Raw genomic sequence first — 45083 nt, forward strand, 5'->3', positions numbered from 1 at the left:
GATTGCCGGCAGGGCCGTAAGCCCTGTCAGCACTGCCAGCGGGCCCGTACGGGTCTTCGTCTTGAGAAAGAGCTCAAACAGCATCAGGTAGCCGGCCGAGGCCAGGGCGTAAGAGAGGGCCATCACGACCCAGTAGAGCGTCCCGTGGCTTACGACCAGTCCGAACGCACCTCCGCTCGGCTCCAGACTGTAGTAGAGACCGTGCCACGGGTTGGTCACCTTCAGCGTGGCAACCGCCACAAACACGGCGTAGGCAAACCGGCGGACCGCCCGGCTGCGGTGAAGCCCACGTCCGCTGTACGCGGAGCAAAACCAGAGCCAGGCCCAGACGGCCGAAAAGCCGACAATCAAGCTCGCCTGGTAGAGGAGGTTCTTTGCCAGGGCCGAGCTTACGAGAAGAAATCCGACGTAGGTAGCTGCCCACACCCCGCTTGCCAGAAAGAAGGCCACCAGCCCGCGGCGGGTGTCGAGGTAGGGGACCTGCCGGGCCCGCCAGGCGGCTCCCAGGCAGGCGACCGTCGCGAGAACAAATCCGATCAGGTATCCCAGGTACATCGGCTGCCAGGTTCCTGCGGCCAAAGCATCAAGCATCACGGTGCCAACATGCGTGCAAACTCAGTCGTTCTACTCCCGTCGCCTTGGGCAATTATGGAGCAAGAAAAACGCCGAGTCCCGACGTAATGTCCGCATGTCTCCAACTTGTGGCAATCTCGTTGCAGGAGCGGCAGGCCGTTACGGCGCCGAGACGTTCTCCGTGATACTTGTCCTTGAGTCCGAGAGTCGGCTCGTTGCTGCTGAGGAAAGAGTCCCGGGATGCCCATGCCGCGCGGACCGAAGCTACTCAGAACAGCCTGATCGGTCGCTTGAAATCTAGCCCGACACTCATTCCGGCTGCAGGGTTGGCGCCTCCATGTGCCCGATCGTGTCCAACCGGGCCCCCGGCTGCTTTCGAACAACAATGTCCCCGTAGTACGCCGTCGCCGCCCCGCCGGTATTGTCGGTATCAGTCATGATTGCGACGCCGTTGATGGGAGGTGGGTCCTCTCCGAAGGCCTCGCGGTAGTCCGCCCGGATGTCACGCTGCTCTCGAACCCACGTCCCCACCTTCGCCGATCCGCTCTCGACCGGAATCATCTGCACCCAGTCGGTGAACGGGTTCGGCAGGACCGTGCCCGTCTCGACCGTGCTGGCCCAAACGTAGTTGAGTGCACGAGTCGGAATCTGATCGTACCCAAGGGCCTGCAACGCCTCATACTTGGCCCGGTCGAAGAATCCGAGATTGCTCGGATCGTAATCGAATGACACGTAGATCCGCGCTGGGTAGTCGTCTCCACTCTTCTTGCGAGCATTTCCGTCCTCAAGAACATTGCTCACCCTCCAGCGCCAGGTGAGAATCGGGTGCTGGTCCGGAGAAATCCGCATTCTACGCACCAACCCGGAGGCGCCGCCGTCGCTGAGGGCCCGGACGACGGTCGTCGTGTCGCCCTGGACGGGCCGCTGCACGAGCTGGTAGCGCGTCTTTTCGTCGACGTCGGAGAAGCTGATGGGGCGCCACTCCACCGGATGGCCATTCGAGTCGGCATCGGCCATCGAAAAGTGACCGATCCGGAGCGCGTCGGGGGCGGCAGCGGTCCCGAGCAAGAGCAGCAGGCCCAGGGCCACCCCACCAGCAACGTGAAGACCGCGGCGGAGAGAACGAGTCATGGACACGGCAGATCGCAAGAACACGAGTGAGAATGCGGATCCGAGATCCAGGGAGAAACGCTGGGCACCGGAGCTGAGCGGATATGAGCACGCCACGCAGGCCCGTGTTTCGGTGCTACCCCGAGGAGTACGAATCAAGCGAAGAAAGGTGCCGCAATGCCACCGTCTCCGGCCACGTCGGCCTTCGACAGCGGCTCGTCGTAGGCACCGGTAGCCTCAGCCGATGAATAATCGCCGAGGGACTGCAACGAGATGCCGGCCTGCGTCGCGTTTCCCTCCCCGGCGTACACCGCGTCGGGGGCGCTCCCAGACTCGGAGCCAGTAATCCACGGCTTGATCGACGCGCTCTGCTTTGCGGTGCGAAAACGGCGCACCTCGGCGGCGTGGCGCGCCTCCACGGAGTGAATCTGGAGGGCGGGAGTCAGCAGATCGTTCCCGGCGATCTTCGGGGCCTGGCCCTTGTACGCGCGGACTCCCGTGTCCTCGAAGGCCTGCGAAAGCAGAAGGAACGTGGGGTAGTCGTTGAACGGATCGAAGGTGCCGCCGGCCGTGAAGTCGAAATCGTCGTCGGAGAAGGAGACCGGATCCCCACCGAGGTCCTCGATTGTCTGGGACAGGACGGCGACGTGGGCACTCTCGTGCTGCGAAACCTGCTCGTAGATGGTGCGGGCGTCGCCCGTCACGAGATTGCTGGCGTTGAGTCCCTGGCGGTAGTAGGAGTCCTCCAGGTACTCGAGCGTGAGGGCGTAGTTGAGGATGTCGACGGGATCGGACGTCGACTGGGCAAACGTCCGATTCGAGCGGCCTAGCACCGCGAGCGGCATTGTCACCGCGGCGAGACTGAGACCAACGGACTTGAGTTGGTCGAGGGCCTCTCGGCGGGACACAGTGTCGTCGGTATTGACCGAAAAGAAATCAAGCAAACGCATGAGCATCGAGAGATTGGTACGAAGAAAATCGAGGAAGAGCGGAGGAAGGCTTAACTGACGTTCGTCACCTCCAGCTGGGTCGTGACGAGTCCAGTGTCTGCGACGGCCGACAGGACATTGGACGGCGCCGTGGACACATCGAGACCGGTCTGTGGATCCACGACGTCATTACCGGCAAAGTCGGCCGATCCGGGATTCACCAACGACCGAACAGAAGCGGCATGGCGCGCCTCTACGGACACGATTTTCCCGGCTACGGCGAGCAGCTCTGGATCTTCCAGGAAAATTCCGGCGCCATTGTAGGCAGAAACACCCGTGTCCTCGAGGAGCTTCGCCGTTGAGAGTACTTGGTCTCGGTTGTTGAAGTCGATGCCGCTGAAGTCGACTTCGAGGTCGGGAATCAGCTCGCCCCCGAGCGCCGGGATGGCCGTGGCAAAAAAGTCGCGGTGGATCCCCTCATGGGCCGCTATATCCCGGAAATACTGGCCTTCTGCCGATGACAGATCGCCGTAGAAGTTGGCGGTGGCTGTCGCGTAGAAGGCCGCTTCGAGCTGCTCAAGGGCGTAGGCGTAGTCCAGCACGCCGAAGTCGTCGGAAAAGTCGAGCGTCACGGTTTCGGGAGTGTCGTTGGACATCCCCCCATTGCTATCGCAGCCCGTAACGGCCAGGGCCGCAAGGCCGGCGGCGCCCCCAACCTGCTGCAAAAATTGGCGACGGGACGCCGGTCCTGCGGATTGAGACGGGGTAGAATCGGACATGGGAATCAGTTCACTGGTGCAAGATTGAGGCGACCGCCGAGCGGTGTCGAGGCCCGCCCGGGCGAGGATGTGTGACGGTGGCGGGCATGGGGGCCCGGAAGAAGACCGTGTTCGCTCGGGCCTCCGTCCAGGCTCCCGACGCGCCGTCCTGTCGATGCGCTTCCCAGTGTACCCGCCAAACATGCTCACCCACCAGACCAAACGATGCTCATTCAGTGCCCAGAAGCGTAATATTTGTGTTATCGGGCGGAATTGACCTCCGTTCGACGGAGAAAGTGGACGTGATGCACTTCTCTGCTCGTGCTTTGGTGGACACAACGCCGGTCTTGAAAAGTACGACAAGTGCCTTTCTGACAGTGCTTTCCGACGTCGTCCCCGTTCCACGCATGTCGTCGATTTCCGACCGTCTCCGCACCGCCCGCGGCCAGTTGTTCGTAGGGCGGAGCGCAGAGCGTGCGCAATTTCGGTTCGCTCTTACGGCAGATGCACTGCCGTTCAATGTCATGCACGTGCACGGACCTGGGGGCGTGGGCAAGAGCCTCCTCCTTCAGGCATTCGAGCGGTGCTGCCACGAGGAGGAGGTTCCGGCATACAGGCTGGATGTCCAGAATGTGGAGCCAACACCCACAGCGTTCCGGGCTGCCCTCCGGGACAAAATCGGGATCGACGATGACACGGACATCCTGTCGGCGCTGGCGGCTCACGGGGAGCGGACGGCGGTACTGGTCGACGCCTACGAAACTCTGGAGGCCCTCGACGGGTGGCTGCGGACCCAGTTTCTCCCCGACCTTCCCAAGCACGTCCTCTTCGTGTTCGCGGGACGGAGTGAGCCTGCTCCTGAGTGGCGCACAGATCCCGGCTGGCGCGCCCTCGTCAAGATCATTCCCCTGCGCAACCTCGACCGAGAGACCGGACGGACTCTTCTCCAGCGCCGTGACGTGCCGACATCGGAGCACGAGACCATTCTGAACTTCACGCACGGCCATCCCCTGGCCCTTTCGCTGGTAGCGGACCTCATGGAGCAGCGTGGGGACTCAACGTTCGAGTCGGAAGAGACCCACCCCGACATCGTCGAGACGCTCGTGGGGCAATTCGTGCAGAAGGTCCCGAGCCCCGCGCATCGCGCCGCGCTGGAGGCCGCCTCCCTCGTGCCCTACACGACGGAAGCCCTCCTACAAGCGACGCTCGACACGCCGAACGTGCACGCGCTCTTCGAATGGCTGCAGGGACTGTCGTTCGTGTCGCCCGGCGAGCGAGGACTTGAGTTGCACGACCTGACCCGCGATGCCCTCGCGGCCGACTTGCGCTGGCGCAACCCGGAGTGGCACGACGACCTCCACGAGCGCGCTCGCCAGTTCTACATCGATCGGCTCAAGGACGTCCCGGACCGCGAGGTGCCGGACGTGCTGACGGATCTCACGTTTCTGCTCCGGGATCATCCGCTCATACAGCCGTTCTTCGATCAGCTCCGATCGCAGTGGTCCGAGGCGCATGGCCTCCTCGAAGACGAGTTGGACGCGGACGACTCGTCGGAGCTCGTACAAATGATTGAGGAGCACGAGGGAAAGGCGTCGGCTCAGATATTGAAGCACTGGCTCGATCGACAACCGGAGGGCGTGCGCGTCTACCGTACCCCAGAGGGAACCCCGGTCGGGTTTCTGTTCACTTTGTTCCTGGACGAGATGGACGCGACGGATCGGGCCGAAGACCCCGTGGCAACGCAGGCGTGGGAGTACTTGGAGGCTCGTGCCCCTCTCCGTCCTGGAGAACGGGCGTCCATATTTCGCTTCTGGACGGCGCGCGACTCTTACCAAGATATTTCCCCGGTTCAGAGTCTCATCTTCATCCGGCAGGTGCGCCACTACCTCAGTACCCCGAATCTGGCGTTTACCGTACTGGTGTGCCGGGAGCCAGAGGTTTGGGATCAGCTGTTTGCCTATGCGGGCATGACGCGACTAGAAGGGGCCGATGGAGAGGTAGGACCTCACACCTACGCCCTGTACGGCCACGACTGGCGGGCATCACCCCCAGGCCAGTGGCTCGACCAGCTCGCTGACCGGGGGTTCGAGGTGACCACGGATGCCGCGTCCTCCTCCGACGATCGCCTCATCGTGCTTAGCCGGACGGATTTCGCGGAGGCCGTAACCGATGCACTAAAACAACTCCATCGTCCTGACCAGTTGCGTGAAAATCCCCTCCTGTATTCACGCGTCGTATCGGACGAGGTCGGGGACGACGACGGCAAACCTGCGCGCATCGACGCCCTCCAGACGCTTCTTGAAGAGACCACCGAAGACCTGGCCAGGGACCCGCGCGACGAAAAATACCACAAGGCTGTGCATCGGACCTACGTGCAGCCCGCGCCTACCCAGGAGAAGGCCGCCGAGCAATTGGGGGTGCCGTTCAGTACGTTTCGCCGTCATCTTAATCGTGGAGTTGAGCGAATAACGGAGATCCTCTGGGACGAAGAGATCAGCACGTCACAGCGCCTGTCCTCGTCGGCGAACTGAGGAAGAGACGAGTGCTGTAACGTCATCGTTGTGATTTTGGGCGCAAAATGAACATCGATTGCCCTGTTGGGCCCGAGCCACAGGGCCTATCTTGCAGGGTGATCGTTGCCCTCCTATCGCTCAGAAGTCTCCGTGATGTCCTCGAGCACTCCCACACAGGTTGTCCAGGCCCTCTTCGACGCCCTCGATGCCCGCGACGTAGAGCAGGCCTCCCGCCTCATCCATCCTTCGTACCGGGGGGTAGACGTGACCCGGTCGGCACTCACGCTAGGGTGTGAGGAGGCGCTGGAGGGAATTCGGGCCGGACTCTTGGCGTTTTCGGAGTCCTCGTTTTCCGTACACCGATGCATTGCCGATCCCCCACGCGTGACGGTCTTCTGGACGTTGGACGCCGCACATACCGGGACCTTCCTCCAGATTCCGGCCACACACCAGTCGGTTTCCGTCGGGGGAGCCGGACTCTTCACGGTTCAGGAGGCGCAAATCGTCGAGGCAATGCACCTCTGGGACTTCGCGGGTCTGCTGCGGGCGATGGGTCTGCTGCCCGATCTGCCGGTCGAGGAGCCCGACTCAGGGTCTTCGTAGATCGGCGATGCTACGGCCGAATGGCCGGGGGCGTGGGCTGGAGCGATCAGTTGAGCCGGGACCCGCCGATGGCTACTGCACCGGCTCCGGTTCTTGATCGGGAGACGAACTGCTCTCCGACGACGGGTCCTCCGTCAAGATCGGCTCCGTCTCATCCAGGCGTCGGAGCAGTTCCCACCGCGCCGCGCTCCCAACACTTAGCGCCAGAAATAAACTCGCATATGAGATGACGGTCAGTTCCTCCACATCCGCCCGAGGAACGAACGGGAGCTGGAGCGTCAGCAGCCACTTGGCCAGAAAGTTCCCCTGTGCGATCAGGAGGGTAAGCAGTGCAAAGAGCAGTGCACCACGCAGGAAAAGTCCCCACCACAGGTAAATCCGAAGGGCAAGCCCGGCGTGTCGGGTGTGGCGGACACGTTTCAGGAACCAATTGAGCATACAACTGATGGCTGGAACACCGCCCGGCACGAGCGCCCAGCGGCCCTGTACAGAAGATCAGGTACGTCCTCCCCGGCCTGACAGAAGGAACCGCTTCCTCTATCGTGCTGGCACTGAGCTTTCAACGGGCTGTTCTAACATAAAACGTGAGACGACGTTCTTTTACCGCCTTACCCCACCGATGATTTCGAACCCGCAGTGAACGCCACAATGCCTGATCGTTACCAGTGCCGTGTCGAGAACGCCACCGTGCGCCCTGAACAACGCGAGGCGCTTGACGATCTGGTGCGCAAGATGTTTGAGCGGCGGCACCATCATCGGGTGGGGGGACGAGAAAAAGAATGGCTCGCCGTTGAGCTCGTCCAGTCGCTACGGGCAGAGAGCCAGGTGTACCGCGAAGCGCTTAGCACGAAAACTGACGGGCCGCTTCCCTTCGCTCTCGGCTACTTCCGGGTACGCGACGGGAGCCTTGAGACCGTGAGCGACCAAGTCCCCGCAAACGTGGCGCCCCAAACACTTGCCCGATTCCTGAGCGAGTTCCTCGAGCCCGGGGCTCGGCTGTGGTTTGTTCGGGAGGAGAACGAGGAGGGATGGGAGGTTCAGGGCGTCGGAGAAGTGGTCCCGCTGTCCGGACCTTCCGCAACTGATCAGGCCGACGGTGAGGAGTCGGCGGGGGCGAGCAACTGAACCAGGCGCATGCTGGCGTCGTCCAGGGACAGGCTGTCGATGTCGTTGCGGCTGTCCGGCAGAAGGCTCACGTCGCGGTACCGCTGCTGGTGGTCCTCGCCCAGGTGTTCGTTCACCTGGACGCCCACGCACGTCCCGTCGAAGGCCGCAAGACCGGTCACTGTATTGGGACGATTCGGAAACGGTGAGCCTTCCGGCAGCGCATCGGCGACCGTTTGGACGGCGGCGCGGGCCGCCTCAGGGGTCAGTTCGTCGAGCCGCTCGAACACCGCCACTGTGAAGTCACGGTCGAAGTCGATGTAGAGCCGGCTGTAGTTCGGGTTCATTGGACGCCAGTGCAGATCCACCTGTCCGCAGCCCTCTGTAAGCTGGTCGACCGCCTCCAAGAGCTCCGGAAATCGGTCTTCGAGCGCGTTCATCATGCGCATGTACCCTTGCATCTCGCCCTGCATCCCCGATACGCCCCTTAATCCCTCGGCGGCCTCCATCGACGCGTCGTGGAGCCATTCTTGCACAGCGTTGGTTCGGGTAATCTGGTCGCTGGCAGCCCGGAGAGACGTGGAGAGGTGAGGCGCAATCCGGGCCTTCCAATCTTCCTTCGAACGGGGAGACGTCATTGGGGCGGTACGCCGAGCAGGGACGAAACGCAACGAAGTGACGACGAAAAGATGGGGAACAAAAACGACCCATCTCCATGCAAAAAAGCTCAATACACTTGAAATCCCACCGGATTCATACTGTGCCCGACCGATCCACCACTTCGCGGCAGCCGAAGACAATGCCGCTGGATGAGCTTTCCGAACACCTCCAACTTTCGAAGCAAACGATCGTTCGTTGGACTGATCGGCACCTGATCGACGCGGATCTCTACTGGTCCCTGTCCGACTCGAACGAGGAGATCCGGATGATCGATCTCACGGATGAGACACTGGACTTTCTGGAGGACTTTGCCGCCGATTACCGGGACGATGTCGTGAGCCGGACGGAAGCGCGCCGCATCCTCAAGCAAATTGATCGGAAAAAGATCAAGAAGCTCATCCGGGCCGGGGATGTCGAAGACGTTGAGGTCGACGAGGAGACTCGAGTCGTGGTTGGCAGCCTTGAGGACTATCTCATGGAGCAGGAGCGCGAAGATGAGGAGGAGGACGAGCAGGATTAGCTCGTGGGTCCCGTTCCCGGTCCTGTCGGGCCGGAGGACGCACCGCCCGCCGCAAGCAGCTCTCGAAGCACGGGTCTCATCTGGTCCGTGGGAAAAAGCCCCAAGATTCGCTTGGTGATTTTACCGTTGGCATTAACGACGACTGTGGTTGGGAGCCCGCGGATTGGCCCGAATGCCGCTTCCACAGTGCCCTCCGAGTCAACTACGATCGGGTAGTCGATCGCCTGCTCCTCAACGTAGGGCTTCACCACCTCACGGCCCTTTCGGTCGAGGGCGACCCCGATGACGGTCAACCCCTTCGAGTTGAACTTGGAGTGGAGAGCCTTGAGGTCTGGAATTTCTTTGCGGCAGGGGCCGCACCAGGTGGCCCAAAAGTTGATGAGTAGCACCCGTCCCTCCTGCTGGGCGAGGCGGATCGATCGTCCATCTAGCGTCTTGAGTGTTAGGTCGGGGACTGGTTTGGGCGTCACGTCCTGCACCTGCTCGGCGCGGGCGCCGGCGCCCGGCGAAGGCGACGAGCGACTCGACGAGGACGAAGAGACGTTCTGATCATCGTTTCCCCCGCACGCGACCAGGAGAGCGATCAGTCCGAAAAGGCAGGCGGTAGCTGAGAGGCGACGCATGGGGAAGGGTTAGTGCGAGTGATCCACAGAGCGAACGGCCTCGAGCAGCGTGTCGGCGGTCACGTCGAAGTGCGACGTGTTGAACACCGGTTCCTGATCCTCGAGGAGAATGGCTTGAGGCGTCTCGTGGCGAATCTCGAGCACGTCGGCAATCTCGTCGGACAGGGCTCGACTTTCCTGAACGACGAGTTTGTAGACGGGAAGGTTTTCCTCCTCGGCCAACTGTTGCATTTCCTGATCGGCCTGCCCGCTCACCGGACACGCTGCGCTGTGCTTGAAGAGAAGCACAGGCTGGTCGGCGGAGCGCGAGAGGGCGTCCGACCAGTCCGTCTCGCTATCAAGGGTACGAAAGGGGGACGTTGACATCGGATTCACCGGAGTCCTGGAGAGAAGATCGCTCCTTTTCCGTACCGTAATCGAGACCCCGTGATACAGAACGGCGGTGAACAATCGGTCAAGACTGCTGAGCCCCCGAGAGGAGCGTTCCTGACTCCTGTGGGGCAGGCTCCCGGAGCTTCCATTCAACGCTTTTGCCCACGAACCACCGACGCACATGGCTACGCAGCACCAGGACGCAAGCGAGGTCCGCTGGTCCCTCGATGACTTGTACGACAGCACAGAAGCGCTACAGAATGATCTGTCCGACGCCGACAGGGCGGCGGACGAATTTGCCGAGCGGTATCGCGGGCGCATCGGCGAGCTCGGCGCCGAGGCGCTCGCCGAAGCGCTCAGCACCCTCGCCGGCATTCAGGAGCGCCTTGGCCGGGCCCGCGCCTACGCCCATCTGCACTGGTCAACCGACACGAACGATGCGGAACGCGGGGCTCTCCTCCAGTCGGTGCGGGAAACCGTGGAGCGCATCCAGCAGAAGCTCGTGTTCGTCGAGACCGAATGGACAGCCCTCGACGACGAGCGGGCCGAGGCGCTTCTGGCCCACGACGCCCTCGATGAGTACCAGCACTACTTAGAGACCGAATTCCTGCGCAAGGATCACATCCTCAGCGAGGAAGAAGAAAAGGTGCTCTCGGAAAAGAGCATCACCGGAAAAGACGCCTGGACGCGATTCTTCGACGAAACGCTGGGGGCAGCCCGGTTCGAACTCAACGGAGAGGAGCTGACCCAAGAGGAGATCCTGTCGAAGCTCTACGAGCCGAACCGCAGGCTCCGGCGAACCGCAGCGCTCGCGTTTACCGACGGGCTGAAGGAGCGCAAGCGAGCGTTGACGTTCGTCTTCAACACGCTCCTCGCGGACAAAGCTTCGACCGATCGGCTGCGCGGTTACGACCACTGGCTCGAGAGCCGAAATCTCTCCAACGAGGTCGACGACGCCACGGTCGAAACCCTCATCGACGCCGTGACCGGGCGGTACGACCTGGTGGCCCGCTTCTATCGGCTCAAAAAGCAACTGCTGGGGCTCGACGAGCTCTACGACTACGACCGCTACGCCCCCGTTCGCGAGGCCGACACGGAGTACGAGTGGCACGAGGCTCGGGCCCTCGTGCTACACGCCTACGAGGACTTCCATCCCGACATGGCGCAGGCTGCACGTCGATTCTTCGATGATGAGTGGATCGATGCGGCCCTGGCGCCGGGCAAGCGGAGCGGCGCCTTCAGCCACGGCGTGGTGCCGAGCGCTCATCCCTACGTTCTCCTCAACTACACAGGGAAGGCCCGCGACGTGCAGACCCTCGCCCACGAGCTCGGGCACGGGGTGCATCAGTCCCTCGCCCGCGAACAGAACATTTTCCACCACGGCACGCCCCTCACGACCGCCGAGATGGCGTCGGTGTTCGGAGAGATGCTGGTCTTCCAGCGCCTCATGGAGCAGGAAGACGACCCGTCCAACCGGCTTGCCATGCTGGTAGCGAAGATCGACGACACCCTTGCCACGGTCTTCCGGCAGGTGGCGATGAACCGGTTCGAGCACCGCATTCACACCGCCCGACGCGAGCACGGCGAGCTTACCCCCGACCGCTTCGCTGAGCATTGGATGGCGACCCAGGAGGCCATGTTCGACGGGAGCGTCACGCTTGGCGACCACTACCGACACTGGTGGAGCTACATCCCGCATTTTCTGCACACGCCAGGGTACGTGTACGCCTATGCCTTCGGGGAGCTACTCGTCCTGGCCCTGCATGCGCGCTACGAGGAGGCCGACGCCGGATTCGCGGACCAGTACCTCGATCTCCTCCGCGCCGGAGGAGCCGACTGGCCCCATGTCCTCGTCGGGCAGATGGGCGTGGACCTGACGGACGACGACTTCTGGCAGAAGGGGCTCTCCCAGATCGAGACGCTCATCGAGCAGGCCGAAGCCCTCGCCGGACAGACGCCCGATCGTGTCCCTCGGGGCGACGGGGCACCCCGTCGTTCTTGATGCTCCGCATCGGTGCCGGCCCGTCGCGAGGTCGTGGCGGTCGGTCACGGCCCCGCTACCTGCTTGAGCCCGAGGTCCCCGCAACGGGCGGAGAGCCCATGTCCCTGCACGGCGGCTGATGCCACAGGGGGGGAGGGAAGAGGCCAGCTACCCGGGCCGTCGCTGAAGCCGCTGCGAAAGAGGCCAAGGCAAGTCCCCAGCAACACATCCGTGGGAGCATGCCCCACAGATGGATCCAAGATGAGACCCATGAAGCGTAGGGACCTTTCTGGGATGGACATTACGAACGGCAGGAGGTACATTCCCCCTGGCCTCTTCGCCAAGGCTACGTACTGATCCTTGCGCCCTCCTCCCTAACAACCGAGCCTCTCGGCCTATGCTCTCGATTAACGACGTGCTCGTTGCCCGTGACTACTCGTCGGTCTCGGACCGCACCCTCCGCTACGCCCTTGACTTAGCGGCCCGAACGGACGCTCAACTCCACGTCCTACACGCTGAAGTCTTGCACGAGGCGCCCCACAGAGACGAAGACCGTCCCTCCCCCGGGGAAAACCTGGACTCCTTTCGAAGAGAGCTGAAGGAGAAAGGCGACGTCTCGGCCGAGGCCCTCGACGCGGTGTCGGTGGAGGAAGTGGTACGGCGGGACGTATCCCCCGGCCCCGCCATCCTGAACTATGCCGCCGAGGCGGGGATCGACCTCCTTGCACTCGGCACGCACGGTCGTCGCGGGCCGAGTCGCATCCTGCTTGGAAGCGTCGCTGAGGAGGTGGTTCGTCAGGCGAAACAGCCGGTGCTTACAGTTCGAGGAGAAGACAGCGCCTCCTCAGCCCCGGACACCATCGACCGGATTCTCGTCCCCGTCGACTTTTCCGACTACTCCCGAGATGCGCTGCGACACGCAGAGGAATGGGCGGCCCTCTACGGGGCCTCCCTCGACGTGCTCCACGTCGTTGCCGAGGACCTCCATCCGGCGTTCTACGTGGGAGGCGTACAGTCGGTCTACGACGTCGAGCCGAACATCGAGCAGAAGGTTTTGGACAAGCTGGACGCCTTTGTCGGGGAGACGAACGGCCGGGCCACCGAGGTGCGGACGCACGTGCGGGTGGGGAATGGAGCCCCGTCGAGCATCGCGGAATTCGTCGAGGATCAGGCAATCGACCTCGTGTCGATGTCAACCCACGGCCGCACGGGCCTCGATCGCTTCCTCCTGGGAAGCGTCGCCGAGAAGGTGGTCCGGCACGTTCAGTGCCCTGTCCTGACCGTCAAGGCATTTGGGAAATCCATTGTGTCCGCCGAGGCCGGCACCTGAGTGAAGATCGGCGGCCGGAGACATCGTCGCGCACGTCGCCGAGCGCGTCCTCCCGCAGAATTCTGAGAACGGCCTGTGCTACAGTGCAAAGTATGTGCAGTGCCCTCGAAATAAGCTTCGTATCAGAAACACGCCCACTTCGTCGCTCTGAGCTTGACTCAGAGCCCATCTGACGATCGCCGAGCCCTCCCCGTCTGGCTGGATGGGCTCCAGAGCACGTCTGGAGCGACGAAGGTAACCATTTCTGGCGGATGGAAGCGGGCACACATGACTTTTACATATAGCACAACGCGTCCTGAGATTGTCTGCGGGGGTGCCGCACCGCTTGCATCGGATCACGAGCCCTCGGGCTCTCGGAACCGAGCCGTTTCGGCCTTGGCGTACAGTGAGCACACGAGCTGTCTCATCACTACCAGGGGCGCCCTCGATTCACCTGTACCGACATGTCGGATTCTCCAACCCAGAACGGCCTCATTCTCATGTGGAGTAGTGGGAAGGATGCAACCCTTGCCCTCGACGTGCTCCACAGCCAGTCGCCTCGCCGGATCGATGCGTTGCTGACGACCATCGTCGAAGGAAAAGAGACGGTGACGATGCACGGCACGCCCCTTCAACTTGTGCGGCGGCAGGCCGAGGCCCTCGGAATTCCCCTGCACATCATGCGGGTTCCGCCCCGTCCCCCGAATGATGTCTACGAGGCCCGGCTCGACAGCGCGCTGGCCCCACTGTTGGAAGAAGGACTTACCACTGTGGTCGCAGGGGATCTCTTCCTCGAAGACGTGCGGGCGTACCGCCAGCAGGCCATCGAGTCGAGCGGGGCAGAGGCCCTTTTTCCGCTCTGGCAGCGCGACACTTCGTGGTTGGCCCGTCGGTTTCTGGAGCGAGGATACCGGGCCGTCGTTGCGGCCGTAGACACGACCCAGCTCGATCCTGCATTCGTGGGGCGACGGTACGACGAGTCGTTCCTCCGCGACCTGCCCGGCGGCGTGGACCCGTGTGGAGAGCACGGCGCCTTCCACACCGTCGTGACCGACGGGCCCCCGTTCCAGGCCCCCATTCCCGTGTCTGTTCGTGCCGACCAGGAAGACGCTGAGCGGGAGGGAAGCCGCATGCGGACCGCTCGGCTCGTTCTTGAGACCAGCTCGTCGGGTGAGCCGTGAAGAGCGATGCAGCTGGAGGAGCAATAAAAAAGCCCTCCGCCCAGAGGACGGAGGGCAAGGAAAGAAAAGAATCCGGTGCCCTATTCTTCATCGGTCGCGGCGGAGGCCTGCCCTCCAGGACCGTCCCCGTCGGTGGACGCACCTCCTGCAAGATCAGCGGGCGTGCCCGCTTCGCCGTTCGCGGGTTCGGCATCGGCGGTTCCGTTGGTGGCCTTGTCCGCCTCAGCCGCCGGGTCCTCAGTCGGGGCCTCTCCCTTCTCGACCTCAAAGGAGAGCTCCTCCGACTCCCCATCGTGGGTAATGAGGACCGTGTCGCCCTCCGTAATTCGGTCGTGTAGGATCTCCTCGGCCATCGGGTCCTCCACGTATTTCTGGAGGGCACGGCGGAGCGGTCGCGCGCCGTACTTCTTGTCAAAGCCCTTGTCAGTGAGGAACTCCTTCGCCTGTTCGTCGAACTCAAGCTCGAGCCCAAGCTCCTCCGCCCGGTCGAAGAGGTCCTCCGACATGATGTCGATGATGTCGAAGATGTTGTCCTTGTTGAGCGGATTGAAGACGATCACGTCATCGATCCGGTTTAGGAACTCCGGATTGAAGACGTTCTTGAGGGCGTCCTCCACGGTCGACTTCATGGAGGAATAGTCGATGTCGTCCTGATCTCCACCAGCCTGACTGAAGCCGATTCCCTGGCCGAACGACTTGATATCGTCCGTGCCGATGTTTGACGTCATGATAAGGATCGTATTCCGGAAGTCGACCCGACGGCCCATGCCGTCAGTCAGGATGCCATCGTCCAGCACCTGAAGCAGGATGTTGAAGACATCCGGGTGCGCCTTCTCGATCTCGTCGAGAAGGATCACCGAGTACGGCTTGCGGCGAACCTTCTCGGTCAGCTGGCCGCCCTCTTCGTGGCCCACGTATCCGGGCGGGGCCCCCACGAGTCGGCTCACAGAGAACTTCTCCATGTACTCGCTCATGTCGATCCGAATGAGCGACTCCTGCGACTCGAAGAGGTATTCGGTCAGGACCTTAGCGAGCTCTGTCTTGCCCACGCCGGTCGGACCGAGGAAGATGAAGGACCCAATCGGCTTCTCGGGATCCTTGAGGCCGGCCCGGGTGCGGCGAATGGCCTTCGAGAGCTTCTCGATGGCCTCGTCCTGGCCAACAACCCGCTCCTTGAGCGACTCCTCCATCTTGAGGAGCTTCTGCTGCTCCGGCTCGCTGATCTTGTCGACCGGAATGCCGGTCATCATGGCCACCACCTCCGCGATCTCCTCAGAGGTTACATCGTGGATCTCGGTCTCGGCCTCCTCGCGCCAGTTCTTCTTGGCCTGCTCAAGTTCCTCCTGGAGCGTCTTCTCCTTGTCGCGAAGGCGCGCCGCTTCCTCAAAGCGCTGGCTCTTGACTACATCGTTCTTCTCCTCCTGAACCTCCTCGATCTTCTCCTCAAGCTCCAGGATTTCGGGGGGCACCTTGATGTTGGAGAGGTGCACGCGAGCGCCAGCCTCGTCCATCACGTCGATCGCCTTGTCCGGCAGGAACCGGTCGGTGATGTACCGGTCGCTAAGCTGCACCGCCAGCTCGACCGCTTCCTCCGAGTACCGGACGTTGTGATGGTCCTCGTAGTACGGCTTGATATTGGAGAGGATGTTGATCGTCTCCTCCGGCGTCGACGGGTCGACGATGATCTTCTGGAAGCGACGGTCGAGCGCACCGTCCTTCTCAATGTTCTGCCGGTACTCGTCGAGCGTGGTGGCCCCGATGCACTGGAGATCGCCGCGGGCCAGTGCCGGCTTGAACATGTTCGACGCGTCGAGGCTTCCGGAGGCGCCGCCCGCCCCGACGATGGTGTGGATCTCGTCGATGAAGAGAATCACCTCGTCGTTGTCCTCCAGCTCCTTCATCACGGCCTTCATTCGCTCCTCGAATTGGCCGCGATACTTCGTGCCGGCCACCAGGGAGGCAAGATCGAGCGTGACGATGCGCTTGTCGTAGAGCACGCGGCTCACCTTCCGCTCCACGATGCGCGCGGCCAGTCCCTCCGCGATGGCAGTCTTCCCGACGCCCGGTTCACCAATCAGGACCGGGTTGTTCTTCTTGCGTCGGCTCAGGACCTGAGCGACACGCTTGATCTCTTCCTCACGTCCAATGATAGGATCGAGTTCATCCTCCTCCGCCAGCTCGGTGAGATCCCGGCCAAAGTTGTCCAGCACCGGCGTATTGCTTTTCTCCGACTCGCTGCTCTCTTGTCCGTAGCCGGACGAGAGCCGACCGCCGGATCCGCTGCTGCCACTGGAGGAGGATGCCTTACCACTGATAATGGAGTCTAGCTCGTTTCTCACGGCGTCGTACGTTATTGAAAATCCTTGTTGGAGAATCTGCGCAGCGATGTTCTCGTCGTCCCGAAGCAGGCTCAGCAGGAGGTGCTCCGTTCCGATGACGTCGCTCTTATAGAGCTTCGCTTCCAAGTAGGTGATTTTCAGCACCTTCTCGGCCTGCTTGGTCAGGGGAATGTTCCCGACCGAGGTCGAACTGCTGGTGCTTCGGACCGTGTCCTCCACGGCTTCCTTGAGCTCCAGCAGGTCACACCCGAGATTACGGAGGATCTTGACGGCGATCCCCTCGCCTTCCCGAATGAGGCCAAGCAGAAGGTGCTCCGTCCCTATGTAATCGTGACCGAGACGAACGGCCTCCTCACGGCTGTAGGAGATTACGTCTCGGACGCGGTTCGAGAAATTACCTTCCATACCAAGTGGATTGAACGATAAAAGAGCGCCAGATCGGCGCCTGAAAGGCAAAGATCGATGGGGGAAGTGGAGGCTTCCACATCCCTGCATGAAGCACTCGCGATAGTCCCTAACCGTGCATTCGAGGGCTCTGTTCCCCCGCTCGGCACATCAGCATTTGTGGCGCCCAACTATGCAGAAGAGTTACAATCTGACCGAGAAGCAGGGTGCCGAACGGTCGTGCTCGTTCCGGTTCGCACAGAGGGCGGAGGCCGTGCATTGGGGGACGCGGCCTTGCGTCGAGCTGGAGGGACTAAGCAGCGAAGCTGGCCCCGCAGCCGCACGTCTCTGTGGCGTTCGGATTTTCGAACGTAAAGCCTCGTGCGTTGAGGCCATCGTGGTAGTTGATGGTGGTCCCCATCAGATAAAGCCCGTGCCGTTTGTCCATGTAGACAGTAATTCCGTCGACCTCGAAGACTTGGTCCTTCTCGCGCTCCTTGTCGAAGCCGAGCACGTAACTCATTCCGGAGCAGCCTCCCCCCTTCACCCCAACGCGGAGACCGTATCCCTCCGGAATGTTCTTCTTACGAATGATTTTCCGGATCTCCCGCGCAGCATTGGGACTGATCTGGACGGGAGCGTCCTGAGTGTCGGGGTCCGAAGCGGTCGCGGTATCGGGCATGGGACGGTCGAATTGGTGCAAGCACAACTGACGGTGCGACACGTCCCTAACGACGGAGCAAAAATCCCTGTTCCGTTCAGGAAGTGGAGGTTCGGGGGAGAGAAGGGTGAGTATGGCACTCCGACACTCCCGAACTCGGCGCTCCGGCGCATCGGCGCGGCGTGGATTAGTCAAGTGGCCGGGCCAAAACCACCGTCTCCTTAAGTTGTGTAGTAGTTCCCCCATCGGCCCGGACGGCTTCGAGGAGGACCACATAAATCCCCACGCGGACCCGGTCTCCCGCGTCGTCCCGACCGTTCCAGACGAGCTCGCCGGTACGGCCCGCGAGCCGGGCCTCCTCCAGGGTGCGCACCTTCCGGCCCCGAGCGTCATAGATGCGCACCCGAACCAGGTTGGGGACCTCGGTTAGGGTAAATCGGATCCGAGTGGCGCCGTCTCGCTCGATGGAAAATGGGCTTGGGGCGACGCGAAGGCCAGGCGCGCTGGGGGCATCGTCTGGTGGGGACAGCGACACCGCGTTGGGCGCCCCGGGCGTGCCGCCGGCCGCCGCAGTGCTGCTCGTCCAGTTGTCGGGAGCATTCGCGTCGGCCGTGGGACTGATGCGTTCCAGCGCCGTGCCCTTCCGATCGGCGAGGCCGGATGCATGCCAGTCTGGACTGTACGCCACCTCCTCCATAATCGCACCGTCGGCGCGGTGCACCCGGATGAGATCGCCGTCGTTGCGGAGTCCCAACTGCGCAGCATCAACCGGAAGGTAGGCCACCGAGTCCGGCACGAGAGGCGCTTCTGGAAACGCGGCGGCCAGTTGGGAGCGCTGCACTGCTGTCGCCCCCTCCGGGGCCGCCGCTACGACCCCGTACGATCCCGGAAGCACGGCGCGTCGTCGTCCGGCACGAGTGGTGTCGGCCCGGCCGGTCTCGGTGGGGCGATCGGTGAGGAAAAGTCCGTTCAGCGTGAGGGGACGATCGGCGAGATTGTACAGCTCGACGTACTCGACCTGATTGGGCTGGTCGTCGAAGTCGTCGGCCCGAGGCGCGTATAGAACCTCGGTGACGACGAGCCCCTCCGGGAACGGGCGGTACGCAAAGGGAAGCGCGGCCTGCTCGCGCCGGTTGCCCACCAGGTCGCGGATGTCGCGCACCTGCAGGGTGGTCGCCGTCGGCGGCTCAGAGAGGGTGAGGCGGACGGTCCGGGGCGCCGTTCGGGCTGCGGTGGTGACGGACACGGTCCCGAGACGGAAGGCAGCGGGGCGCACACTGCCGGCCTGAACCGGTTCATCGAACACCACCTCGGCGCGGGTCTCGCCTACCTGCTCGGCGAACACCGGGGACGGCGGTGTCGTGTCGGGGGCGTACTGACTGTTCTGGGCCCCGGGCGTCGCGCCCTCGGGGGCCGTTGAGGAGGCAAAGTTCGACGGGACGTCGGAGGGGCCGCGGGGATCGATCCGTTCGAGCGATCGGCCGTCTCTTCCGCCCCAGGAGGGACGGTAGGGCACTTCGTCGAGTGTGGTCGTGGAGGGGCCGTGACGCAAGACAACAGTATCGCCTCCGTTGTTGAGGGCATCCCAACCGGCCGGGGTCCGGAAGGAAATGGACGGAAACTGGGTCGAGAAGGCGGCTGAGTCCCGCACAAGCACGGCGTATTCGTCCGGTTTGAGCGCCGTAAGTGGGGGCGCCACCGGGTCGAAGTCCCGATCCGCGTCGGCGTACTGGAGGGCTCCCAAGTCGATGGTCTTGTCCGATCGGTTGTATAGCTCTACGAACTCGTTCGACGCCGTAGCAGGGGCGTACCGGATTTCGTTGATGACCACATCGCCGGCAGCAGGAGGCTCCGCCACGAAGAAGGAGAACGACGCTCGACCCTCCTCAAGCACATTCCCCCGCCGGTCCGCCACGCCGGACGCGACCAGCGTGTAGTCCCCCGTCGAGAGCGAATCTGACAGTGCGCAGCGCACACGACGAGGGGCCGAGGAGGAGTGCTGCGCGCTGACCACAGAAGGAGCCGCGGCCGGCTCCAGCCGAAACGCAGTGGCGGAGACGGTCGACGGCTCAAGTGGCTCCGAGAACACCGCCGTGATGGAGTCGCCGTCCGGGGAGGGCGTCGCTGCCTTGAGGGCTGGGGGCGTCTCGTCGGGATCGTAGACGCTGTTCTGAGCCCCTGGGGTGGCCCCTGCGTCGGCCTCGGACGAGGCGAAGTTGCGAGCGCTGTTCGAGGGCCCGGCCGGATCGATCCGCTCCAGCGATCGGCCGTCGCTCCCCCCCCATCCCGGATCGTACGCCACCGAATCGAGCGACGTGCCCGTAGAAGAATGACGGAGGTACACCGTGTCGCCCCCGTTGTTGAGAGACTCCCAATCGTCGAGAACGAAGACCGACACGTCTGGGTACGCCTCCCGGAATGCCTCCGCATCCCGCACCAGTACGGCGTAAGCCCCAGGGGCGAGGGTCGTGTCCGCCGACGTGACGACCGTAAAGTCGCGGTTCGCGTCCGCGAGGGCCAGCTGACTGAGGTCGACGGCCGTATCGGCTCGGTTGTAAAGCTCTACAAATTCGTTCGTCGAGGGAGTCGGGGCGTACATGATCTCATTGATAACCACGTCGCCCGACGTGGCCTGTCCGACGGCAAGACGAGTCAGGAAGGCAACCAGGAGGAGGCCGAGGGCAAGCCGACGCATGGGAGGAACGAGAACCGGGCCCGGAGAAGGAACGGAAATGAAAGCGCTCCGGAGAGAAACGGGTAAAAAATGTAAAGACCCAGGAAAGCCGCGTCAAGTGCGACGGCGGCCTCCCGGCCCGGTTTCCAAAAACTCCGCGCCCTCAGTGCCGTCGTTCCGAAGAGTCCTCCGAACTGGAGGCCCGCTGTTGGCCGTCGCTCCTCCCATTGTCGGCAGTTGCGAGGTCCGGTGGGGCCGACGCGACGGCCTCGGTGAGGCCCTGCTCAAGGTGGTTGATGAGGACGCGAGCCATGAGCCGGGCCGTGGGGGCGAGGGGCGTCTCGTCGAGGTCGAACCGGTGGTGGTGGAGGGGATAGCTCGTCTCCGGCCCCGAGGCCGTGCCGACGCGGATGAAGGCCCCGGGCACGTGCTGCAGGTAGTGGGCGAAATCCTCCCCCCCCATGCTCGACTGCGGAATTTCGTGGATGGCTTGGTCGCCGAAGATTTCCCGAATTGTATCCGCAACGTTCCGGAGGGCCGTCTTGTCGTTGATCACCGGCGGGGATCCGTCCTCGAAATCGAGCTCGACGTGGACGGAGTGGACCTCCTTGAGACGTTGGGTAGCCCTGCGCATGTGGGCGCGAATCGTCTCCCGGTCCTCGGAGGACACCGTGCGCAGCGTACCGCCGAAGGCCGCTTGCTCAGGAATGACGTTGTGGGCGTCGCTGCCCTCAAGCATCGTAACGGTGAGGATGCTCGGATTTCGCGGGTCGGTTACCCGATCCGTCAGTTGATAGAACTGGTTCATGAGCTGGGAGGCGACCCACACCGTGTCGGTGCCTTCGTGCGGCCGCGCCGAGTGCCCGGTGCCTTCCTGTCGAATCTTGACCTCGAACCGATCGGACGCCGCCGTCACGGGGCCTTCGATGAGCCCGTACTTCCCAACGTCTAGCTTGGGGTCGACATGGACGCCGTACACCCCGTTCAACCCCTCAAGAACGCCGGCCCGAATCATAAGGGGGGCCCCGCTGGGGAGGCCTTCCTCGTTCGGCTGGAAGAAGACCCGCACGCGGCCATCGATGGCCGAGCGGTTCGCGTCGAGGGCTAGAGCTACGCCAACAGCGATGGCCGTGTGGGCGTCGTGGCCACAGAGATGAGCCACGTTGGGGATCTGGGAGCGGTAGGGAACGCGCTTCTGGTCCTGCGTGGGCAGAGCGTCGATGTCGGCCCGGTAGCCAACGGCGCTCCCCGTGCCGTCGCCCTCGATATCCACGTAAAGCCCCGTTCCGGCGATGGGGCCGTGCACGTCCAGCCCATATCCCTCAAGGGTCCGCCGGATAAACCGAGAGGTATCGTGTTCGTCCATCCCCACCTCGGGGTGCTTGTGGAGATGACGACGCACACCGATGAGTACCTGCGCGAGGGATTGCTCCTCGCCCACAATGTCGGCGATGGGATCGGGAAGGAGGTCAGGATCGTTCGGGGAGACAGTGGAGAGCATTCGGGTCAGTTCAACTCGTGTGAGGTAGCATCCATGCCAGCAGTGATATCATCGGACACTTTATTGTATGGACTCAGCGCCGTATAGATTCGCTCCGAAGAGGCATGGGGACACACGGGACTGGGGGTCAGGTGAGCCCGAAGCGCTTGCGCAAGGTCCATTCGCCCGCCAGGAGAAGAAGAATGATGACCATAAAGAGCGACGTCCGCCAAAGCTCCGCCTCGGAGGTCTTCTCAACGACTTCCGAGGAGAAGGACGCAGCACTCGCCAGGTCCTGCGGCAACTGCTGGACAGTCTGCCGCGTGTACGTCGCGCCCCCGGAGCGGGTGGCGATCTGCTGCATCAACACGGCGTCGGCCCGCGTGGACTGGTACTCGAGCCGCAGCCGCCCGACGGAGAAGCGTCCCTGGTCGGTGCCGAGCTTGGTGTCTCCCAGGCGCGCCGTGGCCTGGAAGCGGTAGGTGCCCTGTGGCAGGGTGCCCACCGCAAGCCGGTATCGGCCCTCGCCGGTGGGCTCCATCGTGTAGGGATAGTCCGTCCCCGCGGAGTCAGTCACGGTTACCTCCACGGTGGCGTCCGGGACCGGACGCATGCTCCCATCGTACACCTGGCCTGTGAACTTGACGGGCTGCCCGCCCTCGAAGGAGGAAGCAACCGGCTGCACCCGGACGGGCTGATCGCTGCCCTGAGTCCCCACCCAGCGGAGTAGATTGGAGGCAAGCCCCGGCCACAGGGGCGCTGCTGAGCTCAGTTCTGAGGGTAGAAGGGTCCACCGCCACAATCCAGTCCCCAAAAACACGGCGGTGCGGAGGTTGGCGCGGTCGCGGAGAACGAGGAGAGGGGGCGCCGAGGAGGCCGACGGCAGTGAGGCGGTGGCCAGCACCTGCGCGTCGGGGGTCGGGGTCCAGTCCGCCTGGCTCACCCGGACGGGGGGGAGGCGCTCGAACTGAGACACATCGGCCTCCTCTATCCGAAAGACTGGATGCTGCTGCTCGTCGTCCACAGGGCTAAATCGAGCCTTGGTGAAGGCCGTGTTCGTGGCGTTGGTCGTCGCGGGCAGCACCGCGTCGAACTGCTTGCGCCAGGCGGAGAGGTCTGTCTGAGGACTGAGAAAGAACAGAGCGGGGGTTCCCTCCTCAATCAGGCCAGCAATCCGCTGGACGGGCGCCTCGGGGACTGGGGCACTCGGGAACCCCGCACACACTACCACGTCGATGTCGGACAGGTCCTCCGGCAGGGGGCCTCCGTAGAACGATCCGTCCTGCTTGGGGATGCGGGCGATCACTTCCGTGTCTGCGCTGGACTCGTAGACGCGTCGGATCGCTGTGAGGCTGGGAGAGGGGGCAGCCCCGAGCAGAAGAACGCGCCGCTTGTCCTCCAACACGCGCAGAGACACGGACCGCGCATTGTTGCGCGTCGTCACCTCTCCGGGCAACTCGGTCGCCCGCACGGTAAGCCGTTGGAAGCCCGATTCGTCGGGCCGAAACGTCAGGTCCACGGGCGTCTCGGTTCGCCCCTCCGGCAATTGCACCTCGGTCTGGTCCAGGACCGTGCCGTTCCGCTCCAGGGTAACGGCAACGGTCTCGCCGCCGCCTTCCTCCGCCGCGAGAGTGGCGCGGACCGGGACGGCCGAGTCGAGATAGGCCTGCTCGTTTGTCGTCACGCGCTGGACGCGGAGATCCCGGCGTCGGGTGGTGTCCCCAACGGCCACGGTGTGGATCGGCACTGGCGAACGATCGGCAACGCGCAGGGGATTGCGTCCGGTGTTGTACTGGCCGTCGGAGACAAGGACAATGCCCTGCAGGTTTTGGCCCTGCAGCGTCTCCCGGACCGACCGAAGTGCTCCCGCTACGTCGGTCTGGGCCCCGTCAAGTTGTATGGAGTCGGCCGACGGTGTGGAGAAGGATCGGAGGGTGCGATCGAACGCAAAGAACCGAGTGTTGCCGGAGATCCCCTCCGCGTCCAGCGTCTTCAGCACGGGCCGGAGAGAATCCCGCACCGCCGTCTCAGTCAGGGCGTCGCCCTGGCTGAGCGTCAGGCGCAGGCTCTGGCTGTCGTCCACCAGCACGGCCAGCAGGGGCGGGCGCTCGGACTGCCGTACCTGCTGGAGGACCGGCTCGAACAGCAGAAAGCAGATGAGAGCAAGCGCCCCGAACCGGAGTCCGCCGAGGAGGCTCCGCCAGCCCGTGCCCAAAGGCGGAGTCGTGGATCGGTAACTCCAGTATGTGAGGCCGCCTGCGACCCCCAGAGAGAGAAGAAGCAACCAGGGACTATAGCCGAACGAGAACACCATACAGCAAAAAAAGGAGGGAGAGACCGAACAGCCGGTGGGGCACCGAAATCCTTGAACCCAAACGCGCCGGGGGGAGGTTTCGGAAGAGACGGATTCCGCAACAACGCGTCACAGGTCCGGCTGGCAGAGGATGAACCTCGGTCGGCTGCGTTCGGGAAGAGCCAACGAGAGGCGCCGGCGCTCGGAGATCGAACACAGGTGCGGCAGCGGGACGCACAGAGGAGGCTCAATTGGGGAGAGACACCGTTCCAGACCGGCGGTGCCCTGCGTTGGTCCGGACCTGGTAGCGGTAGATGCCGGGCGGCAGAGAGCCAACGCTTAGGGTGAGGCGATTCGGACCGGGGTGGGCGTAGCGCTCAACGTGCCGCACCCGACGACCGCGAGGGGTATGCAGGGAAAGTCGCAGCGTGGCGGTTCGGACGGGAGCCGAGACCGGAACGGTCAGTGTCGTCTCGGCCTCGTGGTACGGCGCAGAGACCTGCAGGCTGTCAGGCGGGTCTGCACGCGCGTTCCACTCAGCGGTCCGAATGGCGGCGTTGGCGTTCACGATGCCCCAGCCCCGGGTAGTGTCGGGATGCTCAGCCTGCGAGGCCGTCTGCCGAAGCAACCGGCGGATCTGCATAGGGGAGAGGGACGGGTTCACCTGAAGCATCTGTGCCACGATTCCAGAAACCTGCGGGCTGGCGAACGAGGTACCGCCGACCCGGGCGTACCGGGATCTCGCTTGGGCTACCGGTCCGGTGCGCGCCTGTGCATTCCGGGATGCCTCCCAGGCGGCTGGCACACCGCGCCCCTGCACGACTACGTCTGGCTTGCGGCGGCCGTCGGCCGTGGGGCCGCGGGAGCTGAAGGACGCGAGTGACGAGTCGGGACGCACGGCCCCCACCGTGATGGCCGAGTCGGCGTCGGCCGGCGTGTTCACGTAGAACCAGCACGAGTCCGGGGCGGCACAGCCACTGTTTCCTGCGCTCACCACCACCGTCACTCCGAGCTGGGCCGCCCGGTCCACGGCGCGGGTCGTGATCGCCGTGTCCCCGTCCAAATCCGCAGGACTGTAGCTCCGCTGGCCCTCATCGAACCGGGTATACCCAATCGACACGTTCACCACGTCCGCCCCACGGCGGTAGAGCCATTCTAAGCCCGCCACGAAGTTGTCCTCCTCTACGTTCCGCTCATACTGCGTGTACTCGGTGGTTGCCCCCAGCACAGTCGCACCATAGGCAGGCCCGACAAGCAACCCCGGCGTGTACCCTACGGCCACGGAGGCAACGCCCGTCCCGTGGGTCCCAGACTGGCGGTTCTCCGTGAACGTGCGAAGGGCCGCCAGTCGCCCCTCCGCCCGCAGCGTAGAAAAGGCTGGATGCCGCAGGCCCCCGAAGTGCGCGTCCAGAAAGCCCACGCGTACCCCATGGCCATCGAGGCCACGTCGGAGGGGGGCCAGGGCATTGATATGAGACAGTGGGCCCCGGGAAGCCCCGGGCTGGAGCAGAGGCGCAGAAGCCCCCTCAAGCATGTCCGGAGACCCCTGCTGGACCGAGGGCCCGCCCGAATGGAGGGACGGAGAGGCGCTCTCGAGCGAAGCCACGGGCCGGAGGTCGCGGACGAAGGGGAGCGCCGCGACGGCGTTGTAAGCTGAAGGCGAAAGCCTCGCGCTCACGGCGTGCAACCACCGGCTCCGCACCAATGGACGGATGCCGCGCTCCCGAAGTCGGCGCAGGTAGGAGCGAGCCACTGGACGCGTCCAGCGCGCCTCGGGGGCAGCAGCCGAGGTTCCTGGGCGCGAGTCCAGGAAGAGCCAGTACTTCTCCACCCCCGCACTGGAATCGGCGGGCGGAGGGTTGGCGGAGGCTTGGGCTACGCCCATCATCCCCCCCAGGAGAATTAGAAGGAGGACCTTCGCTCCAGAACCAGAACAGCAACGGCGATCACACATGCGGTAGGACGAGATACGTCATGTACCCGATGAACGCCGTAAGCATGAGCCCTCCTTTCCATCGGGAAATGCGGTAGGTCGTCCAGGTAAGAGGCAGGAGGAGCACGCAGAATCCAAGCATGACCGGAAAATGAATCGCGAGCGTGTTGGGGGCCACCGGAATGGGATCGGCGATGGATAGGGTGCCGACGACAAAGAGAACGTTTAGGATGTTGCTTCCCATTACGTTCCCGACCGACAGGTCGGATTCGTTCCGAAGAGCCCCTACCATTGACGCTGCAAGTTCCGGGAGGCTGGTGCCCACCGCTACGATCGTGAGTCCGATCACGACGCGCTCAACACCCATGATTTTGGCGATGGACACGGCGTTGACGACCATCAGGCGGGCACCCAGGGCGAGTCCGGCGATCCCACCGATCAGATACACCCCCTTCATCATTCCAGACATTGTCGGATCGGCGGTTTGCAGGTCCTCCTCTACATCCTCGAGGATGGCGGATTGCGTAGTCCGGCGCGCGTCATAGAACACGTAGGCCGCTAGGCCTGCCAGTACAAGGACCATGAGGACCCCGTCGCCGCTGCTGACAATACCGTCCAGGGCAACTATGTAGAATAGGGCCATCGTCCCTAGCATCGCCGGATATTCGCGTCTCAAGATGGCCGGGGTAACCACCATCGGGAGGGCCAGCGCAGACGTACCCAGGATGAGGGCCACGTTGGAGATGTTGGACCCGATGATGTTGCCGATCGCCAGGGACGACGCCTCTTCGAAGAGCGCGAAGAAGTTGACCAGGAACTCCGGCATGGAGGTTCCAAGGGCAACGACGGTAAGTCCCACCACAACGGGACGAATACCGTACTGCAGAGCAATGCTCGACGCTCCCTGTACCAATCCCTCGGCCCCGAGATACAGCACTAGGAGCCCGACGAAGAAGAGAAGAACGTGGAGGACCATGCGGGAGAGCGCGCGTCAGTCGCCAACCGGAGAGTGTGGAGGGGGGCCCTGCGCTCGTAGGAGCAGGCTGGGACACCGCTGCTATTCGTCGAGCAGTGCCTGCCCGCGGAACGACCCTGGCAGCAACGCCGATACAGTGGCGCGCTCAGGGGAAGCACTATGCCGATCCATCCAAAGCGTCGTGTCAGGGGCGAGTTCCACCAGGAGCTGCCGACAAGCGCCACAGGGGGTCCCGTCCGGGTCCTCAGAGCAAGTGAGGAAGAGGTGATGGGGGGCCGGAAGGGCGTACGACTGCACGGTTCCCAGGGCGTTGCGCTCAGCGCAGAGGATGCGGGCCCAGTCCGGGTGCTCCACGTTGACGCCCGGCACGAGACGGCCGTCGTCGCATTCGAGGACGGCGCCCACGGCATACTCGGAGGCTGGGACGTAGGCCCGTTGGGCCATACGCCGCGCCGCGTCAATCCCGTCCGATGGATCGTCGAGAGTCGCCCCGAGAACCGGCGAGAGCAGACTGTCCAGGGCAGGCAGCGCTCCGTCGCCGCCCCGCCCGCCTCGCAGCCAAGCATCGTCGGCCACTGCCTCGTAAGGGTCCTGCGCCAGCGTCTCAACGTACAGCGCCTCCTCGCGGCGGAAGGAGCGCGACAGGACGAAGGCCGCGACTGCGTCGACCACCCCCAGGGCCACAGCGGTAGTGTACGCGTTGAGCAGGGCCGGGAGCGTAAGCGAGTACGACGCGCTCTCCACACGAACCCCGGGAATCCACCGACCGTCGTCAAGAAGGAGCACGGCCGCCGTCGGCGTGCCTGAAAAGGGAACGTGAGCGCGAGCCGTACACTGTTGAGCCCGCTCGCGCAGCGGCGCAAGGACCGGGTCAGAAGCCATGACCACCGGGGAATTTTAGCGTGTGAAAATCGGGGCTCGCGTCAATCGGTGGGGCCGGGCGGAGGTTCCCAGATTTGGGCCCGGACCATGGGGGGAAGGGCGGCACAGAATGCGTAGGGATGGGAGAGAGGGACGCGTCGGGGACGGGAAGGCCGGGGGCCGTCTGTGGGCTTGAGGGCATCTTCCCGCGTGTGCAGCCTGATTGGTTCGAGCGCGAGCAAGGAGAGACAGGCTGCGAGAGGGAGGGTATCCACCAGCGTATCCACGGGCCCGAGGGGCTGCGAGCCGGGAGAAGTCGGCTCAGATACCGAAAAATGTCAAGGCGTTCCTATCGAGCACGAGTTCCAAAGCCCTCCGAGTTGCCTTCCAGGAAGCCGACACGCAGAGGCTCGTAGCGACGCCCGACCGCCCCCGGCGACAGAGAGCACACCTTGCACCGTTCTGACCCCATCGTGTCGGCTCGAAAATGAATCGTTGCCGGAAGACGAGGAAGGATAGATTTTCCGTAACCCCCTAACGTTCAACCCTTTAACGCTGCAGCGTTTGGCGTCCCGAACGCGCCCAAGGGGGTAGATCCTGCTGCCCCCGCCGACATCTTCCACTGAAATCCGTGTTGGGAGACGCCCCCGACTGGTTCCGCCGAGCCCCCGAAAAATCGCTGAGCGCTTTGACAAGCTTCCAAAATGCCTTTACGGACTGGTCTCCGTCGAGGGCAACCCAGCTTTAAGCGTAATGATTTTCGGTGGCCTCGGCGTCACCGGGCCCCAGCTTGCGACCGTCCCTCTTTCCTCAAATCCTCGCTCTCGCGTGAGTTGAAGCCGGATACCAGCGTCAAAATACCCACTGCAAGTATGGAAGCGCCTATTGAAAGGACGAAGAATCCCTTCCCGGTTACGGTTCCTCCATAGCTCTGAAAGTACATCAGTACAAGAAAGGCCGCAAAAAGTGAAGACTGTGCTGAAGAAGAGTAGGTTACCTGGTCATATTTTAAGTCTCCCCTAAAGTAGTTGTATATCAAGAAAGAGATCCATCCCCCCAAAGGAAGAGCGACGAGAAAGCAACCCAAGACTGCCACGCCCGCTGTGTTTTCGGGAAGGCCCTCTACTACAGAAAAAAAGACGCCCAATCCTCCCAAAAACAGGTCTATCAGTGCACACAGCAAGAGTCCTCCCGCAAACACCTTTGATGAAACTGAGGCCCCTCCTGCTCGGGGTAGGGAAGACGTCTGGTCCTCGACATCGGACGTGCCGGGGGGAGGAGACTTGCTTTTGACGAATCCATCCACAGAGCCAATTTCTCGCCAGCCGTCCATTCCCTCTGCGTGAACGAGATCCTTAGGATCCAAGTCGCCGTTCCTCACCAATTCCTTAAGCTGGTTCCAATCGACGGGTCCGTTCCGCCCGTCGGAGTCTCGTTTCGACCAATACCATTTTGCGTCCGAGGTCGGGTCGGTCATTTCGCTGTCCACGGCTAGAATAACGTTCTGGGTTGGGCCCGAGTGCGGCTTGAGTCTGGGGGTTCCACGCCCGTTATCTGATGAGCAAAAGACGTGCGACGGATAGCGAAGGCGTCTGAACCGGCCTCTGGGGCCCTGAAGACACCACGGCAGCCCCGATTTTACAGCGCGAAGTGTCCTCCAGATGGTCACCGTCTGTTGAGCGGGCCGAGAGAAGTGTAGTTGTTACTCAACTGGGGCATAGATTCGACGGGACTCAGTCCCTTCCCGGCGCCGCGACACCGATAGTGCCTCAGATCCTGAGATTGCTTCGGGGGCGGTGGGGGCCTGCCGGAACGCTCTCCGTTCTCGAGGGCTTTCCGGTACCAAAGAGGGCAAACCCTGAGCGGAAATGGTTCGCGAGCCACTGTGCCCAACCTAACGCGATTCCGGCCCCTGCTCGTGCCTCGGTGGGAGGACGCCTGCTCCCGGTGGAGCGAACTCCCGTCGGCTCCTCCGGCTGTGCGCTCCGTGGTTCGAAAAGCGCTTCTCGGCTACAGGAGGAGGGTAAACCGGTTCGCCCGATTTACGACCGATGAGCCCGAACTACACCACCGCGTGCCTAGAAGCTAGAGGAGGAGGGAGGCGCCAGTCCAGCACGCAGTGCCTACCTCAAAAAGGGAGGCGCGTACCTCTGGTGCACGCCTGCCTCCGTTTGAACCCACAGGCATGAAGCGCCGTTCAGCCATGACAGATGTCCCCTGCCGGGGTGGCGGAAGTGGCAGACGCAACGGACTTAAAATCCGTTGGGCCTTGTGGCCCGTGTGGGTTCGAGTCCCACCCCCGGCACCGCCTAAACGGTCCAAGACGACCCTGAAGCTGGGTGTGCCCGCCGGGGTCCACACGCGGCCTGGAGACACCTCCTTGGCAAGCCCGGAGTTTGTCGAGTGGGAGGACATCGACTCCGTAGTAATCCCGACCCGCGGCCGGACTGGCCGCACGCGCTTCTTTCCAGGTAGGGGCGCGGAAAAGACCGGGCGGTATGTCGACCGCCCGGTCCTCACGGTCCGAGCCTCCGGGGGACGCTCGTGTCACACGAAGCTCAGGGAGAGCGTGTGACGGAAACGTAGGCTCCATGCGTTTCCGGAGTAACCGTCCGCGGATAACAGCGCCCACCGATCCCTTTCTCTCCGACGTGCTCGGTTCTACGCGTCGTCTTGACCGAGTGCCCTGTCCGACCGATGAATCTGAGTGCGCCGAAGGGGTCTCCCCTACGCACTGTCCTCGCCGACCAGTTCAGGGCGCCCCTGCGCATCGTTCCTGAGGAGGAGGTAGAGCGTCGCGGTGATGAGGATCACAGGGGCACGGCTCTTCAGGGAAGTGCACGGGACTGACTGGACGACCCCCTCGGACAAGCCCACACGTCCGAAATCGTTGTGCCACGGCTGCCTTGGTGGCCGAAGCTCGGCCTACTCGCCGGACCGGGACCGAGGCTTTGAGCGTTCGTGGGGGATGTCCCTACCCCTTTTGAAGGCGAGGACCCACCCGTCGGAGAAAGAATGCCGGGGCTGGACGTCGGGAAAGAACGGTCAAACCGTCCTCCTTCGCGATGCCACATTGGAGGCGCAGCGAATCGGAGGCTGCTTTGCGACAGGCTACACGCCTCGATTCGGTTGCGACCCGCCGTTCGTCGAATCAATTCCCTCGGCCGATATGACTCTGCTTTCGCGTACACTACGACTCGTTGCATTTCTGCTCATCGCGCTGGGCCTAGTGGGGACGTCCTTCGCTCAGAACCTCATTCAGTACGATCGTCCCGCAGGCCAGCAGGGCGTAAACACGTTCGAACCTCCGAAACGGGACACTGCGGAGTACAACGGCTTCGAGATAGCTATCGGGGGGGCCTTCACCCAGCAGTTGCAGGCCATCCATCACAGCAGTACAGGGGCGGACCTTCCCGAGATTGGAAGAGGCTTTAATCTGGCCACGGCAAACCTCGACCTTGACGCACAGCTTGCCGATGGCATTCGGGTGCACGTCCGGAGCTATCTATCGTCTCGCCACCACCCAGAGGCCTACGTGAAAGGAGGGTACTTGCAGCTCAACGAATTGCCCTTCGACAATCCTGCCCTCAGTAGCCTGATGGAAGACCTTACGATCCGGGCCGGCCACTTCATGCCCAACTACGGAGATACTCACTTCCGCCGCACGGACAACGCGGACGCTATTCACAACCCGTTTGTCGGGAACAATGTCCTCGACGCCTTCACCACGGAGGTCGGGGCGGAGGCGATCTACGAGTCCGAAGGCTTCTTGCTCGTGGGCGGCTTCGGCGGTGAGCTCGACCCCACGGTCAGAAGTCCCGACGAGCGCGCTCCGTCCTTCCACGGGAAGGTGGGCTACGACCAGAAGTTCGGAGAGTCTCTCCGAGTCCGCCTGACAGGATCCGTGTACTACACCAAGTCCTCGCTGGCCACCCACCTGCACTCGGGAGACCGCGCTGGGTCTCGGTACTACGACGTCGTTGGTGGGGGGGACTGGTCGGGGCGCATGCGCAGTGGATTTGGCGACCAGGTCACTTCCTTCATGGTCAACCCGTTCGTGAGGGTTGGAGGGATAGAGGTCTTCGGCACGATCGAACGCGTGAGCGGACGCAAGGTCGGTGGTCAGGGCGACGGGAGCCTAGAGCAATACGCCGTGGAAGTCATTTACCGCTTCGCCGGCAATGACCTCTTCGTAGGTGCCCGATACAACACGGCCAGCGGCGATCTTGACCTTAGCGCCTACAATGAGCCAGCCAATTGGACCGGGGGCAACACAGTCGACCGGTGGCAGGCGAGTGCTGGCTGGTTCTTGACGGAAAATATTCAAATGAAGGCCGAGTACGTGACGCAGTCGTACGAGGGCTATCCCAGTGGTTCCGTTTACGAAGGCGCGGAGTTTGACGGTCTCGTCCTTGAGGCTGTTGTCTCCTTCTAGCCCCCCTGGCCCCCACAAGAGGGCACCGAGGGGGGCCGGTCGTTCCCTACGGCCTGGGCGTCACAGTCCGGCCCGCTTACGACCGGCGGCATCTTTTCACATTAGACCGACAACATACCATGGTTCGCTTTCTCGTCCTTTTTCTTGCGGGAGGGCTTCTGTCCTTCCCCGGAACGGCCGAACCGGCCCCTCACCCCGCAGACTCAACCACTGCCTACCAGTTCGACAATGCGAAAAGCAGCATGACAGTCTACGGCACCTCAAATGTCCGTGACTGGACCATGGATGTGATCCAGATCACTGGATCCGTCCGGGTCGGGGCCGTAAACAAGAGACTTCCATCGATCCAGAAGGTCCGGACGGAGATCCCGGTCCGGAAGCTGGTGTCGGATAAAGATCGGCTTCAACGGCATGCCCACGATGCGCTGAAGAAGAAAAAACACCCAACGATCTCGTTTACTTCTTCGAATATTCAGGTGGCAAACGCCGAGGCTGATTCTTTTTCCGTCGTTGCCGATGGGGACCTGACCATTGCGGGAGAAACGCGCTCGATTGAACTGACCGCAACGGGCACCCAGCAGCAAGACGGCACACTCGTCATCAGCGGGGACCATAGGTTGAAGCTGACCACCTACGATGTGGAGCGTCCCTCACTGCTGTTCGGCGCTATCAAGGTGAGCGACCCGGTGCGGATCGGTTTTCGGGTCGTTTTGGCACCCTCCTCACAGGAATCGGCAACAGAGTGAGGCGCGAGGATGCAAGCGTCAAACCCGGGGCAGGACGGGACACTCGCGACCAGACCATGGACCCCGCTCTGCGTCGTGCACACGGCCTCACACCCGGGGAGGATCTATTCATGTACTGATGTCGCACGCTCCGCAAAGGCATGGAGGCACCTGTAACAGTCAGATCCCCCCTCACTTCACTGATCGGAGGGCTCCGCCGTGGACGGTTCTTCTTCGTGATGGTGTGCATTGTCGGCGGTCTGTCGCTGGCTGGATCCGCCCACTGGGCCTTGGGGCAAAACAATCAACTCACGGTACACTCCAAAAGTCGGTTTTGGATTCAAGGAGAAGCTACGACCCACGATTTTACCTGTCAGGTTCTCAGCGTGGACGGCTCCGCACGACTCCCCCCGACCCGGGACCCCATTTCGGCGTCCACGAGTGTGGAGGCTCCCGAAGTGCGCGTAACGGTCCCGGTGGAAGCCTTTGACTGTGGAAACCGGCGCATGACACGAGACTTGCAGGAAACCCTGAAGATGAAGGCGCATCCGAAAATCCGGTTCGAACTTGTGCACGCGTCGGTGGAAAAAAGGGACCCGGACGCCTCTGCGCAGTGGCGCACGATCGAGGCCCTCGGGGCGCTTACCATCGCCGGCACGAAACGGCTGATTCGCTTGCGGGCGAAGGGACAAGCTGTCGACAAAAACCACTTCCGGGTACGGGGCTGCAAACCGATCCGCATGTCGTACTTCGGCGTAGAGCCCCCCACCAAGGCGCTCGGCCTCATTCGCGTGAAGAACCGTGTTGAGGTTCAGTTCGATCTTCTGGCCCGTCCGAAAGGCACTAGTGGAGCTGCCCCTTTCGACACGCTCGCGCTCGGCTCGCCTCCCTCGTGCGAGAAGTAAAGAACCCTGGCTTCCGGGCTCTCTGCCTTCAAGGGCGATGGCTCGTTTCCGGCGGCCGAGGGGGCGACAATCAGCCAATCTCTCGATTTCGAGTCGAGAGAGACCCTCTTGCACGAACAATTTCGTGCTGATGAGAACTGGCCGGAAACTGGCTGCAACGCCATCGAGCTCGGGCTCGGACCCAGCGATAAATAACCACTCTGGCCTGAGCTCGGGGCTTGTAAGCAGGGGCTCGAAGTCCTCGTGGGGCGCCGCCGTCAGCTCGCCGACGCGAAGTTGGGAAAGCTGTCTTGAGCGGGCCAGGAAGGCCGCGGGGCCGAGCCCGAGCGAACACGTTCTGCGGGCGAGCGGATCAACGAGGTCGAGACCAGGCCCGGAAAGCTTATCGCAGAAAGCCCCCGTCTGGAAGGCAGACGGAGACCTTTCCTGCTCCGCTCCCGGGGCCGTAGAGGCAACCGCTTGGCCGGGAATGCGGAACGTGGAAGTGCGCTATACCGAGGGGGAGCGCGCCGACGCAGGGCAGACCCTCTACCCAGGCTCCCCAGATGGCAACCTTATCGTGCATTCAGCACAGTGAGAGGATCAAAGCGCTCTGCCGTCGGCTTCTAAAGAGGGGGAAGAAGGTTATCCTGATCGCCATGCCCCGAGAGCCCCTGGAGACTCTTCGTTGCCTTGCTTAAGAAGGGCCAGCCCCGGCAGCGGCCGGCCGCTCCCCCGCTGCCGCTTGCCGTTCACTACTCCTCCCGCTTCTCTTTTTCCGTAAACCGCCAATGCCCGACGTAGACCCGAAGCCCGACATCGACCTGGACACCCTTGACTCGGAGGGCGCGGCGGCCGCCGCCGAGCAGCTCCGCGAGACTCTCCGGTACCACAACTATCGCTACTACGTCCTCGACGATCCGGTGGTCTCCGACGCCGAGTACGACCACCTCTTTCGGCAGCTCCAGACCCTCGAAGACGAATACCCCGAGCTTCAGACGTCCGACTCTCCGACCCACCAGGTGGGCGGTACGGTGCGCGACGAGATGGACACTGTCGAGCACCCCACCCCCATGCTTAGCCTGAAGGCCGTCTACGAGGAGGAGGACGCGCGCAACTTCGACGAGACGTGCCGCGAAGAACTCGGCCGCGCGGCCGTAACCTACACCGCCGAGCCCAAGTTCGACGGGTTGGCCGTGGAGCTGATCTACGAGGACGGACAGCTGGTGCAAGGGTCCACCCGGGGGGACGGCGAGACGGGCGAGGAGATCACGGCCAACGTCAAGACCATCGAGGGCGTCCCCCTCCGCCTCCGCGACGACGAACGCCCCGTCCCCGACCGGCTCGTGGTGCGGGGCGAGGCGTACATGCGCAAGGATGAGTTCAACGACTTCAACCGGCGGCGCGAAGAGGCGGGGAAGGACCCCTTTGCCAACCCGCGCAATGCGGCCGCCGGGTCGCTCCGACAGCTCGACTCCACCATCACCGCGCGGCGGCCGCTCCGCATCTTCTTCTACGAGATTGCCGACGACGGACGCGATTTCGACACGCACGCCGAGGTGCTGAAGGCCCTGCCCGAGTGGGGCCTGCGCGTCTGCGAGGAGCACATTCGCCTCTGCGACGGCATCGACGAGGCGCTGAGCCACTACGAAGAGGTCGTCGGCGTGCGGGACGACCTGCCCTATGAGATCGACGGGCTCGTCATCAAGGTGAACGACTTTGCGGGGCACGAGACGCTCGGCGTGCGGGACCGGGACCCGCGCTGGGCCGTGGCCTACAAGTTTCCCCCGCGCCGCGCCACCACCACGATCGAGGACATCTTCGTGCAGGTGGGCCGCACGGGCCGCATCACGCCGGTCGCCAGGCTGGCGCCCGTGGAGGTGGGCGGCGTGGAGGTGGAGCGCGCCTCGCTCCACAACCAGAACGAGATCGACCGCAAAGACATCCGGATTGGCGACGCCGCGCTCATCGAGCGGGCCGGCGACGTGATCCCGCAGGTCGTGAAGGTGATCGAGGATGAGCGCGACGGGGCCGAAGAGACCTACCACATCCCGGACACCTGCCCGGTCTGCGGATCCGAGGTTGTGCTCAGCGAGGACAAGAAGCAGGCGTTCTGCACGGGGGGAATGACGTGTGAGGCCCAGTTTCGGGAGCGGCTGAAGCACTACGCCTCCCGTGAGGCGACGGACCTCGAAGGGTTGGGCGACAAGCGTGCCGAGCAGCTCATCGACGCGGGCCTCATCGAGCGCATCTCGGACCTGTACGAGATTGAAAAAGACGACCTCCTCCAGCTCGAACGCTACGCGGACAAGTCCGCTCAGAACCTGATCGACGAGATCGAGGCGAGCCTGGAGCAGGATTTCGACCGGTTCATCTATGCCCTTGGCATTCCCCTGGTTGGCTCCGCCACGGCGCGGCTGCTCGCCCAGAACTTCGCGTCCTTGGACGAGCTCATGGAGGCCACCGAGGACCAGTTGCGGGCCATCGAGGAAATTGGGCCCGAGGTCGCCCACAGCATCGTCACCTTCTTTGAGGACGACGCCAACCGGGCGGTGATCGGCGAAATTCAGGACGCGGGGCTGACGCTGAACAACCCCTACGTGGAGGACGAGGCGCCGCTGGAGGGCCTCACCTTCGTCTTCACCGGCAGCCTCGACGACTGGACGCGCAGCGAGGTGCAGCGGTTCGTGGAGCAGAATGGAGCGCGCGCCACCTCCAGCGTCAGTGGCAACACCGACTACGTGGTAGCGGGACCGGGCGCGGGCAGCAAGCGTGAGGACGCTGAAGACCGCGGGGTGCCGGTGCTCAACGAGGATGACTTTCACGACCTGCTCCGCGAACGGGGCGCCGAGCCGTCCTGAGCGACCGTTTCTCCCGTCCGGAGCCCCGGCCCGGGTGGCCGCGGCGTCCATGAGCGACCGTTCCCTTTCATCCTGTATCCGCGCGAAAGACCCGTGCAGCCACTGCCCTGCGCAGAACTGCTCCCGGCTAATCGCCCGAACTGTCTTGCTCGTCAATCCCGACAGGAGTCCCACCAAGATGCTCGGGGAGGCACGACAGCGCCTGCTCGTTTCGGAGCGCGGAGGCCGGCGCCCTGCCTCTCCGCAGCAGGGATGGAGGATTGGGATGATGACGACTCTCTACGAGTGACGAAGGGCATCCAGCTTCGCCGCGCACGACCCTTGTGCACCGTCCCACTCTGTTTCGGATTGCCGATTTCGGGGTTGGGGACTGCTCCGTCAGGTGCGTGGAACCTCCGCCCCGAGCGCCCTCTCGTCTTTCGAAGACAGGCTCCTGGCGATCTGCACCCCGAAATTCCAATTTCCGAACATGAAAACGTAAGCAGTGGGGCTCGCTCTACGTGTGCTCTTCGGAGTCGGACGCCCCTTCGTAGACGTATCCGAGCAGGTCGATTCCCTTTCCCAGTCCCACCAGGAGGGCCGCGATGGCGATGAGAGCCACGCCGAGAGGCGTCCGAATGTCATCGTTCGGGGCAATCAGGAGAAGAACGAGGCCTCCGAGGCCGGCCAGCAGGGCGAGGCGGGACGCAACGTTTTGCATCGGTGGGACTGCAAACAGGAAGAACAGCGGAGAGGGGTGGTCCGGAAAGAAAACCGGGCGTTGCCGCTCAGGTTGCGCGCCGCCGAACGACAGCCGTCCGGGCCGCCAGATGGCCGTGCTGGGCCGAAGGACGGAGGCAGGCGTCTAGAATCATTGGGGCTGCCCGCCGCGGAACGAAATGGCCGGTTGCGGGTGCGCCTGTCAGAAACACACTTGCGCATGCCGATCCACCTCGACTATGACCGACCTCCGATACCTCCCCGACAGCGACGACGTCACCACCTTCACGGCGACCGTCGAGACCGCTACCGACGACTACATCGTCCTCGACGGCACCTACTTCTACCCCGAAGGCGGCGGCCAGCCGGCCGATCAGGGGACACTCGAGTGGGAGGGAGGCGCGGCCGACGTGGTCGACGTCCAGAAGGCCCACGGCGACGTGCGCCACTTCGTCGAGAACGTAGAGGGCGATCTCCCAGCCGAGGGCGACGAGGCAACGGGCCACGTCGACGAAGAGCGGCGCCGGAACCACCGCCGGATGCACACCGCCCAGCACGTCGTGTCGAAGGTCGTGCTGGATGAGTTTGGGGCGCAGACGGCCGGCAACCAGATCCACGCCGACCGGTCCCGCATCGACTTCGAACCGGCCGACTTCTCCGACGACGACGTGGCTGCCATCGAGGAGCAGGTCAACGCCGTTATCGACAAGAACCTCTCGGTCGAGAAAAAGCAGATGCCTCGCGCGGAGGCGGAGGCGCAGACGCCGGAGGGCCGCGGCCTCCTCGATCTGATTCCCGACCACGTAGATCCGCTCCGCATGGTGGAGATCGGCGACCTCGATCTCTGCCCCTGTGGAGGCACCCACGTCGACCGTCTCGAGGAGGTAGGCCACATCCACGTCACCGATCGCACTTCCAAGGGGGCCGACGTGGACCGAATTGAATTTGAACTGGTGGACTGATCGAGAGCGGTCCGCCGTCAGCAATTCCCCAGGAATCCCCTGCGCGCGGCTGACATCTCCGAACCCGAATGCCCCCACGAGTGCCGACGGCCCCCGTATGCCGGTCACTGCTCACGCCCCTGGAAGCGTGACCATTGTCTTCGTGCCGCAGGATCGCGACGCCTCGCTCGGCGTGAGCTTCGCAACGGCCGGCGGGGCGACCGCGACCGTCGAGAAGGGAGGGGCAGAGGCGTCCGTTTCCCTGAATGGTCGACCCGTGCACATCGCGCCCGTGACAGGGGTTCTCGACCGCCTCGGCACGACGGCAACAGTTCGCCTGGAGACGGACGTCCCCATCGGCTGCGGGTTTGGGGTGAGTGGGGCGGCGACGCTTGCGACCGCGCTCGCGGTGAACGAGGTGCAGACCCTCGGCCACGACCGCGACGAGCTCGTGGAGGCCTCCCACCGCGCCGAGGTGGCGGCCGGGACGGGCCTCGGCGACGTGTTCGTTCAGGAGCGCGGCGGGCTCGTGTGGAACACTGGAGAGGGAGTCAAGCAGATCCCCCGCACCGATCGCATCGAGTACGCGACCTATGGCGGCATCACGACGGCGGACGTGATCGGCGACGACGAAACGATTGAGCGCGTGGGGAGGGTCGGACGGGAGGCGCTCGCGACCCTCGACCCCGAAGGCCCCCTCAGAGATCTCTTCGAGGCGTCATGGGCGTTTGCCGAGCGGACGGGCCTCGCCACCGAGCGCATCGCGGAGGACGTGAGGGAGGCCCGGCGCGCAGACGGGGCGGCGACGATGGCGATGCTCGGGGAGACGGTCGTGGCTGCGGGGACCGAGGGGCTTCTCGACCACGAGACGCGGATCACGCCGACTGGGGCAGAGCTCCGCTGACCCGATGCCGCGGACGAGCGCCTCTACGAACGGGGCCCTACTCTTGCGTCACCGTTACCGGCACCGTCGTCAGCACGCTGTCCTTCTCCGCCCACACGTATCGCAGTTCGTAGGTGCCTGGATTGCCGGGGGCAAACACTGAGGCGGGCGTCCCGGCCCGGCTCAGGGCGCGGCTCTCGTAGTCGGTGGCAGAGGCCTCCGGTGTGGCAACCGCGATGAAGTCGTCGGGGCCGTTCGGGCCAATCCAGGACACCTCGAACCCGGTGCCTGCCGCCACCGAGTCGGGAGCGCGGAGCCGAGCCTGCAGCGGCAGCACCACGAGCGGGGTCCGGGCGATGACGCGGTCGGACTGTGCCATGACGTAGCGCAGCTCGTACTGCCCCGGCCGCGTCGGCGTCCGGATCGACAACGGACTTCCGTTCCGGGTGTACGTGTAGTTGACGGAGGCGTCGTCCGGCGTGCCCTTCTCGGCGATGGCGATGTAGTCGTCCGGATTGTCGGGCCCCTCCCACTTGATCTCGACCGGGGTGTCCACCATCAGCGTGTCGGAGACGTCAAACGACGCCGAGACGCTGGTCACCTTCAGGGCCGATCGGGCGATGACGCGGTCGGACTGCGCCATGACGTAGCGCAGCTCGTAGGCGCCGGGCGTGTCGGGGGCCCGCACCGTCAGGGGACTGCCGTTCCGGGTGTACGTGTAGTTGATGGAGGCGTCGTCCGGCGTGCCCTTCTCGGCGATGGCGATGTAGTCGTCGGGATTGTCCGGGCCGCTCCACGAGATCTCAATCGGGGATCCAGCGCCGATCTCCGAGGGCACGTCGAGATTTGCCGACACCTCTTCCACGGTGAGGGGCGCGCGGGCGAGCACCTTGTCGTTCTTTTCCGCCACGTAGCGCACCTCATAGTCGCCGGGCGTGTCCGGCGGACGGATCGTGAGGGGGCTCCCCGTTCGGGTGTAGGTGTAGTTCACGTTGCTCCCGTCGTCCGCACCCTCTTTCGCAATCGAGATGTAGTCGTCGGAGTTGTCGGGGCCCTCCCACGTGACCTCGAAGGGGGATCCGGCCGACACGGCAGAGGGAAGTTCGAGACGAACGCCGTTGTTTTCGACAGTTTGCATGTTGGCACTGTCGCCTGAGGCGCTGTCGCTGGAGCCGTCGGATTCTCCACCACAGGCCACCAGTCCGACGACGAGAAGAACGCTGCATGCCGCGAGAGAGAAGAAACGCATTGTACGTTGGGGATCTGGACCAGAAAAGACGCGCAAGGAGGAAGACGTGACGGGGAGACTCATCCTGGAACGAAGTCATTCCGCAAGCAGGAATTGCCGGCTCCCGAGAGAACCGATTTCGGAAGCGACGACCCTGCAGACGTCCAGGAAGACGATAAAATCTCCCCCTCTCGTCAAATAGAAATAAAAAGACGTCCCAGAATGTCCAATCGGGATTCTTGGCTCATTTGTCTGCCTTTTCGTCCCCCCAAGCGAATGGAGGGGGGATGTCTCCGACGAGTCACCCCCTTCTTGAACCTCTCTCCCGACAGAACGGCTCCGCACGCTGCCCCACGTTTCCTCCTCGTCGAGCCGCCTTCCCGAGTCCGGCAGTCCCGCCGCGCCGTTGCTCACTGCCCGCACGACTGTCGTGGTGTCGCCGCGAACGGGCCTCATCACGAGCCAATGCGGAGTCTTCCTGGCCACATCCCCGAAGCTGAGGAATCTCCACTTCGTCGGGTGTCCGCTTGAGTCAGCCTTCCCCAGTTCCTTCGGTTGCCTGGGGGAGGCCCTCGACCTCCCGGCGACCAGCGCAGGGAAGATTTACGCAGCGGGTCGGTGGCAAACTCTTGAAATGTGGAGCGGAGGTGCCTATCATCGAGGAGCCCCCCTGCGGTCGGGCGCTTGGACTTCCTTTCAGTTGACCTCCCAGTCTCGTGCCTTCCTGCTGTTCTCCCTCGTCTTCCCGGCTCCTTGCTCTCCTCTTCAGCCTTGTGGTTCTCGGAGGCGTCACCGGGTGCGTTGACGGGCCGGAGCGCACCGAGATTCTCTGGGACACCTGGGGCGTGCCGCACGTCTACAGCCCGGATGCCGACTCGCTCATGTACGCCTTCGGGTGGGCACAGATGCGAGCGCATGGCAACCGCGTTCTGCGGCTCTACGGAGAAGCGCGCGGCCGGGCCGCTGAGTACTGGGGCCCGGAGCACCTCGACTCGGACCGGCGCATCCGAACGCTCGAACTGCCTGCGCTCGGCCGGCAGTGGGCCAACGATCAGAACGAGCCGTTTCGAGGATACCTGGAGGCCTTCGTAGACGGAATGAACGCGTACGCGAAGGCGCACCCCGACCGCCTTGACGACGCCCGCGAAGCGGTGCTTCCTGTCCGGCCGAGGGACGTTTTCGCCCACGTCCTACGCGCCGTCCACGTCAGCTTCGTCGCGCGGGGCGACCTGCAGCGCGCGCAGCGGTGGCGGCGCCGGGCCGGCTCGAACGCTTGGGCCATCGGCCCCTCGCGCAGCGCCAGTGGCAATGCAATGCTGCTCACCAACCCGCACCTGCCGTGGGGGGAGCAGTTTACGTGGTTCGAGGCCCAACTGGTGGGACCTGGGTTCGACGCGTACGGGGCGGCGCTCCTCGGCATGCCGTTCCCGGGCGTGGCGTTCAACCAGCATCTCGGCTGGACCCATACGGTCAACACCATCGACGCCTCGGACCTGTACCGCCTCCGCCTCGTGGACGGCGGCTACGCCTGGAACGGCGGCACGCGCCCCTTTAACACCGACACCACAGTTCTGAGGGCAAAGCGGGACGACGGCTCAATGCGGACCGACACGATGGTGGTGCGGCGGTCGGTGCACGGGCCCGTCGTGGCCCGGCGGGGCGACGAGGCACTGGCGCTCCGCATCGCAGGCCTCTCCCAGTCGGGCCTATTCGAGCAGTACTGGCGCATGCTCCAGGCCACCACGTTGTCGCAGTTCGAGGCGGCCCTCCGGCGCCTCCAGATGCCGATGTTCAACGTCGTCTACGCCGACGAGGACGGTCACATCCTGTACCACTTCGGCGGGCGGGTGCCGAAGCGTGACCGGGGAGACTGGGCGTACTGGCAGGGCGTGGTCCCGGGCGACACCTCTGCCACGCTCTGGAATTCCGTACATGCCTACGAGGAGCTTCCCCGCGTCGTCGACCCGCCGAGCGGATGGGTCCAAAACGCCAACGACCCGCCGTTTACGTCGACCTTCCCGCGACGAGTAGATCCCTCAGAGTTCCCGGATTACCTGGCGCCGCAGGTGCCGCGTCCGGCGGCACGAATGTTTCGGCCGCAGCGCTCCATCGGGATGGTGGCCGGGGACTCGTCGATCACGTTCGCGGAGCTGCAGGCGTACAAGAACGACACCCGGATGCTCGCCGCCGACCGGCTGCTCGACGACCTGCTGCCGGCGGTGCAGGAGCACGGCGATGATCGGGCGCAGCGCGCCGCCGAGGTGCTCGCCGACTGGGACCGGACGGCCGACGCCGAGAGTCAGGGGAGCGTGCTCTTTGCGTACTGGCTCCGTGGAATCATGGAAGACGAATCTCCCTTCGCCACCCCGTACCAACCCGGTGCCCCCCGCACGACGCCGGACAGCCTCGCGAATCCGAAGGCAGCGGTTCAGACCCTCGCGCAGGTCGCCCGGAAGGTCGAGAGCCGCCACGACTCGCTCGACGTGCCCTGGGGGGCCGTGCATCGCCTGGTGGGCCCGAACGGGTCGTACCCGGCCTCCGGCGGGAACGGGCTCTTTGGGCTCTTCCGCGTCCTCTGGTTCGGGGAGATGGAGCAGGGGCGACGGCGCGCGACGGGCGGCGACTCGTACGTGGCCCTCACCGAGTTTACCGAGGACGGCCCCCGGGCCCGGGCCGTCCTGCCCTACGGCAACGCGTCGCAGCCCGGCTCGCCGCACCGGGGCGACCAGTTGGAAATGTACGCGGAGAAGCGGATGCGGCCCGTGTGGCTGCACCGGGACAGCATTCGCGCCCACCTCGAACGGAGAACAACGTTCTGAGCGCCACGAAACAGGGGCGTGGGGGAAGAGGCGTCAATGGGGCGTGAATTAGAACGAAACCCGGGACGATCCCAGAAGCCTACGGATATCAATACACGCGTGTCTGGTCCACTGTCCCCCAACCACCCGTTATGCACTCTTTCGAAGATCGCCTCATCAAGCGCCTCGGCCTAGAGGCCCTGGACCGCCGCATCGCTGGCTGGATGCAGCGCAATGGACTCTTCGTCCTCCGCATCGGGCTGGCTGTGGTCTTCATCTGGTACGGCATCCTGAAGCCCTTCGGCATGAGCCCCGCCGCGGAGCTCGTGCGGCGCACGGTCTACTTCGTCCCGCCGGACCTGTTCATTCCCGTCCTGGGCTGGTGGGAGGTGGCCATCGGCGTGGGCCTTCTGTATCGTCCGCTCAACCGCACCGCGATTCTTCTGCTGTTTCTGCAGATGCCGGGCACGCTCCTCCCGCTCGTGCTGCTGCCGGAGGTCTGCTTCACGCACATTCCCTGGGGCCTTACGCTGGAAGGGCAGTATATCGTCAAAAACGCCGTCCTCATCGGCGCGGCCCTCGTGGTGGGCGGAACGGTTCGGGAGCGCGAAGCCTCCGAGAGTCACGCCGAGGTGTCCACCGAATGATCCCACCGTGCCTTCCTGAATGTCTGCCTCGCAGGGCACGACCGGCTCGCTCCCAGAGTGGCCTACTGGGGTCTCATCATGAGGCACCGCGCCGGGCTGCTCGCATGGCAGCGACACCATTGGCCACCTGATGGTACAGCTTCGAGGAAGTGGGGTATGACGAAGTGGCGCAAACCGGCTCCCTCCCCTCGGTGCAGGACGAGTACGGGGGGGACCAAAGTGTGCGCATCAGGGCTCAACACAAAACGCCTACCCTCCAGCCAAAGAGACACGCGCTGTTGCACTGCGATAGGGTGAGACGGACACCAGGGGTGTTCCGTCTTTCCGCTACTCGTCGGCACCGAAAATGGCGGCCCCAATCGTCCCGCCTATCGCTCCGACGATACAGTGCAAAGCGGCCACACCTACGATGGTTGCAACGGCCGCGACGATCGTCTTCGGGGAGGCTTCCTGCATCTGCGGGGCAACCCTCATCTGGCCCTGGGCCCCCAAATTGGCCATGCGCAGGGCCTGATTCAAAATGGTGGAAATCACAAGCCCTCCCGCTGCGGCTAGCGCACCGAGGACCGGCCCGAGGAACAGCTCTGCCCCCCCGGCCTCCAGCTTCGACCCGATGGAGGTTCCGGCCCGGCTTGTGTACCGCTGCACTGCCACGATGCCCCCGAAGATGGGCGCCGCAATCACTTCGAGAAGATTAAGGAAAACGAGGTGGTCGGGAACGAAGTCGAAGTAGGATGTGCCGAGGATACCGGCACCGACGGCACCGACGAGCACCGATTGCTGTCGAGGGGTCATGCGATTTGGGGGACTTCCTTGGGGGGCTTCCTGCGGCGAAGACGTTGGCTGTTCTGCAGCTACCGACATCCTGCAAGTTGCCTCGGCTCCCACCTGTTTCAGAAAGTAGCGGGGGCGTTCCACAGCGCGCGCCGAGGGGCGCATTTCTCCGAATCGTGTTTCTTCGGACGAAAGAACTGTCGGGACCCATCTTCGGCGAGCGGGTCCAACTGACCTGCGGGTGCTTCAGTGACCAGGTGGTTCGAGCGGGAATCGGCAGAGAGGAGAAACAGGAAGGGCCCGCCCCCAGATGGGAGCCCAGAATCCGAGATGGGGATAGAAAAATCCCCCTGAGTGCCGTATCTTCCAGG

At 63.8% G+C, this 45083-nt stretch carries 36 protein-coding genes and 1 tRNA gene; 17 read left to right on the plus strand and 20 right to left on the minus strand.

The features are described from left to right. The 4 genes from ABEL04_RS13875 to ABEL04_RS13890 all read right to left on the minus strand — a co-directional run. The coding region (locus tag ABEL04_RS13875) for a histidine kinase N-terminal 7TM domain-containing protein (RefSeq protein ID WP_375802991.1) at positions 1-591 on the minus strand (591 nt) is incomplete at its 3' end. Positions 592-882: 291 nt separating this feature from the next. Further along, complete coding sequence (locus ABEL04_RS13880) at positions 883-1704, minus strand: DUF3047 domain-containing protein (protein ID WP_375802992.1); 822 nt, start codon at positions 1702-1704, stop codon at positions 883-885. Positions 1705-1838: 134 nt separating this feature from the next. Further along, complete coding sequence (locus ABEL04_RS13885; protein ID WP_375802993.1) at positions 1839-2633, minus strand: ferritin-like domain-containing protein; 795 nt, start codon at positions 2631-2633, stop codon at positions 1839-1841. Between the two features lie 50 nt (positions 2634-2683). Continuing rightward, complete coding sequence (locus ABEL04_RS13890; RefSeq protein ID WP_375802994.1) at positions 2684-3391, minus strand: ferritin-like domain-containing protein; 708 nt, start codon at positions 3389-3391, stop codon at positions 2684-2686. A gap of 386 nt (positions 3392-3777) precedes the next feature. Here ABEL04_RS13890 and ABEL04_RS13895 point away from each other — a divergent pair, with 386 nt between their 5' ends. Continuing rightward, positions 3778-5901, plus strand: coding sequence for an ATP-binding protein (locus tag ABEL04_RS13895; RefSeq protein WP_375802995.1), 2124 nt, complete (start codon positions 3778-3780; stop codon positions 5899-5901). Positions 5902-6036: 135 nt separating this feature from the next. Further along, the gene (locus ABEL04_RS13900; protein WP_375802996.1) at positions 6037-6486 is read left to right on the plus strand and encodes an ester cyclase; all 450 of its coding nucleotides are present in this window, start codon (positions 6037-6039) and stop codon (positions 6484-6486) included. Positions 6487-6558: 72 nt separating this feature from the next. Here ABEL04_RS13900 and ABEL04_RS13905 read toward each other — a convergent pair whose 3' ends face one another. Beyond that, positions 6559-6924: a hypothetical protein gene (locus ABEL04_RS13905; protein WP_375802997.1), complete on the minus strand. Its 366-nt coding sequence runs from the start codon at positions 6922-6924 to the stop codon at positions 6559-6561. A 210-nt stretch (positions 6925-7134) separates the two neighbouring features. Between ABEL04_RS13905 and ABEL04_RS13910 the strand changes: the two genes are divergently transcribed. After that, positions 7135-7611: a hypothetical protein gene (locus ABEL04_RS13910; protein ID WP_375802998.1), complete on the plus strand. Its 477-nt coding sequence runs from the start codon at positions 7135-7137 to the stop codon at positions 7609-7611. Here ABEL04_RS13910 and ABEL04_RS13915 read toward each other — a convergent pair. Beyond that, complete coding sequence (locus ABEL04_RS13915; protein WP_375802999.1) at positions 7572-8228, minus strand: hypothetical protein; 657 nt, start codon at positions 8226-8228, stop codon at positions 7572-7574. The two genes, ABEL04_RS13910 and ABEL04_RS13915, sit on opposite strands and share 40 nt — an antisense overlap. 122 nt (positions 8229-8350) lie before the next feature. On the opposite strand from ABEL04_RS13915, the gene ABEL04_RS13920 reads away from it, so the two are divergent. Further along, positions 8351-8770 (plus strand): hypothetical protein, encoded by a 420-nt coding sequence (locus ABEL04_RS13920; protein ID WP_375803000.1) that lies wholly within the window; start codon positions 8351-8353, stop codon positions 8768-8770. Here ABEL04_RS13920 and ABEL04_RS13925 read toward each other — a convergent pair. Then, positions 8767-9393: a TlpA family protein disulfide reductase gene (locus tag ABEL04_RS13925; protein WP_375803001.1), complete on the minus strand. Its 627-nt coding sequence runs from the start codon at positions 9391-9393 to the stop codon at positions 8767-8769. The two genes, ABEL04_RS13920 and ABEL04_RS13925, sit on opposite strands and share 4 nt — an antisense overlap. Before the next feature lie 9 nt (positions 9394-9402). Further along, positions 9403-9759, minus strand: coding sequence for a bacillithiol system redox-active protein YtxJ (ytxJ, locus tag ABEL04_RS13930; protein ID WP_375803002.1), 357 nt, complete (start codon positions 9757-9759; stop codon positions 9403-9405). Between the two features lie 187 nt (positions 9760-9946). On the opposite strand from ytxJ, the gene ABEL04_RS13935 reads away from it, so the two are divergent. The 3 genes from ABEL04_RS13935 to ABEL04_RS13945 all read left to right on the plus strand — a co-directional run bounded on the left by ABEL04_RS13935 (position 9947) and on the right by ABEL04_RS13945 (position 14236). Then, on the plus strand, positions 9947-11767 hold the full coding sequence (locus ABEL04_RS13935; protein WP_375803003.1) for a M3 family oligoendopeptidase: 1821 nt from the start codon (positions 9947-9949) through the stop codon (positions 11765-11767). 376 nt (positions 11768-12143) lie between these two features. Continuing rightward, positions 12144-13076 (plus strand): universal stress protein, encoded by a 933-nt coding sequence (locus ABEL04_RS13940; protein WP_375803004.1) that lies wholly within the window; start codon positions 12144-12146, stop codon positions 13074-13076. Between the two features lie 443 nt (positions 13077-13519). Then, complete coding sequence (locus ABEL04_RS13945) at positions 13520-14236, plus strand: hypothetical protein (protein WP_375803005.1); 717 nt, start codon at positions 13520-13522, stop codon at positions 14234-14236. 80 nt (positions 14237-14316) lie between these two features. On the opposite strand, the gene ABEL04_RS13950 is transcribed toward ABEL04_RS13945, so the two are convergent. The 9 genes from ABEL04_RS13950 to ABEL04_RS13990 all read right to left on the minus strand — a co-directional run bounded on the left by ABEL04_RS13950 (position 14317) and on the right by ABEL04_RS13990 (position 29314). Beyond that, on the minus strand, positions 14317-16980 hold the full coding sequence (locus ABEL04_RS13950) for an ATP-dependent Clp protease ATP-binding subunit (RefSeq protein WP_375803006.1): 2664 nt from the start codon (positions 16978-16980) through the stop codon (positions 14317-14319). A gap of 292 nt (positions 16981-17272) precedes the next feature. Beyond that, positions 17273-17641 (minus strand): HesB/IscA family protein, encoded by a 369-nt coding sequence (locus ABEL04_RS13955; protein WP_375803007.1) that lies wholly within the window; start codon positions 17639-17641, stop codon positions 17273-17275. Between the two features lie 166 nt (positions 17642-17807). Continuing rightward, entirely contained in the window at positions 17808-20315 is a 2508-nt protein-coding gene (locus ABEL04_RS13960; RefSeq protein WP_375803008.1) for a lamin tail domain-containing protein, read from the minus strand. A gap of 142 nt (positions 20316-20457) precedes the next feature. Next, positions 20458-21795, minus strand: coding sequence for an amidohydrolase (locus tag ABEL04_RS13965; RefSeq protein WP_375803009.1), 1338 nt, complete (start codon positions 21793-21795; stop codon positions 20458-20460). A gap of 127 nt (positions 21796-21922) precedes the next feature. Continuing rightward, positions 21923-23989, minus strand: coding sequence for a hypothetical protein (locus ABEL04_RS13970; protein ID WP_375803010.1), 2067 nt, complete (start codon positions 23987-23989; stop codon positions 21923-21925). Between the two features lie 325 nt (positions 23990-24314). After that, positions 24315-25952, minus strand: coding sequence for a S8 family serine peptidase (locus ABEL04_RS13975; RefSeq protein ID WP_375803011.1), 1638 nt, complete (start codon positions 25950-25952; stop codon positions 24315-24317). A gap of 61 nt (positions 25953-26013) precedes the next feature. After that, positions 26014-26976, minus strand: coding sequence for a calcium/sodium antiporter (locus tag ABEL04_RS13980; RefSeq protein WP_375803012.1), 963 nt, complete (start codon positions 26974-26976; stop codon positions 26014-26016). 81 nt (positions 26977-27057) lie between these two features. Then, positions 27058-27858 (minus strand): cytidine deaminase, encoded by an 801-nt coding sequence (locus ABEL04_RS13985; protein ID WP_375803013.1) that lies wholly within the window; start codon positions 27856-27858, stop codon positions 27058-27060. A 754-nt stretch (positions 27859-28612) separates the two neighbouring features. Then, positions 28613-29314 (minus strand): DUF4339 domain-containing protein, encoded by a 702-nt coding sequence (locus tag ABEL04_RS13990; protein ID WP_375803014.1) that lies wholly within the window; start codon positions 29312-29314, stop codon positions 28613-28615. Positions 29315-30056: 742 nt separating this feature from the next. Here ABEL04_RS13990 and ABEL04_RS13995 point away from each other — a divergent pair. From ABEL04_RS13995 to ligA, 6 genes are all read left to right on the plus strand, one after another. After that, positions 30057-30142, plus strand: a tRNA-Leu gene (locus ABEL04_RS13995). A gap of 36 nt (positions 30143-30178) precedes the next feature. After that, positions 30179-30412 (plus strand): universal stress protein, encoded by a 234-nt coding sequence (locus tag ABEL04_RS14000; protein WP_375803026.1) that lies wholly within the window; start codon positions 30179-30181, stop codon positions 30410-30412. 594 nt (positions 30413-31006) lie between these two features. Beyond that, positions 31007-32272 (plus strand): hypothetical protein, encoded by a 1266-nt coding sequence (locus ABEL04_RS14005; protein WP_375803015.1) that lies wholly within the window; start codon positions 31007-31009, stop codon positions 32270-32272. 119 nt (positions 32273-32391) lie between these two features. After that, entirely contained in the window at positions 32392-33018 is a 627-nt protein-coding gene (locus tag ABEL04_RS14010; protein WP_375803016.1) for a YceI family protein, read from the plus strand. 218 nt (positions 33019-33236) lie between these two features. Beyond that, complete coding sequence (locus tag ABEL04_RS14015; protein ID WP_375803017.1) at positions 33237-33902, plus strand: YceI family protein; 666 nt, start codon at positions 33237-33239, stop codon at positions 33900-33902. Positions 33903-34672: 770 nt separating this feature from the next. Then, a complete protein-coding gene (ligA, locus tag ABEL04_RS14020) occupies positions 34673-36742 on the plus strand; it encodes an NAD-dependent DNA ligase LigA (protein ID WP_375803018.1) in 2070 nt (689 codons plus the stop codon). Positions 36743-37238: 496 nt separating this feature from the next. Here ligA and ABEL04_RS14025 read toward each other — a convergent pair whose 3' ends face one another. Further along, the gene (locus ABEL04_RS14025; protein WP_375803019.1) at positions 37239-37442 is read right to left on the minus strand and encodes a hypothetical protein; all 204 of its coding nucleotides are present in this window, start codon (positions 37440-37442) and stop codon (positions 37239-37241) included. Positions 37443-37680: 238 nt separating this feature from the next. Here ABEL04_RS14025 and ABEL04_RS14030 point away from each other — a divergent pair, with 238 nt between their 5' ends. Together ABEL04_RS14030 and ABEL04_RS14035 are read left to right on the plus strand one after the other, a co-directional pair. Next, positions 37681-38403, plus strand: coding sequence for an alanyl-tRNA editing protein (locus ABEL04_RS14030; RefSeq protein ID WP_375803020.1), 723 nt, complete (start codon positions 37681-37683; stop codon positions 38401-38403). A 97-nt stretch (positions 38404-38500) separates the two neighbouring features. Next, a complete protein-coding gene (locus ABEL04_RS14035; RefSeq protein ID WP_375803021.1) occupies positions 38501-39286 on the plus strand; it encodes a GHMP kinase in 786 nt (261 codons plus the stop codon). 37 nt (positions 39287-39323) lie between these two features. Here ABEL04_RS14035 and ABEL04_RS14040 read toward each other — a convergent pair whose 3' ends face one another. Beyond that, entirely contained in the window at positions 39324-40514 is a 1191-nt protein-coding gene (locus ABEL04_RS14040; RefSeq protein WP_375803022.1) for a hypothetical protein, read from the minus strand. A 695-nt stretch (positions 40515-41209) separates the two neighbouring features. On the opposite strand from ABEL04_RS14040, the gene ABEL04_RS14045 reads away from it, so the two are divergent. Both ABEL04_RS14045 and ABEL04_RS14050 read left to right on the plus strand, forming a co-directional pair. Continuing rightward, positions 41210-43312 carry an acylase gene (locus tag ABEL04_RS14045; protein ID WP_375803023.1) on the plus strand — a complete coding sequence of 701 codons (2103 nt, stop codon included), beginning with the start codon at positions 41210-41212 and terminating at the stop codon, positions 43310-43312. Positions 43313-43443: 131 nt separating this feature from the next. Then, positions 43444-43938 (plus strand): hypothetical protein, encoded by a 495-nt coding sequence (locus ABEL04_RS14050; protein ID WP_375803024.1) that lies wholly within the window; start codon positions 43444-43446, stop codon positions 43936-43938. A 327-nt stretch (positions 43939-44265) separates the two neighbouring features. On the opposite strand, the gene ABEL04_RS14055 is transcribed toward ABEL04_RS14050, so the two are convergent. Continuing rightward, the gene (locus tag ABEL04_RS14055) at positions 44266-44733 is read right to left on the minus strand and encodes a hypothetical protein (RefSeq protein ID WP_375803025.1); all 468 of its coding nucleotides are present in this window, start codon (positions 44731-44733) and stop codon (positions 44266-44268) included. Between the last annotated feature and the right edge of the window lie 350 nt (positions 44734-45083).

The organism is Salinibacter sp., assembly GCF_042218895.1.
GTDB lineage: Bacteria > Bacteroidota > Rhodothermia > Rhodothermales > Salinibacteraceae > Salinibacter.

What these genes read in the sequence shown, in the direction of transcription:
- ABEL04_RS13880 (WP_375802992.1), bottom strand. Translation starts at nt 1,704, where the DNA reads ATGACTCGTTCTCTCCGCCGCGGTCTTCACGTTGCTGGTGGGGTGGCC.
- ABEL04_RS13885 (WP_375802993.1), bottom strand. Translation starts at nt 2,633, where the DNA reads ATGCGTTTGCTTGATTTCTTTTCGGTCAATACCGACGACACTGTGTCC.
- ABEL04_RS13890 (WP_375802994.1), bottom strand. Translation starts at nt 3,391, where the DNA reads ATGTCCGATTCTACCCCGTCTCAATCCGCAGGACCGGCGTCCCGTCGC.
- ABEL04_RS13895 (WP_375802995.1), top strand. Translation starts at nt 3,778, where the DNA reads ATGTCGTCGATTTCCGACCGTCTCCGCACCGCCCGCGGCCAGTTGTTC.
- ABEL04_RS13900 (WP_375802996.1), top strand. Translation starts at nt 6,037, where the DNA reads ATGTCCTCGAGCACTCCCACACAGGTTGTCCAGGCCCTCTTCGACGCC.
- ABEL04_RS13905 (WP_375802997.1), bottom strand. Translation starts at nt 6,924, where the DNA reads ATGCTCAATTGGTTCCTGAAACGTGTCCGCCACACCCGACACGCCGGG.
- ABEL04_RS13910 (WP_375802998.1), top strand. Translation starts at nt 7,135, where the DNA reads ATGCCTGATCGTTACCAGTGCCGTGTCGAGAACGCCACCGTGCGCCCT.
- ABEL04_RS13915 (WP_375802999.1), bottom strand. Translation starts at nt 8,228, where the DNA reads ATGACGTCTCCCCGTTCGAAGGAAGATTGGAAGGCCCGGATTGCGCCT.
- ABEL04_RS13925 (WP_375803001.1), bottom strand. Translation starts at nt 9,393, where the DNA reads ATGCGTCGCCTCTCAGCTACCGCCTGCCTTTTCGGACTGATCGCTCTC.
- ytxJ (WP_375803002.1), bottom strand. Translation starts at nt 9,759, where the DNA reads ATGTCAACGTCCCCCTTTCGTACCCTTGATAGCGAGACGGACTGGTCG.
- ABEL04_RS13935 (WP_375803003.1), top strand. Translation starts at nt 9,947, where the DNA reads ATGGCTACGCAGCACCAGGACGCAAGCGAGGTCCGCTGGTCCCTCGAT.
- ABEL04_RS13940 (WP_375803004.1), top strand. Translation starts at nt 12,144, where the DNA reads ATGCTCTCGATTAACGACGTGCTCGTTGCCCGTGACTACTCGTCGGTC.
- ABEL04_RS13945 (WP_375803005.1), top strand. Translation starts at nt 13,520, where the DNA reads ATGTCGGATTCTCCAACCCAGAACGGCCTCATTCTCATGTGGAGTAGT.
- ABEL04_RS13950 (WP_375803006.1), bottom strand. Translation starts at nt 16,980, where the DNA reads ATGGAAGGTAATTTCTCGAACCGCGTCCGAGACGTAATCTCCTACAGC.
- ABEL04_RS13955 (WP_375803007.1), bottom strand. Translation starts at nt 17,641, where the DNA reads ATGCCCGATACCGCGACCGCTTCGGACCCCGACACTCAGGACGCTCCC.
- ABEL04_RS13960 (WP_375803008.1), bottom strand. Translation starts at nt 20,315, where the DNA reads ATGCGTCGGCTTGCCCTCGGCCTCCTCCTGGTTGCCTTCCTGACTCGT.
- ABEL04_RS13965 (WP_375803009.1), bottom strand. Translation starts at nt 21,795, where the DNA reads ATGCTCTCCACTGTCTCCCCGAACGATCCTGACCTCCTTCCCGATCCC.
- ABEL04_RS13975 (WP_375803011.1), bottom strand. Translation starts at nt 25,952, where the DNA reads ATGGGCGTAGCCCAAGCCTCCGCCAACCCTCCGCCCGCCGATTCCAGT.
- ABEL04_RS13980 (WP_375803012.1), bottom strand. Translation starts at nt 26,976, where the DNA reads ATGGTCCTCCACGTTCTTCTCTTCTTCGTCGGGCTCCTAGTGCTGTAT.
- ABEL04_RS13985 (WP_375803013.1), bottom strand. Translation starts at nt 27,858, where the DNA reads ATGGCTTCTGACCCGGTCCTTGCGCCGCTGCGCGAGCGGGCTCAACAG.
- ABEL04_RS13990 (WP_375803014.1), bottom strand. Translation starts at nt 29,314, where the DNA reads ATGACCGACCCGACCTCGGACGCAAAATGGTATTGGTCGAAACGAGAC.
- ABEL04_RS14005 (WP_375803015.1), top strand. Translation starts at nt 31,007, where the DNA reads ATGACTCTGCTTTCGCGTACACTACGACTCGTTGCATTTCTGCTCATC.
- ABEL04_RS14010 (WP_375803016.1), top strand. Translation starts at nt 32,392, where the DNA reads ATGGTTCGCTTTCTCGTCCTTTTTCTTGCGGGAGGGCTTCTGTCCTTC.
- ABEL04_RS14015 (WP_375803017.1), top strand. Translation starts at nt 33,237, where the DNA reads ATGGTGTGCATTGTCGGCGGTCTGTCGCTGGCTGGATCCGCCCACTGG.
- ligA (WP_375803018.1), top strand. Translation starts at nt 34,673, where the DNA reads ATGCCCGACGTAGACCCGAAGCCCGACATCGACCTGGACACCCTTGAC.
- ABEL04_RS14025 (WP_375803019.1), bottom strand. Translation starts at nt 37,442, where the DNA reads ATGCAAAACGTTGCGTCCCGCCTCGCCCTGCTGGCCGGCCTCGGAGGC.
- ABEL04_RS14030 (WP_375803020.1), top strand. Translation starts at nt 37,681, where the DNA reads ATGACCGACCTCCGATACCTCCCCGACAGCGACGACGTCACCACCTTC.
- ABEL04_RS14035 (WP_375803021.1), top strand. Translation starts at nt 38,501, where the DNA reads ATGCCGGTCACTGCTCACGCCCCTGGAAGCGTGACCATTGTCTTCGTG.
- ABEL04_RS14040 (WP_375803022.1), bottom strand. Translation starts at nt 40,514, where the DNA reads ATGCGTTTCTTCTCTCTCGCGGCATGCAGCGTTCTTCTCGTCGTCGGA.
- ABEL04_RS14050 (WP_375803024.1), top strand. Translation starts at nt 43,444, where the DNA reads ATGCACTCTTTCGAAGATCGCCTCATCAAGCGCCTCGGCCTAGAGGCC.
- ABEL04_RS14055 (WP_375803025.1), bottom strand. Translation starts at nt 44,733, where the DNA reads ATGACCCCTCGACAGCAATCGGTGCTCGTCGGTGCCGTCGGTGCCGGT.